Source organism: Acinetobacter sp. YH12117, assembly GCF_013418865.1.
Classification (GTDB): Bacteria; Pseudomonadota; Gammaproteobacteria; order Pseudomonadales; family Moraxellaceae; genus Acinetobacter; species Acinetobacter indicus.
In genome coordinates, this window is record NZ_VPBF01000009.1 from 1 (window position 1) to 57,671 (window position 57,671).

Consider the following 57,671-nt stretch of genomic DNA (forward strand, 5'->3'; position numbering starts at 1 on the left):
AATAATTCAAGTGAATTTGTTTGAAAGAAGAACTTTAAAAGCTTTATTTTCACCCGATAAAATACCCATAAAACAAGAGGAAGCTCAAATGAGCTTCCTCTTGTGAAAAATTGTGGGACAGCAATGGTGGCAAGCCACCTCTTTTTTGGTTCAGCACTTAGAAGTTATAACGTGCCATTAAACCAAAACGGTTGTCTTTAAACGTTTCACCTGCAAAGGTTTCACGCTCACCGTTGATATATTCAATACCCAAATCAACTGGTTTTACTGGCGAATAAATGAAGTTTAACCATGCTTGATACACTTCTTTATTTGCATCTTCATTTAAGGCTGCGTAGTCTGTGCCATCATCTGCAAAAATAGCACCATAACCGAGTGTTGAACGCAGGTTTGGCGCAAACTTATAGGTTGCACCGACCTGGAAAGCAGTAAATTCATTTTGTTCAATATCACCATTAGCACCTTCTACAAATGCAGTATTCGCACCGTATAGATAATTGCTGTTGCCTTGAACATAAGAAACATCAGCCGATACTTTTAGTGGTTCTGCAACCTGATAATATGCACCTGCAGCTACACCCCAACCTGTTTTGTCATCACCTGATTCAGCCTTATAGTGTTCAACCAATGCACGTGCTGATGCGGCACCTTTACCTTCAGCAAAGCCTTGAGTCAATTTAGCTGTTACCGTTGGTACACGATAAGTCACATCACTACCAGTAGCAGAGCTATTCCCTTCTTCAGCAGAAACCAACAATTGAGTCGCCGGTGCCAGTTTGTGGCTATAACGCACTTGTGGAATACGGGTAATACCGCCGCCGACGTTGGTACCAAAGTCAATCATTTCTGGTGCATGATTTGACAGGAAGTTAGAGGTGGTTTGACCCAATAACCAGTTGTCCAGCGTTAAGTATGCATGACGGATACGTAATGCATCGTTGGTTCCAGCAAAGTCAACTTCAATTTTACCGCCCACTTTACGGTCACCTACTGGTGAAGAGAAATCGAGACCTAAACGTGTAGTTTTTGGGGTTGCACGTAATTTGTCTTTAGCAGCACCTGTGCTGGTATGTACCGAGTTGAAGTCATTGTCTGCACCTTCAACAATATAGTTGGCATCACCACGCACAAAACCGTACAGATTGACTTCAGCACCGCCCTTCGACTTTAAGGAAAATGGTGAAGCCGATTTTGCTGCAGGTGCCGGTTGCGCCTGCACTTGCTGAATCTGGACTTGTTGCTGTTGCTGAACCTGTTGCTGCTGTTGAATTAAAGCTTTGAGTGCTTGTACTTCCTGGCGTAATTCTTGAATTTGTTGTTGTTCAGTGCTTGCCGCCTGTACCGTAGACGCCATTGCTGCTGTAATTGCGACCGCTAATGTTTTTGTGATAAGTGAAGTTTGGATTTTACGATCCATGGGTTTCTCCAGAGTAAAAAATAATGCGCATCCGTGCTCTTTTAAGACATTTTAAATACTGACTCAGATGGCAAGCATCCCTAATTTAAATGTCATTTAATCATCACACTTTTGCTATTTATCAACTAATTAAAAGTCTTATCGATAAAGAATTACACAAAACTGTAATCGTTTTATGCTTTCAATCTAACAATTAATTTATTTTATTAAAATCACTTCTAACGTATAAGGATAAAGGACTGATCAATTTTTCTAATTCTCGTTTGTAAAAATATCGAATTATCATAGTTTTATCGAAAAGCAAAAGTTACCCACCCGGTTAAATATTAGACTATTGTATATAGCAACAGTTGATTAGAACATAAACATTTTAAGGGATTTTTCATGGATAAAGGACAAGTACAACTGGTCGATCAGGCCATTAGCTCGCGTCATTCAGTGCGCGCCTTTTTAGATCGGCCGGTCGATCCGCAAATGATTAAAGATATTCTAAGCGTGGCCAGCCGCGCACCTTCTGGCACCAATATTCAGCCGTGGAAGGTGTATGTAGTGACCGGTCAAAAGCGTCAGGAACTCATTGATCGGGTCTGTCAGGCACAAACTGAACTGTATTTGCATCCTGAACGTGCGGCCGATTATCAGGCCACCTTTTCCTATTATCCGGAACAATGGTTCTCGCCTTTTATTGAGCGGCGCCGTGAAAATGGCTGGGGACTGTATGGCCTACTCAATATTGAAAAAGGTGAAAAGCAGAAGATGGCCGCGCAGCATCTGCGTAATTTTCAGCTGTTTGATGCACCGGTAGGCCTGTTTTTTACCCTACACCGTGACCTGGAAATTGGTTCAAAAATGGATCTTTCCATGATGATGCAAAACGTGATGATTGCCGCCAAGGCACGCGGGCTGGACACCTGTCCACAAGCAGCCTGGAATAGCTTTCATCGCATTGTACTGGAGGTCTTAAACGCCCCGGCCGATGAAGAACTGGTCTGTGGTATGGCCCTGGGTTATGCCGATCCAGAGCATATTGTAAATAGCTTTATTACCCCGCGCGTACCGGTCGAAGAATTTGCCGTGTTTGTAGAATAATTTTTTAGCTCTGGCCCTCACGCTGCAACAGCTTAAAGAGCGAAGAAGAAACCACCCGGGTTTCTTCTTTTTATTTGTAAAGATGAATCGGGTTTAGGCGGTTTTTAATTTCCGCTCCCGATGCATAATGTACATCGCAATCACCCCAATCAGAATAAACAGCAGCATCACACTGCCCATATTTAATAAAGCATCCCAGATCAGTACATTCAACATTAAGCCGCCAATTAAACCGCAGCTAAATTGCATACTGCCCATAATCGCGCTAGCTGTACCGGCACGGGCACCCTGCTCCGACATCGCCAACGCCATGGCATTGGGGCCAGTAAAACCAATTCCGGCCACAGCTAAAAACAGCCCGGCAAAAACCACAACAATCGGCGCATGGCTCATCAGCCCGGCGATGACCAGAATTAGCGCGCCAGTGCCCTGCACCGTACCGCCTATTTTTAAACGGGTCATTAAAGAGCTGCTGGTTGCCAAATGCTTGTTTAAGGTCGAGGCCAGCATAATACCGACCGCATTGGCACCAAAAGCAATCGAAAACTGCTGCTGGTTCAGGCCATAACCATCCATCAGAACAGCGGCAGAACTGCTGATATAACAGAACATCGCCCCGCCGGTAAAACAGCCGGCAATCATCGGTAAATAAAAACTGCGGTCCTTAAAAATCGCCAGATAGAGGGTCAGCACCTGATAGAAATTCAATTTCAGACGGCGCTCTGGCGGCAAGGTTTCCTGAAAGAAAAAATGAACACATAACCAGCAGACTAAACTCATGATGGCCAGACAGACAAAAATCGCCTGCCAGTCAAAAAAGCTCAGCACAATCGCCCCCAGACCCGGCGCAATAATGGGCGCAATTGCGGTCACAATCATCATGCTGGAAAAAGCCTGCGCGGAAGCCTGCATATCCAGCCGGTCACGAATTGCCGCACGGGCAATCACCACCCCGACACAGCCCCCTAAGGCCTGTAACACCCGCGCAGCAATCAGGCTCCATTCATCCTGGGCATAAACACAGAGCAGGCTGGCCAGAAAATACAGTCCCAAACCAAAATACAGTGGGGTTTTACGGCCAATCCGGTCACTTAAAGGGCCATAAATTAACTGTCCAATCGCCAGGCCCAGAAAATAAGCCGGTAGACTATTGGCCACCATTTGTGTGCTGACCCCAAAATCATCTGCCATTTGGGGCAAGGCCGGCAGATACATATCAATCGACAGCGGACCAAGCGAGGTCAGCAATGCCAGCAGTAAAATCCAGGAAGATGGATACTGCTGCTGCGGGCTTGCACTGGCATGGGAATCGGACATATTCATATTTCTTTTTTAAATGACTGATTTAAAGACAAGGTACACAGTCCATAGTATTATTTCAGGGTACTGAAAGTGAAGTTTCACATAATTGCTGCCCGCTGCATAGCATCTGGCTTCGTTTAAGGAACAGTCTTGAAATCCTGGCTCACACGTCTCAAACACATTGCCTACAACACGGCCTTTATCTATAACATCCGGATGATGATCGCCTTTGCCGGCACCGCCTTTGTTCCTTATCTGCTCGGCTATCAGCTGGCCACCATTCCGCTAACCTTGGGCGTGGTCGCAGCCGGTTTAAGCGATATTGATGACCGCTTCTCTTTAAGAATCCTGAACCAGACTTATACCTATATCGGCTTTTTTATTACCGCCGCCTCCATTCAGCTGCTGTTTCCACATCCGGTGCTGTTTGCCATTGGCCTGATTATCTCCTGTATTGGCCTGATTCTGCTCGGTTCTCTGGGCCGGCGTTATGCCACCATTGCCTATGGCTGTCTGGTGATTTCGGTTTATGCCATGCTCGGCGTGGACCTGTTTGAAGACTGGTACACCCAGCCAGCCTTGCTGGTGGCCGGTGCAGTCTGGTACGGCCTGATTTCCACCATCAGTTTTTTACTGTTTCCGGTACGGCAGCTACAAGACAAACTTTCGCAAAGCTATGCCTCGTTAGGCGATTTTCTGTTTGCCAAATCCAACCTGTTTGATGTCGATATGACACCCGGTAGTTATCAGCAAAGCCTGATTGACCTGTCAATGGAAAATGGCAAGCTGATTGGCCTGTTTAATGAACTGAAAACCGCGCTACTGACCCGCTTAAAAGGTGACCGCGGCCAGAAAGACACCCGCCGCAGCCTGCAGTATTATTTTATTGCCCAGGATATTCATGAACGTGCCGACTCCGCGCATATTGACTATCAGAAACTGGCCAAAATTTTTGAGCACAGCGACATCCTGTTCCGTTTCCAGCGTATTCTGGCGATTCAGGGCAAAGCCTGTAAAGATTTAAGCGAAAGTATCCTGAAGCGTGAACCTTATATTCACAGCAAACGCTTTAAACATGCCTTTGAAAACCTGAAACACTCGCTGCAAAAGCTACGTAGCGAACAGCAGTATGATCAGGTCTGGGTCAATGCCCTGTTTGCCCTGTATCAGAACCTTAAATCTATTGACGCGCAGTTACGCAACCTGGAAACCGAGCGTTATATCAAGCTGGATAAAACCAAACATATTGAAAACCAGCTTAAAGATGATGACCTGAAAGGCTGGGATGATATGGTCATCCGCATCAAGCAGCATTTAACTCCGGAATCGGTGCTGTTCCGGCATGCCATTCGATTATCGGCGGTGCTGCTGATTGGCTATATTTTTGTCCAGGTCACCAATATTGAATACGGCTACTGGATTTTACTGACCGCACTGTTTGTGACCCAACCCAACTTTAACGCCACCAAACGCCGCTTACGCCTGCGGATTGTCGGCACCCTGGTCGGGATTCTGGTCGGTTATAGCATCTTATATTTTATTCCGTCGGTCGAAGGTCAGCTGTTGCTGCTGGTAGTCAGCGGAATTCTGTTCTTTGAATTACGCAGTAAGCAGTATGCCCAAGCCACCGCCTTTATTACCATTCTGGCGCTGATTAACTTTAACCTCGATGGCATGGGCTTTGCCGCCGCCCTGCCGCGTATGATTGATACTTTAATTGGCTGCGCACTGGCCTGGTTTGGCGTCAGTTTTATTTTCCCGGACTGGAAATTCCGCCGTTTGCCGCGCACCATTCGCCGTGCCTTAAATGCGCAGTGTGATTATCTGACCGAAGTGGTCGAGCAATACAAAACCGGGCGCAATAACGGCCTGACCTATCGCGTGGTACGCCGTGCAGCGCATAATACCGATGCCGAACTGGCCTCGCTCATTTCTACCCTGGCCACTGAGCCGGATTTTGATGCCTCGCAAAAAGCCCAGGCTTTTAAATTGCTGTGCCTGAATCATACCTTTATCAGCTATATTGCCGCGCTGGGCGCACACCGGGAAAAAATTGAAGATCCGGAAATCTTAACCCTGCTGGACAAAGCGCTGGAAGATATTCGCGGTGCCTTGCTGAACGATGAAGTACCGGATCTGTCTTCGCAAAATATGCTGCATACCATCCGGCAGCGTTTAAGTCAAAATCATCAGGAAGATCAACAGGGACTGATTATTTTGCAGCAGTTATCACTGATGCTGACCATCCTGCATCAACTGAGTCAGCTGAAACAGAGTTTAAGCCATGACCGTGATCAGGATGCCACCGAACTGGCCTCGTTATAATTCGGATGATTTTGCAACAATAGACTCCTGAAATGCTGTAATTAATGCTAAACTTTTCTGAGTTTGAAATTTGTTAGTTCCACTATGACCGCGAAAAATTTATACGCTTATACTTTACAGCCTGTGAACTACGACATTAGCGAAGCCGAGCAGCGTCATGCCCAGCTTTTAATTTGGCGTAGCACCAACAAAATTGGCACCAAAGCCTGGGCGATCATGGGCATTATTACGGCCCTGTCTATTCTGGGGATTATCCTGATCAAGAACTATTCCACCATTTTCTGCTGGGTGGCTCTGGTCTGTGTGGTGCTGTACTTCCTGATCCGTAAATTCGGTCTGGAATGGTATGCCAAACGTAAAATGAACGAATTTCCGGTACAGGAAATTAAAGGCATCCGTCTAGGCGTGCAACCGCACGGCATCATCATGCGTCAGCAAATGGGTCTACAAGAAGGCATGGGCGCGATTAGCTGGAAAGACATTTATGAATGGTATTCTACCCCGGATTTCATTCTGGTGAACTTTACCGTCAAAGGTCAGCAAGGCGCTTATATCTTGCCGAAACGTCTGGATTCTAAAAACTTTTCCTTTAAAACCATTCGTAAGCACCTGCTTGAATCTGTAGGTGAGCCAAAACAGCTTTAAGCCTGTACGTTCAAAAAAACCTCCACCCTGCTGGAGGTTTTTTTATCCGGTTTGCACCAACCTAAATGATAATGATAATAAATATTATATTCAAACTCTATTCCATCTCGCTATTCTTCAGTTATAATTTCGCCCATTGTTCTCTTCACACTGCTGCTGTATTGCTATGCTTAAAAAAATATTTTTCCAGCTGCACTGGTTCCTTGGAATTAGTGCAGGCCTGATTCTCGCACTGATGGGTGTTACCGGTGCGATTTATTCCTATGAACAACAAATTCTAAAATGGATGAATCCGGACAGTTATACCGTGCAGGTCGAAAACCGGGCCAAGCTCACCCCGGCGGAAATCTATCAGCATTTTCAGCTGACTCAACCTGAAACCAAAATTAATAGCATTACTATCGCCTCCGATCCGGCAGCATCTTCGAGTGTCAATATTGCCAAAGAAGGCGCACGTCGCGGCCAGAATGTGCTGATTAACCCCTACAGCGCAGAAGTGTTACCCGAGATTAAAGGCCGTGAATTTTTCCAGTTTATCCAGCAGTTACACCGTAACCTGACCGTTGGCCCGGTCGGCAAGCAGATTACCGGCGCCTGTGCCTTGATGCTGATTTTCTTTGTCTTGAGTGGTCTGTATCTACGCTGGCCGAAAAAGCATTCGGTAAAACAGTGGTTCTTTGTGAAGCCGAAACTTAAAGGCCGTAACTTTATCTGGGATTTACACGCCGTTGTCGGCACCTGGGTGGTGATTTTCTACCTGATTCTAGCCTGTACCGGTCTGTACTGGTCCTATGACTGGTGGCGTAATGGCATGTTCAAGGTGCTGGGCGTAGAGCGTCCACAACCGCAAATGCAGGCCAATGCCGCGCCGCAAGGTCAGCGTGATGCGCCGCAAGGCCGTGAACGTGGCGAAGGTGCTGCGCGTGAAGGTCGTGGTGAGCGTGCGGAAGGACTGGATTCGCTGCAAATGCAGGATGTATTAAACCAGACCTGGACTGGCGTACAGGCACAACTGGGACGCGACTACTCAACCATGACCCTGAACCTGCCCAAACAGGCCAATGGTGAAGTCAGCCTGAACTTTGTCGATGCAGTACCGCAGCATGAACGTGCCCGCAATAGTGCAACCTATAACTATCAGACGGCCAGCCTCACCGACATCAGCCTGTATGAAGATAAAAAGCTCAATGAAAAAATCATGAGCAGCATGTTACCGGTTCACCGTGGCAGCTTCTTTGGTCCGGTGTACCAGTTCTTTGCCATGGTCGCTTCCCTGCTGATGCCGCTGTTCTTTGTCACCGGCTGGATGCTGTATCTGAAACGTCGCAAGCAGAAGAAACTGACCCAGGCAGCACGGAATAGCGCAAGCGCCGTCACGGTTGATCCAAATGCCAAACCGTGGCTGATTGCCTATGCCACCCAAACCGGCGTGGCGGAACAGCTGGCCTGGCGTACTGCGACCAGTTTGCAGGAAGCGCGTCAACCAGTGACCGTGAAACCGGTACAGCAATTGAGTCTGGAAGATCTGCAATCGGTAGAACAGGTGCTGTTTGTAGCCAGTACCTATGGTACCGGTGAAGCACCTGATTTAGCCTCCAGCTTTGACAAGAAAATCCTGAGCAGCTCGGCCAATTTACAGCATCTGCGTTATGCGGTACTGGCGCTGGGCTCCAAGGAATATCCGGACAGCTACTGCAGCTTTGGTCATAAAATTGATCAGTGGTTACAACGCAATCAGGCGCAGCCTCTGTTTGCCACCATTGAAGTGGACAATGCCAGCAATGAAGATATCCAACGCTGGAATACAGCACTAGCTCAAGCCACCCAGCTTGAATTGCAAGGCATGGACATTCACAAGACCTTTGACAGCTGGATTCTGAAACAGCGTGATCTGCTCAATCCGAACAGTCTGGGTGCACCAGCCTATAATATCGAGCTGGCGCCGCAACACGAAGCACACTGGGAAGCCGGTGATATTGCCGAAATCCAGCCAGGGAACAGTCCTGAGCGTCTGGCAGCCTTTATACAACAGCATCAGATTCAGCCGGGTACCCTGCTAGATTCGACCGGTGAACCGATTGAACAGGCGCTCTGGGACAAAGACCTGACCATTGAAGTCGAGCCGTTTGCCAATCTGGAACAGTTACTGGAACAGTTACCGACTCTGCCTGCACGTGAATACTCAATTGCCAGCATTCCATCGCAGCAGATTCTGCGTCTGGTGGTCCGTCAGCAATCCGATGCCCAAGGTCAACTGGGTCTTGGTTCGGGCTGGCTCACCCAACATGCGCCGCTACAGAGCAGTATTGCCCTGCGCATTCGCACCAATGAGTCGTTCCACCTGATTGATGACAACCGTCCAATCATCTGTATTGGTAACGGGACTGGTATTGCCGGACTGATGAGTCTGTTACAGGCGCGCATCCGTCATGACTATACCCAGAACTGGCTGATTTTCGGTGAACGTCAGCGCGCACATGACTTTTTCTATGAAAATATTGTGTCTGCATGGCAAAGCACCGGCATGTTGCAGCGTCTGGACGTGGCCTTCTCGCGTGATCAGGAACAGAAAGTTTATGTACACCATAAATTGCGTGAACAGGCCGAAGAACTGCAACGCTGGATTGAGCAAGGTGCCGTGATTTATGTCTGCGGCAGTATTGATGGCATGGCCAGCGATGTTGACCAGACCCTGATTGAACTGCTTGGTGAAGCTATGGTGGATCAGTTACGCAGTGAAGGCCGTTACCGCCGTGATGTCTACTAAGTTTTGCTAACTTGCTGAAAACTAAAATTGAAAAAACCGGACTTGATGTCCGGTTTTTTCATCTTGATCTTTTATAATCTGCAGATACATCACGCTATTTATGATTATTCCGCCATGCAGAGTCACAGCCACGCCCCACTGAAACGTCTTCTGAGCCTGATGGCTGCAGTTCTACTGCTGGCCAATGGTCTGTGGTTGCTCAGCCTGAACAGCTTTCACTTTGGTACCCTGCTGCCGATGCTGCTCGGTGCAGCACTGTTCATTTATGCCTTGTGTTATGTTCCGCTACAGCGCTGGATTCGACAGCGCCCGATCTATCAACAAGGCTGGCGTTTAGTATGGGGTACTTTCTGGGTCTGGCTACTCAGTGTGGTACTGTTCTTTGGCTACTTACACTGGCAAAGCCTGCATAGCCAGCCCAATCCGAATACGCAGGCGATTCTGATTTTAGGCGGGGGAATCCAGCACAACCAGCCAACGCCAACCTTGGCCAAACGCCTGGATGCCGGGGCAGTGTTGGCCAAGCAGCTGCCGCAGATTCCCATTATCGTCAGTGGTGGCGCCGCTTTTGGGAATCAGTGGACCGAAGCCGAAGTGATGGCGCACTATTTAACAGAGCAACATCATCTTCCGAAAACACGAATTCTGTTGGAAGCACGCAGCACCAGTACCGCTCTGAATTTCCACAATTCCAAGGCCTTGCTGGCACAGCACGACATTCAGCTCAGTGATCCGATTGCCGTGGTCACCAGTGATTTTCATTTACCGCGTGCGCTGGCCATTGCCCGCAAACAGGGCTATCAGCAGCCCTTATCCTATAGCGCACCCACGCCGCTCTATATTCGCTATAACTCCTGGTTACGCGAATATTTTGCTTATATAAGCGGCTGGCTGCTCAATGAATATTAATACCCAATAAAGATTAATTAAGGCGAATGGAACGTGGCGAAGGCAGTTGCAGGTTTTTATAGACTTCAGGTTTTTGCAGATAAATCTGGTAAAGATAGTTTTTAATATCCAGCAGCAGCTTTTCCGGTGCCACCAGTACATTCTGCCCTTCGGGACTAAGATTCATTGACACCAGTGTGCTTTCCTGTCTTAAAAATGGCAGGACTTTTTCAATAAAATCTTTAAAGCTGACTTCCTGAATATCGTAATTTTCCCAGTTGTCTTTGACCAGCAGTTTGGCCAGACTTTTATTTTGCCAGACCGCAAAAGCACGCTGTCCGGTGGGTGTGGCACATAAGGCCCAGCCATCATGATACAGCGCAAACACTTGTCCCTGGCTGACCATGATTTCAATAAACTGTTTGTAAATATCTTGAACGTTATAGCTTGAAGTTTGAGATTTAGACGCGGCCTTGCGTTGATATGGATTGCGCATAGATCATCCAGTCCATTTTATTGTTTTATAATGCTGGGATTCTATGGAATATTTAAGATTTAGGCAAGAAAGATATGGTGGGCGCTGACGGGATCGAACCGCCGACATTCTGCTTGTAAGGCAGACGCTCTACCAACTGAGCTAAGCGCCCTGAAGAGTAAAAAATAATATATTATTTTTTACGACGCAAGACCAACGAAGTGTGTAGTCTTGGTAATTGATCACATTTTTCACATCAGGGCATGAAAAATGGCGCAGCGGACGGGGCTCGAACCCGCGACCCCCGGCGTGACAGGCCGGTATTCTAACCAACTGAACTACCGCTGCAACGGTAATTGCGTAAGCAATTAAGGTCTTTTAAGCTTTACAGCTTGAATATGGTGGGCGCTGACGGGATCGAACCGCCGACATTCTGCTTGTAAGGCAGACGCTCTACCAACTGAGCTAAGCGCCCTGATTAAGATTGTCAATCTTGATTCCACTATAAGCTCAGGAAACTTATAGGGCTATTCTTTGAGATGGCGCAGCGGACGGGGCTCGAACCCGCGACCCCCGGCGTGACAGGCCGGTATTCTAACCAACTGAACTACCGCTGCATCGCAAAAGAATCATGGTGGGCGCTGACGGGATCGAACCGCCGACATTCTGCTTGTAAGGCAGACGCTCTACCAACTGAGCTAAGCGCCCTCAAAAGCGTTTTATGTAAATGGCGCAGCGGACGGGGCTCGAACCCGCGACCCCCGGCGTGACAGGCCGGTATTCTAACCAACTGAACTACCGCTGCACTTACACAAAGTCACTATTGTGGTTCAAACGAATATTAAAGAAGCTTAAGTGGCGCAGCGGACGGGGCTCGAACCCGCGACCCCCGGCGTGACAGGCCGGTATTCTAACCAACTGAACTACCGCTGCACGTAAGAATCTTTAACGTAAAGGCTTGGTGGGCGCTGACGGGATCGAACCGCCGACATTCTGCTTGTAAGGCAGACGCTCTACCAACTGAGCTAAGCGCCCTTAACGTCTTCATCGTTTGTGAGGTGCATTATAGAGAATCTTTACCGCCTGTCAAACGCTTTTCTGCCAGTTTTCACTTTTTTATGACTGAGTGATTAAAAAATAAGTGATTCGCTAGAAAAACAAACAAATTCTGTATGTTATTTGACTTTATTCAAAAAATTTTATTTTTAGCCCACTAGGGAATAGAAGAAATTTCTTGCAATTACCCCCCTGCTCGCCTGCACATTTTTATTTTTTCCCTGTGAAAAATGCCAGTAAAATTCAGGCTTAAGTCTTATGGCTGGGGTTCAATGGCCAAGGGACTAAAATCCAGCCGCTCTTCAGACAGATACACCAATGCCTGTTCTGGAATCAGCTCGAACAGCTCGATAATGTCGCGATTGCGCATCCGGATACAGCCATGTGATTTGGGAATACCCATCGGTTCAGTATCTGGCGTGCCATGCAAATAAATATAACGTTTAAAGGTGTCACAGCCAGCGCCCTGGTTAAAACCATCCTCCAGCCCTGATAGCCATAAAATACGGGACAAAATCCAGTCACGTTCAGGAAACTGTTCGGCCAGCTCATCATCATAAATTTCACCCGTTGGCTGACGGGCAATAAACACGGTATTTTCCGGCGCATCTGCACCAAACTTGAGGGCCACCTGATGCCAGCCACGTGGGGTTTTGCCACTATTTTCTGCTTCACCAATGCCCTTTTCACCGGTAGACACCACATACAGTTTATTGTGTTTTGGTAGATATAAGGTCTGCTCAGATAAATCAACCAGAATATCCGCAGCATGTAGAGGGTAGATCATTCTTGCTTTACCTTTGGTGGAGTGACAACAACAGGTTCAGGGCGTAGCCATAACCAGATTGCCACCACAAACATGGTCAGGTTGGTAAAAATTTTGACTGCCAGCGGAGCCGTGGTAAATAACATGATGCAGGCACTGATCAGCATCATGATGGTGGCAAACCATTTGGCTTTACGCGGTACGGTGCCATTGGCACGCCAGTCTCTTAAGGTCTGGCCATATTTGGGATGGTTCAACAACCAGGCATCCATTTGCGGCCAGCCTTTGGATGCAGCCCAGGCCGCTAAAATCAGAAAGACTGTTGTTGGCATACCGGGCAACACTGCACCAATGAAGCCGAGGATGACAAAAATCACCACCAAACTTCGCCAAAACAATACTCTCATACCGCAACCCTACCCGTCGAATTGCGCTAGTATAAAGCGTTTTTAAACTTTTCTTCGTTGTAATTCTGCTGTTTAACCATGAATTTACTGATGTCGCCTAACACCTTTACTGATATTTCTGCTGAACCCTGGTTAAATTTCCGCAATCCGCTGGTGCGGCAACTGGCCTTTAGCGTGGCCAGTCCCAACATTTTACAGCAGCTGCCACCAGCACTGGAGCAGCGTTATGGCTTTGATTTTCATCCTACAGATTGCTGGTTGCAGCACTTTGATCATTATCAAAGCCGGCTGAAGCATTTAGACCAGCATCCGGCTGCACTGGAAGATTTTTTAAGCCAGCTCAAAAGTACCCGGCTAGGGCTGCGGTTTGAAATGCTGCTCTGGTTCTGGCTGACCGAGCGTGACTATCATCCTTATGAATTGCTCGGGCATAGTATTCAGATAATTGATGGACCACGCACCACGGGCGAACTCGATTTTCTGCTGCTAAACCATAACCACCAGCAAGTTGAACATTGGGAAGTAGCACTCAAATATTATCTGGCCGAACGTGATTTGAGCCTACCCTACTGGTATGGGCTGAACCGCAGCGACACCTTATTGCGCAAGTTAACCCACTTTACCCAAAAGCAGTTTCAGTTTCAGCAGGCCCAAGGTCATACCATTCAGCAGCGCTTTGCCGTATTAAAAGGCCAGCTGTATCTGCCTGAACATGTTACTGCACAGGCTCTTCCCGACTGGGTCAATCCCGAGCGCAGAATTGGCACCTGGGGCCAGCATTTGCCACACAATCATCAGGATTTTTACCGGCTGCAACGGCACGAATGGATTTGCCCACATGCCTACCCAAGCAGTTCAGCCAACGCATTCTGGAGCAATGGCTTATATCTGAATCAGGACCAGTCTGCATTTTATATGTATCGCAACCCGGTGCTGATGGATGCGTGTTATCAGCACTATTGGACTAAAAGCCTATCTTTGAACAACATTTAATTACTCAACCACAATCAAAGCACTATATTTTTTTGGCTGTATATTTCTTACTCTAATTTTCACATCAGAATAATTTATGCTTAATGATACGGAGATGATGATGAAAAAAATTCTAGCGACTTCATTACTAATGATGTTTGTTCTGACTGGTTGTAATACAGTAAAAGGTCTAGGTGAAGATGTCTCGTCAGCAGGTAATGCGGTAAGTAATACGGCTGAAAAAACTCAGGACGAAATCCGTCAATAATCAAATTTCAATGCAAATTCCCGGCAAAAACCTTATCTCCTGATAAGGTTTTTTTATATTAAAAACTCCCCTTCTCGGCATGATTCCCCTATTATAGGGGCAAATTTTTTGCATGATTCCAAAGCCATGAACCACTCAGATACGCTCGAGCTCAGCTTACAGTTATTACGTCAACCTTCCGTAACACCTGTTGATCATAACTGCCAAGACATCATGGCGGAACGCTTAAAAAAGATTGGCTTTAATATTGAATCAATGCGTTTTGAAGATGTCGATAATCTTTGGGCGCGTAAAGGCACAGAAGGCCCGGTGTTCTGTTTTGCCGGTCATACCGATGTGGTCCCTACCGGTAGTTTAGATGCCTGGCATTCTGACCCGTTTGCTCCAGAAATTCGTGATGGCAAGCTCTATGGCCGCGGTAGTGCCGATATGAAAACGGCATTGGCAGCCATGGTGGTGGCTTCAGAACGCTTTGTGGCCAAACATCCAGATCATAAAGGCTCAATTGCGTTCTTAATTACCTCAGATGAAGAAGGCCCATCCATTAACGGTACCGTGAAAGTGGTTGAAACCTTAGAAGCACGCAATGAAAAAATGGACTGGTGTCTGGTCGGTGAACCATCAAGTACCCATCGTCTGGGTGATATTGTCAAAAATGGCCGTCGCGGTTCATTAAATGCGGTATTAACCGTGAAAGGCAAACAGGGCCATGTGGCTTATCCACATCTGGCAATTAACCCGATTCATACTGCCTCTAAAGCGCTGGCTGAACTGTGCGAAACTGTTTGGGACAATGGCAACGAATACTTCCCGGCCACCTCTTTCCAGGTGTCGAATATTCAGGCCGGTACCGGTGCAACCAACGTGGTACCGGGCACCATGACCGTGACCTTTAACTTCCGTTACTCGACTGAAGTGACTGCTGAGCAGCTCAAAGCCCGGGTACTGGAAATTCTGGACCGTCATCAACTGAACTATGACATTCAATGGACACTGTCCGGTTTACCATTCCTGACCCCAGTCGGTGAACTGGTCAATGCCGCCAAAAATGCGATTCGCAATGTGACTGGTGTTGAGACTGAACTGTCTACTTCGGGCGGAACATCAGATGGCCGCTTTATCGCGCCAACCGGTGCACAAGTGCTGGAACTCGGTGTGCTGAACGCGACCATTCACCAGATCAATGAACACGTGAATATTGATGATTTAGAACCACTGGCTGAAATTTATGAGCAGATTCTTGAAGGTTTACTGACTTAATTTCTTGCTGTTGTATAAAAAAGGAACTCCGCGGAGTTCCTTTTTTTTGTAGCTGTTGCTGACTGTTAAATTAGCTATTCAAACCCAGACTGGCCTGAATATACACCAGATTCGGGACATGGAATACCCGCTCACCCATACGCACATACTGGAATACCGCCGGATGCTGGCCTTCACGCTCATCATCAACCACTTCCGAAATACGCAGACGGATGGTTTTTGGCATGGCATTGCACATCAGGGCAAAACGCTGGTCAATTTCATCGCCTTCAATCACCAAGGCAACGCCCTGATTTTGCTCTGGATGGGTAACACGATATACCGGCAGTTTTAGATCATGCCACTCGACATGATCGACCGCGGTAGAACTGTCCAGCGCCGACAGGACAATATTCTGTGGAATCAGCATATCTTCCTGATCATGACATTCCACAATATAGGCATCAATAAAACCGGTCGAAACGGTAATCAGATGTTGCAGTTCCTGCTGGCTAATCTGGTCGATTTTGCTGGTGCTGTTGCTTTGACTCATGCTTTAGCCTCACTGCTATGCAAAATGTTTTCAATATTGGCAAGCAATTCTGCTTCCTGGAACGGTTTACCCATATAGTGCGTTACCCCCAAGCTAAAGGCACGTTCGCGGTGTTTTTCACCGGTACGCGAGGTAATCATGATAATTGGCAAGTCACGATGGATGTCATGGTGGCGTACCAGGTTGGTCACCTCAAAACCGTCCATACGCGGCATTTCAATATCCAGCAGCATCAGATCCGGTTTAACATTTTCCAGCTGCTCAATCGCATCGACACCGTCTTTGGCCGTGACCACATCAAAGCCCTGACGTTCGAGCAGACGTGACGTGACCTTACGTACGGTCACCGAGTCATCCACAATCATCACCAGACGACGGGTATCACGACGCTGTACTTCACGCGGCTCCATCACATGCTTGATGCGCTGGGTTGCCTGAATCTGACGGGCAATATTCTGACCATCCAGAATCAGACAGACCTGACCATCACCAAGAATGGTCGCGCCGGCAATCGAGCCCACGCTGGAGAACTGCTGCCCAATCGGTTTCATCACAATCTGGCCACGCGAACCAATCAGCTGATCGACCAGTAAGGCAATGGTCTGACCAGTATTGCCTTTAATCAGCAGCACCGGCAATGAATGTGCGATATTGCTTAAACGCGGCAATGGCTGATTGGCAACAAACTCGGACAGATAGCGCAACTTATAGTTTTGCTGATCAATCTTGAAGTAGTCATCTTTGCTGCTGAAGTAACTTTCCAGCGCAGAAGGTGAAATTCGTACAATACGGTCAATTTGCGCCAATGGAATTGCGAACTGCTGATCGCCAACTTTTACCATCAAGGCATCGGATACCGCCACTGTGGTCGGTACGCGAATACTGAAAGTAGTGCCTTTACCGAGTTCAGAATCGACCTCAACATGGCCGCCCAGCGCTTTAATTTCGCTTTGCACCACGTCCAGACCGACGCCACGACCCGAAATTTGGGTCACGGCTTGTGCGGTACTAAAGCCCGGATGGAAAATCAGCTGCAGGATTTCTTTCTTGTCCAGCTGCTGCTCTGGCTGAATCAGGCCAAGGCTCAGGGCTTTGGCGTGAATTTTGGTTTCATCAATCCCCTTACCATCATCGGTAAAGCTAATCAGTACATCAGTGCCCTGACGGCCAATGTTCAGCTCAATCTGGCCCACTTCCGGCTTCGCTGCCTGTTTACGTACAGCGGCATCTTCCAGGCCATGGTCCACCGCATTACGCAACATGTGTTCAAATGGTGAAATCAGGCGTTCCAGAATGGTCCGGTCCAGCTCGCCTTCGGTATTGTGTACCACCAGCTCGGCAGGACGGTTTAAGGTCGATGAAGTCTGACGCACAATCCGCTGTAAACGTGGCAACATGCGCGAGAACGGTACCAGACGGGTACGCATCAGGCTTTCCTGAATTTCTGCCTGAATCCGCGACTGTTGCAGTAACAGACCTTCGGCATCACGAATCTTGTCCGCCAGCGTGGTCTTAAAGTCCACCAAGTCCGACGCCGATTCCGCCAACGATTTTGACAGCTGGTTCAAGGAGGAGTACTGGTCCATCTCCAGCGGGTCGAAGTCGGTATAGCGTGAATGTTCATCACCATGTTTGGCAATAATCTGGCTTTCCAGCTCGCCTTCCATTCGGCGTAACTGATCGGCCAGACGTTTAATCGCCAGTTCCATTTCATTCAGGGTACCGCCCAGCTGACCCAGCTCCATCTCGATTCGCGAGCGGTTAATCGCGTTTTCACCCGACAGGTCAATCATCTTCTCAACCAGATCAGCCGAAATACGGATCATCTCATTGCTGTTATCCAGCTGTGCGGTTTCGCTCCATTCGCCCTGCATGGATGGCGGCTCGGCACCATCACCCTGCACAAATTCGAAGGTTTTGCTTGGCGCCAGCAGATCGGCGGTATTGAAGCGTTCTGGCAGCTGCGCCGTCGCATTGACGTATTCAATCGACTCCAGGCTGGCTTTCAGGCTATCAAAATTGCTGTAATCGCGCTGGAAGATGGCTTCTTTTAACCAGACCACAGTGGTGTTGAGCAAGGCATCATAGGCATTGGAATTAAACTGATGCACCGCAAACTGTTCAAAGGTATTTTCCAGCTGATAAGCAATCACGGCCACCGGCTCGATTTCGGCCATACGCGCGCCGCCTTTCAGGCTGTGCGCAGCACGTTGTAACTGCAGCAAAATACTTCGGTCACTACGATGGTCAAACCACTGCTTTAACAGGCTTTCTGTGGTGTCGAGCAGTTCCTCGGCTTCTTCCAGGAAGGTTTCTTCCACAATCGAATGCAGATTGTCTTCACCGTCATTTTCAGTAGTAGATACCGCGTCTGTAGGGATGCTCTGCTCAGCCAGGGTCGGCGCATCTTCCAGTACCGGTTCGCTGCTAATATCTGGCTGCTGCTCATCTTCAGGCGCAGCATAGGCTGTTTCTGCAGGTGTTGGCTGTTCCAGCTCAAACTCAAGTGCAGCTGCATCAGACTGTTGTACATCTGCGCTAGAGGTTGCTTCAGCTGCCACTGCCAGTGATTCAGCTTCAACCAGTTGACCTTGGGCCAGTTCGCTAATATTTTCCAGAATCGCCAGTGATTCCTGCGCCGGATAATCGACTTGCTGTTCACGGATGGTCTGGATACGGTCCGCAATATTGTCCTGAACCAAACGGATAATCTGAATCAATGCGGTCGATGCGCTCATCTGACGGTTAATGATGCGCTCATAAATAGTTTCTAAATGGTGCGCAATCAGACCGATATGGCTGGCTGCAATCATGTTGGCACCACCTTTTAAGGTGTGCAGATGGCGCATCAGATTGTTCAGTGCAGCAGTATTGCTCGAGTCTTGGCTCCAGCTGTTAACATCCTGGTCAATACCCGCGAGTAACTCTTCGGCTTCTTCCAGGAAAATGTCCAGCAGGTCTGGATCAAAGTCCTTGTTGGCTTCAGCGCTGTCCATGTATTGACGGTCAGCTTCCAGACGCTGTGACAATACGGCCAGATTCAGCCCTGCACCGGCTTCAGCCGTTTCGGTTACAGCTTCTGTGGTATCAGTTTCTGGGCTTAGCGCTTCAATATCCTGCTGTACAAAGGCACTCAGGTTATTGATGATCTGCTGAGCATCTTCGCTTAAGCTGACACGTTGCCCGGCAGCCAGGGTATCAAACAGATGGATAAATTCCTGATGCGCCTGTCCAAATAATTCAAAGGCATAATCGCTATGCAGCAAGCTTGGCTTATCCAGCAAGGCCGCATAGGCCAGTTGTAATTCCTGGGTAAAATCATGAATACCCTGAGAGGCGCGGTTATCGGTACGCTCTACCAGCAGCTTCGCCTGATGGCTCAGGGTCTGGATATATTCCGGATATTCAGCCTGCGCGCGCTGGTCAAATTCGAACTCAGCATCGAGCAACTGATCAATATTCAGTTCAATCAGCTTGGATACCAGACCTTGCGGATTCACTGATTCATCAACATCTTCCAGGCTAAAGCCATAGTTCTGCCATGCAGTATTGAAAGTCTGATAAATCCGGTCCATGCCGGCACTGTCATTCTGCGGCAACAGATGCAGATAATCCCGCACAAATTCAGCATATTGCAATAACAGTGCGGTTTCTTTGGAGGTCGATTCAATTTCATCCTGTAACAGGGTCTTGAACAGGTTTTCGACCTTGGAGCTGGCATCAAAAATCTGCTCGATGTGTGCCATGGATGAACTGCCGCGCAAGGTATGCAGGGCACGAATCAGGCCATTGTAATCTTGGGTTTTCAGCTCATCATGTGCCAGGAAGCGATCCACTGTTAACAGGTGTTCTTCTGCTTCTTCAATAAAGATGGCCAGTGTTTCAGCTGCTAGCGGATCTTCTTCAACACTATCAGCCACAGCCAGCTCGGCATCTACAGCAACCTGCTCATCAGTGCTTGCTGTATCAAACTCCAGACCAGTAATACTGTCGCTGGATGTTAAGCTGCTCGCCAGTTGTAGAAGTTCTTCTAAGGCCGGTTCAGGACTTAAATTTTGTTGTAATTGTTGTCCTAACAGCACCAATGGACGCAGATCCAGTGCCATCGGCTGGGCATGTTTAAAGCTTGGATAAAGTTTGTATTCAAAGACGTTCGCCACCGCGGTTGCAAACTGCTGCACCTGCGCTGACAGGGTCAAACTACCGGAAATGACCCGGTTTAAGGTATCTTCAACCGTCCAGGCCAGCTCCCCTGCCGACTTGGCCCCAACCATACGTCCCGAACCTTTTAAGGTATGAAAATGACGGCGAATGGTGGTTAGCGTTTCCTGATCGTTAGGCTGCGTGGCCCATTGAGCCAACAGGTCTTTTAGCTCAACGAAGATTTCTTCAATTTCTTCAACAAAAATTTCTAGAATTTCTGCATCTTGATCAAGATAACTATCTTCAGGAAGCGCAGTCGTTTCAACTAAATTTTTTAATATTTCTTTCATAGCTAAGGCTTCTTATGTTTTCAGCGCCCAGCGGCACTCAAACTTAATTGTAACCATCACGTATAACCTAACCCTGAAGTTAAGCTGATCTTATCGATGCTTGGCTTGATCTGTTTAAAACAGAGAGCTTCCCGAAAGAAGCTCTCTGTGGCTTCCTTAGTCCGGAAGTTTAAAGTCGGTTACAGATTCACGTAATGATTCTGCCATGCTGGCCAGTTCAGAAACCGAACGTGCCGTATCAAAGGTGGCCGTCGTGGTTTGCGACGTAATTTCCTGTACGACGTTCATCGTGGTCGCAATATGACCCGCCGAAGCCGACTGCAGCTTCGCAGCGTCAGAAATGTTGGCAATCAGTTTCGCCAGGTTATTCGATACCGTCTGAATTTCATCCAGTGCCACACCGGCATCCTTGGTCAAGTTCGCACCACGAACAACCTCAGAGGTGGTTTGTTCCATCGAAATTACCGCTTCGTTGGTATCGGTCTGAATGGTTTTAACCAGCGTTTCAATCTGCTTGGTTGCAGATGCTGAACGTTCCGCAAGACGCTGTACTTCGTCGGCTACGACTGCGAAACCACGACCTGCTTCACCGGCCATCGACGCCTGAATTGCTGCGTTTAAAGCCAGAATGTTAGTCTGGTCGGCAATATCGTTAATCAGGGCAACGATGTTACCAATTTCCTGCGAAGATTCACCCAGACGTTTAATACGTTTCGAGGTTTCCTGAATCTGCTCACGAATGATATCCATACCCTGAATTGAACGGTTTACGACTTCCGCACCATTCGATGCAATTTGTACTGAACGTTCCGCAACCGCTGCAGATTCTTCGGCGTTGGCAGATACCTGGTCAATCGACATCGCCATTTCGTTAATCGCAGCAGATGCACCGGCAATTTCCTGCGCTTGGTGTTCAGATGCTTCGGCCAACTGGTTGGTAATTTCCTGGGTATTGGCGGTATAACGCGCTACTTCGTGAGAAGTTTCATGAATACGCGATACCAGGTCACGTAACTGGTCAATTGCGAAGTTAATCGAGTCGGCAATCGCACCGGTAAAGTCTTCCGATACGGTCGCGTATGAACGTAAGTCACCATCTGCCAGGTCGGCAATTTCATCCAGTAAACGTAAAATCGCGTTCTGGTTACGGTCATATTCGTCTTGCAGACGGGTTACACGTTGTTTATCGGATTGACCACGTAACGCCAGTAATTTGAATACCAGTACCAGAAAGACCAATAAGCTGGCAATTAACAGTACGGCCGGAATAATGACTGCCGGGCCTGCACCGCTAGATAATTTGTTTAACTGGTTTAACAGCTCATCTGACTGACTGAAAATGTCCGATGCAGCCTGACGTACACGTACAATCTGCGCCGAGTTATTTAATACCGTTGCCGATGCAGATTTTAAAACGTCATCATATTCAAACTGGATGCCTTCTAAAGCTTCACGTAGGCCTGGGTCCGCAATACGCTGTACACCGAGCTCTGCACTACCGTTCAGCTGGGCATTTAAGTAAGCACCGAATGTTTCGGTATCGGCACTGAAGTCATCAGCAGATTCACGCGAGTTTTCTGAACCGGTTAATACCGAGCTGATTGAACGCAGGATACGTTCTGCAATGAACACCTGGTTCTTGGCAATAACCACCTGGCTACTTGGCATGTCCTGACGTGCCATCTGGTCAACCATCAGGTTATATTCAGCCTGAATCCCCGGAATGGTTTCACTGATCGCGATGTTGGTGTCATACAGTTTGCTAATAATGGCCTGTTGCGAGCTGATCGCATCAATATTCTGAGAAACTTTGGCCCAGTCGGCTTCGACTTTTTGCAGCTCGGCCGAGTTACTGCCAATATCTTTTACCGTTTCCAGGTTGTCTTTAAAGCTTTGTTGTGACTGGGTCAGCTTCTGGATCGATTCTTTGGTGCCTGAAGCAGTGGCTTCAGTGGCCTGACGTGAAATGGTCTGCGATAACAAACGCAATTCACCCAGACTCTGGGTTAACTGGTTGGTACGCGGTACGCTATAGAATAAAGACAAAAGACTGATAATCGAGACCAACAGCGCAACTGCGGCAATGAAAATAAGTGGCTTTGATTTATTGGTATCACCGAATACACGCGCAAACTGGTCAATTTGCGTCTGTAATTTTGCGACCGATGCCGAACCGCTTTTGCGGTTGGTTCCATCGCCTGAGTTTTTCTTTTTAAGTTTAAAGCCCATGCAGCTTCTCCCCGATTTTCGCCTTTATATATGCGTACGCGATAGTTAATTTATAAATTTTATAGATGCGTTCATAAATTTTGGGTTTTGCAATAAACGACTAAATAAGAAAATATGCCATTGCTGGTTATGCTGGTGGAAATACCCCTGACAATATTCTTGTAAATTACTATCTAAATCATTGTGTTTAGAAAAGAAACTTTTCTTATTAAAGTGTTGGATCCCCAAAACTTGATCTACAACCAAACCGACATAATGGTCTTGATGACTAATACACATTACTTTTTGAGTCGGTGAATAAGCACTGCTATGTCCAGAAACATAATGTGCCAAGTCTGAAACTGAGAGTAATCGGCCCCGGATATTGGCCAGTCCCATGACCCAGTTCTGGGTGTTAGGTACCGGCGTATATTTTGGCGGATAGATAACTTCAGTGACCTCCCCCAACGGGGCAACGAAATATTGCCCCATCATCTCAAACGCAATGCCAGACCATCGGTTTACTTCATTTTCAGTTGTAACGTAGTTTTTATTTCCCCGTTTAGACAACCGAAGTAATTCGATAAATCCATTTGCGGCCATAAGTTATCCTGCATTCAGGTGTTGATTAATAACGTCTATTAATTGTTGTTCATCTACAGGTTTGGTCAGATAATCGCTGGCACCCTGACGTTTCCCCCAAACGCGGTCAGTGGCTTGGTCTTTGGTACTCACGATCACAATTGGAATATGCTTGGTGGTATCCCCACGGGCAATTTGACGGGTCGCCTGGAAACCGTTTACACCCGGCATCACCACATCCATCAGCACCAAGTCAGGAAGCTCGGCCTGTGCCATGGTCACCCCGTCTGCACCATTGGCTGCTTCAAGCACTTCAAAACCATGCTTGGTCAGAATTTCTTTGAAGCGGAATGTTTCTGTTGGAGAATCATCTACAATTAAAATACGTGCCATCTTTATATTCCCCGAGTTATGCGCTTACGTGATTACGAATCGCGTTTAAAAGCTCATCTTTACTAAAAGGTTTGGTTAAATATTCATCTGAACCCACCACGCGGCCTTTGGCCTGATCGAACAGACCATCTTTACTGGACAGCATGATGACTGGAATATTCTGGTAGTTTTGCGAGTTTTTAATTAATGCGCAGGTTTGATAGCCATCTAGACGTGGCATCATGATGTCAACAAAAACGATATCCGGATTTGCATCGGCAATTTTAGACAATGCTTCAAAACCGTCGACGGCAGTGACCACTTCATAGCCTTCACGCTGTAATAAAGTTTCAGCTGTACGACGAATGGTTTTTGAATCATCAATCACCATGACTTTTAGATTTTGGAGTTTATCGTCCATTTAATGACCCTTCCCATTTTGTTTGTACAAGCAATTCGGTGTAGTAGAATTTTATTTACATAATTATGGTTATTTTTAACATATCTTTACTTTAGGTTTCAATGAACAGTTTTTGCCCAAACCTACACTTTATAGAAACTTTGTATAACTGCTTCACACTTTTCCATGACCATTGATTTTTTTTTGTCTATTGTATTTTTTAAATTTCTGATTCTGGTCTAATATAACAGTTTAAAGACTTAAAAATAAGTAAATTAGTCAACTTTATCTCGGGGAAGCTTGTGCGTACTTTTTTTCAAAAAGCTCTCACAAAAAGGGCGCATACATCATTGTTCAGTAAATCATTACTGGGCTTGCTGCTGGCTTTACAGATGGGACAGCTGTCTGCCAATACCGATAACAAGCCGGCCTGGTATCGCTACTACGATAAAAACGGCGTGGCCAATATCAGCAGTAACGTTACGCCAAACCATATCCGCTATGGCTATGAGGCGCTGGACCGCAATATGCAGGTGATTCAGCGCGCGCGTCCCTATAATAGCGAAACCGATGCCCGTCAGGCGCCACAACGTGCCGCGCAGGCCCGTCAGCGCGAGCAGGATTTAAAACTAAAACAAGCCTATACCAACAGTCATATTGCTACCCAGCAACGTGACAATGCGCTGGCACATATTAAAAAGCAGATTGCCTTTCAGCAGGAACAGTTAAAACAATTACAGAATGACCGGATTGTGTTTAAACGTCAGGAAATGGAATATCTGCGCAAAGTCAAACCGGTCCCGGAACAGCTGAAAAACAATTTAAACAACAACCTGACCAACTTAAATCAGAAAAGACAGCAGATTCAATCGTTACAAACGAGCTATCGAAAAACACAGGCAGAATACGACAGAATTATTACTCGCTTAAAAGCACTTGAATAAAGTGAAGTTTTTAATTGAATTGTCATGTGACAAGAAAAATAAGGATAAATATGCATGCGACCAGCACCGCGTATATCACATACTTCTACCCGTTTTCGTACGCCCCTACTCGGCCTCAGTACACTTTGCCTGTGCCTGCTGCTGACCGCCTGCCAGAACTCAGAACCGGAACAGGCCCGTAGCGAACCAGAAACCATTGAACTGATTCAGGATGATGTGGTGGCCGTGCAAACCGGCGACTCGGTGTCCAAATCTGCCTTTACCGGCACTATTCGTGCCGTACAACACAGTAGCATTCAGGCACAGGTCACTGCCACCGCCAGTGCAGTCAATGCGCAAGTGGGTCAGCGGGTTAGCAAAGGTCAGGTGCTGGTCCGTTTAAACAATCAGGATAATGCCGCGCGTCTGGCGCAAGCACGCGCCAACCTTGCCTCCACGCAGGCACAAGCCAATCAGGCCCGGGTGATGATGGAGCGTAAACGTCGCCTGCTGAATCAGGGCTTTATTTCCAAAGTTGAATATGAACAAAGTCAGGTAGATTATCGTGCCCAGCTGGAAAATGTCCGTGCCCAGCAGGCCAACGTCGATATTGCCGAAAAAGCCGACCGTGATGGCACCATTCTCAGCCCGATTAGCGGCGTGATTACCCAGCGTCAGGTCGAACCCGGCCAGACGGTTTCTGCCGGCCAGACCCTGTTTGAAATTGTCAATCCGGACCGGCTGGAAATTCAGGCCAAACTGCCAAGTGACCAGCAGTCTGCGCTCAAGGTCGGCCAAAAGATTGAATATAAAATTCAGGGCAATCCGGCCCAGCTGACCGCCACCTTAAGCCGGGTATCTCCGATTGCCGATCTGGCCAGCCGTCAGATCGAGTTTTTTGCCACACCCAATGAATCCATCAACTCGCTCAGCATCGGTGCCTTTGTTGAAGGCAATATTGTTTCATCCAACTCGATTTCTGGTCAGCTGATTCCTTTAGACACCATTCAGGATATACAAAACAAACCTTATGTCTGGGCCATTCGCCAGAACAAGATTGTCCGGGTTGATATTCACGTGCTCGAGCAGCGCTATAGTGACAATACCGCCATTGTAAGCGGATTGCAGGCCGGCGATTTAGTGAGTCGGGTCAAGTTTAGTCCGCAGAATGAACAGCAACCGGTCAGCATCAGCCAGACCGCCGAAAACGCCTCAGGATAGAAAACTATGTGGTTTACCCGAATTAGTGTCAAATATCCCGTTTTTACGGTCATGATGATGCTGTGTCTGATGGTGCTGGGCCTGGCTTCCTGGCAGCGTATGGGCGTTGAAGAATTTCCGGATGTCGACTTTCCGTTTGTGGTGGTCTATACCAACTATCCGGGCGCCTCGCCGGAAACGGTTGAATCTGAAATTACCAAGAAAATGGAAGATCAGATCAATACTATCTCCGGTCTTAAACAGGTGATTTCCCAGTCCAGTGAAGGCCTCTCCACCATTATTGCCGAGTTCAACTTGGATGTATCTTCTGCCGTAGCAGCGCAGGATGTACGCGATAAAATTGCCAGTGTCACCGCCGAATTCCGCGATGAAATCCAGGACCCGGTGGTGGAGCGTTACGATCCGACGGCTAACGCGATTATGTCGATTGTGTTTGAATCCGAGCAGATGTCACTGCGTGATTTAAGTGCTTATCTGGACCAGCGCATTGTGCCGCAACTGCGCACCGTACCGGGGGTGGGAACAGTCAACTTACTCGGTGATGCACAGCGCCAGATCCGGATTGAAGTACAGCCGGAAAAACTGCAAAGTTTCGGGATTGGTGTAGATCAGGTCATCAATACATTAAAAGCAGAAAATGTTGAAGTGCCGGGTGGCACCCTGAAACAGGCCAATAGCGAGCTGGTGGTTGAAATTAATTCCAAGGTCATCCATCCGCTGGCCTTTGGGGACCTGATTATTGCCAATAAAAATGGTGCACCGATTTATCTGAAACAGGTCGCCGACGTTCAGGACAGCCAGGCTGAACTGGAGTCCAGTGCCTTTTTGGATGGTAAAACTGCAGTTGCGGTGGATATTCTGCGCAGTTCAGATTCTAATGTCATTGAGGTGGTCGATAACACCTATAAAGTGCTCGATGACCTTCAGCAGCAATTGCCTGAGGGCACCACAGCCAAAGTGGTGGTCGACAGTTCCAAAGGCATTCGCGGCAGTATCCGTGATGTGGCCCGCACCATTATTGAAGGTGCAGCACTGGCGGTTCTGATCGTCCTGCTGTTTTTAGGCTCTTTCCGCTCCACCACCATTACCGGCCTGACCCTGCCAATTGCCCTGCTCGGCACACTGACCTTTATCTGGGCCTTTGGTTTTACCATCAACATGATGACCCTGCTGGCCCTGTCTTTAAGTATTGGCCTGCTAATTGATGACGCAATTGTGGTACGGGAAAATATTGTCCGCCATGCCGATATGGGCAAAGACCACGTTACCGCAGCGCTGGATGGCACCAAAGAAATTGGTCTGGCGGTTCTGGCCACCACCCTGACCATTGTTGCGGTATTCCTGCCGGTGGCCTTTATGGGCGGGATTATTGGCCGTTTCTTCTATCAGTTTGGGGTCACGGTCAGTACCGCAGTTCTGATTTCCATGTTTGTTAGCTTTACCCTGGACCCGATGCTATCGGCACACTGGGCCGAGCGTAAAAAAACCAACAAACAGCCAGGCCGGGTGAAACGTTTCCTGAACTGGATTTCCACCAAACTGGACAATCTTAGTCATGTCTATGAAAAGCTGCTGAAACTGGCCTTACAGTTCCGTCTGATTACCCTGCTGATTGCCGTAGCTTCGTTATTTGGCGCACTCGGTTTATCCAAACTGATTGGTACCGAATTTGTACCGGTACCGGACAAAGGTGAAATCCGCATTAAATTTGAAACTCCGGTGGATGCCTCGCTGGAATATTCACAGGCCAAACTGAAACAGGTCGATCAGATTATTCGCCAGCATCCACAGGTTATTTCTACCTATGGTTCGGCTAACAGCCTGACTGATCGCGGTAAAAACCATGTCAATTTACGCGTACGGGTTACGCCGCGCAATGAACGTGAACAAACCCTGACCGAGCTGAACAATGAATTCCGTGAACGCCTGCAAACCGTGGCTGGCATTCGTGTCACCTCGGTGGCCTCGGCGGATGAAACCGTATCAGGCGGGCAAAAACCGGTGATGATTTCGATTAAAGGGCCGGATTTAAACCAGCTACAACAGATTTCCGACCGCTTTATGCTGGAAATTGCCAAAGTAGACGGTATTGTCGATCTGGAAAGCTCCTTGAAAGAACCGAAACCAACACTGGAAGTGCAAATCAACCGGGTACTGGCCAGTGATTTAGGCCTCTCTGTGAACCAGATTGCCAACGTGATTCGTCCGCTGATTGCCGGCGATGACGTCACCACCTGGCAAGATGAAAACGGCGAAACCTATGATGTAAATGTCCGTCTGACTGAAGACCGCCGCAGCCTGCCGGGTGATGTCCAGCAAATGTCGCTGACCTCACAAAAAACCGATGCCAATGGTCAAGCCATTCTGGTGCCGTTGGCCAGTGTGGCCAGCTTTGAAGAAAACCTCGGCGCTTCACAGATTAACCGTCGTGATCTGGCCCGTGAGGTTCTGGTCGAAGCCAATACCGCAGGTCGCCCAGCTGGTGATATTGGCCGGGACATTGAAGCCATTCAAAATAACTTTGAATTGCCGCCGGGTTACAGCTTCGATACCCAAGGTTCCAATGCCGATATGGCTGAGTCCGCAGGTTATGCACTGACCGCCATCACCCTGTCGATTGTGTTTATTTATATTGTGCTGGGCTCGCAATTTAACAGCTTTATTCACCCAGCTGCGATTATGGCCTCGTTGCCACTGTCGCTGATTGGGGTGTTTTTGGCGCTGTTCCTGCTGAACTCCACCATGAACCTGTTCTCGATTATCGGGATTATCATGCTGATGGGACTGGTCACCAAGAATGCCATCTTGCTGATCGACTTTATTAAAAAGGCCATGGACAGAGGTGAGCCGCGTTATGAGGCGATTATTCAGGCCGGTAAAACCCGTTTACGCCCGATTCTAATGACCACGTCTGCCATGGTAATGGGCATGGTCCCGCTGGCACTCGGTCTGGGTGAAGGCGGCGAACAGAGTGCGCCCATGGCCCATGCGGTAATTGGCGGGGTGATTACCTCGACCCTGCTCACGCTGGTGGTGGTGCCCGTCATCTTCACCTATCTGGATGATTTCAAGAATTTCATGCTGCGCCAAAGCCGCAAACTGATGTCTTGAGCCAGAAGAAAACACAATGAGGTGACATTCCGAATGTTCACCTCATTTTTTTATCGTATAATCTCTGCTTTCACGATTAATTATCAGGACAGTTTCCATGCGCGCGAGTCGCTTTTTGTTTGCTACGTTAAGAGAAACCCCAAATGATGCTGAAGTGATTTCACATCAGCTCATGTTACGTGCGGGGATGATCCGTAAATTGGCTTCAGGTCTGTATACCTGGTTGCCGATGGGGGTACGCGTATTAAATAAAGTCGAAGCGATTGTCCGTGAAGAAATGAACCGCGCCGGCGCTTTAGAAACCTTTATGCCAGTGACCCAGCCTGCATCGTTATGGGAAGAATCAGGCCGTTATGTGCAATATGGTCCGGAATTACTGCGTTTTACCGACCGTCACAACAACCCGTTTGTGCTGGGCCCAACCCATGAAGAAGTGATTACCGATCTGGCACGCACTGAGCTGAAAAGTTACAAACAGCTGCCAATGAACTTCTATCAGATTCAGACCAAATTCCGTGACGAAATCCGTCCACGTTTCGGGGTGATGCGTTCACGTGAATTCATCATGAAAGATGCCTATTCTTTCCACGTTGATCAGGCTTCTTTGCAAGAAACCTATGATGTCATGTATGACACCTACTGCCGGATCTTTAGCCGTCTTGGTCTGGATTTCCGTCCGGTACAGGCCGATACCGGCTCAATTGGTGGTTCAGGTTCCCATGAATTCCACGTTCTGGCAGACAGCGGTGAAGATGATATCGCCTTCTCGACTGAATCAGATTACGCAGCCAATATTGAAATGGCGGAAGCGATTCTGGTCGGTGAGCGCGCAGCGCCAAGCCAAGCCTTAACTGTTGTAGATACTCCAAATCAAAAGACCATCGCGGATGTATCAAGCTTCCTCGGTACGGATCCTGCACATTCTGTTAAAGCTTTACTGGTACAAGGCATTGCCGATGAAAATGGCACTGTTCCGGTGATTGCCCTGTTCCTGCGCGGCGACCATGAACTGAATGAAATTAAAGCTGAAAAGCATCCTTTAATTGCAGCGCCATTAACCTTCGCCACTGAAGAGCAAATTGCTGCGCTTGGCCTGACCACTGGTTTTGTGGGCCCACAAGGTCTAGTTGAAAAAGGCATGACCGTGATTGTCGATCGTGCTGCTTCTGTCTTGTCTGACTTTGTTGCAGGTGCCAACGCCGCAGATCAACACGCTACGGGTGTGAACTGGGAGCGTGATGCACAGTTTACTGAGGTCTATGATCTTCGTAATGTGGTGGAAGGCGATCCATCTCCAGATGGTAAAGGTGTACTTCAAATTAAACGCGGAATTGAAGTGGGCCATATTTTCCAGCTGGGCCAAAAATATTCTGAAGCACTGAACTGTAAAGTGTTAGGCGAAGATGGCAAACCATTTGTAGTAACCATGGGCTGTTATGGTATTGGTGTGACCCGTGTCGTGGCTTCTGCAATTGAACAGAATTACGATGAGAAAGGGATTATCTGGCCAGCTGCCATTGCTCCATTTGAAGTCGCAATTGTACCAATGAATGCACACAAGTCACCGCGCACATTAGAAGCTGCAGAAGCCTTATATGCAGAATTAAGTGCTGCCGGTTATGATGTACTACTGGATGACCGTAATGAACGCCCAGGAGTGAAATTCTCTGATCTGGAGTTAACCGGTATTCCACACCGTATTGTGATTGGTGAAAAAGGCTTAGATGCGGGTACTTTTGAATACAAAGGTCGTCGTGATGCTGAATCAACCAACTTAAGCAAAGATGAGTTATTGGCGAAGCTCGCAAAATAATAAATCTTGGCTTATAAAAAAATCCCGCTTCAGCGGGATTTTTTAGTTTTAAGGCTTAGCAGAATTTCATACTGCCATAGCAATTACGGTATGGTTGCTCAAGCATTGTAATATTCCCTTGAGCAGCCAAACCGGTTTGTACAATATTGGACATTAAGGTAGTTAAAGGCTGATTAATATTAATCGTAAAAGCATCTTCTAAATACATTGACCATCCCTTGGTTGCTTTTGCATCCTCAGCAAAACCAGGGAAACGAATACCATTCCCTAAAGAAGTTAAGGCAATACCAAACAAGTTAGAGTCAACATCAATTTGATGTACATTGCCTAAATTATAAGGCAAGACATAGGCATTTAATAAATTGGTGAGTTTAGTACTATAAGCACCATCCAGCTCCAAAGTACCTTGCTCAGGAACAGGAAGATTTAAACCTTTTAATGTTTCCTGTTTCATATAAATTTGAATTCCTGTACGTAATAAAGGCAATAACGTATTTCCAATCGTTTCTGTACCAATAGCACTACACTTGCCAGGATCATGACCGGTACACATTTGGTTAATTGTCAGATTTTGTACAACTTCATCGACCAAGCTTCCTAATTGCAAACCATGGATTTGTACTTGGGTCATACGATTTCCGTTTGCGACAATACCTAAGTTTTCCCGTTGAGCTGCTGCTGTATTAATCGTCTGGTCACGATATTCCACAGTTACAGCACCAAAAAGAAGATTAAGGATTTCAGCATTTTTAACCCCTAAATATGCACTTGCTTCATATTGTTGCTTTTTCCCACCAGCAAGAAGACCATAATCACCAACGAAATCTTGAGAATACTTTGAAGCATCTGCATCGGAACAGTTTGCTGTTCCCTGCTTACAGGTAACCGCCACATTGGTTTGTGCCTGAATATATAAATTATTGATTCCAGTTAAATAACCACTAAAATTATTCATAGCACCAATGCTCATCGGGCCTTGGGCTTTATCCGCACCCACTCTTACCCCGACCACTTCACGAGTTGCAGCTTGGTCGCCTCCTTTGATCGCAAATTGGAAAAAGGGATTCGTTAAGACAAAATCTCTTAACTCTTTTTGATTACTTAAACTGTTATCAAAATCTTGGCCTTTGGGCTGTCCTGCAATATTGGTAGGTAAGGTAATACAATTTCCACTCGCGCCCACCACACAGCCCAATGACAGTGCAGAGATATCAATATCACAAGCACCCGCACCATTTTCACCGCCACAGCCAAGTTGCAAGGATTTAATATTGGCATTTAGTGATAACTCAGCATCAATTCCCAGTTTAAAAAAATCTAAACCTTGACTAGCATCTGTTTCTTTCACGACAGAAAATAGAGCCTGTCCTGTCACATCCGATAATTCAGCATCTTCAAGCACAGATAAGGCATGACTTGTGTTCGTCATGGATAAAGCTGAACCTATAAGAGCCCACATTATTGTTTTTTTCATACTCAAATCCTTAAGCCAATTTCATCTACTTAGCGTGGTGTGATCCCTAAAGTGCTACGCATATTGCCACCAGGAATGGCAAAATCAGCAATTTTTTGCATCGTTCCAGATGGAGACATCGCCATTTCTGCTTTAAAAGCTTGTCCCAATCCAGACTGCATTGTCGCTTTATAATTAAAGTTCACCTGATTATCTAAGACCACCGTATCTTGTTTCACTAGAACACGGGCATCTAAACCAACATGACCTTGCATTTTGTTTAAATTTACACTGGAGGTTTTAGTCCCGACGCCATTCCGGTCTTCATTAATCAGGCTGATATAACTGCCCAAAACACTTGGATTATCTTTATCTGTCTCTGCAATCGGATTAAATTCAAAATTTGCTTTTAAAGATAAAAAATTAGTATCGGGTGTGGCATTCGTGGACTCAAGACCAGGAATAATCATAAGTTCACCTTTACCATCAAGCTTGAAGGCTAAAGAAGCCAAGATGTCATCTTTTCTGGCAAAGTTATCGATAGGAACTACCCGGTTCTGGCACTCCACTTCAGCACAGTTATATAAAGAGCCAGGCAACTGACCAATTGCAATTTCAGCTTTTGCAGCCAGCAGCAAGTTATCTGCCTTGACATAAATGCCATCTTCTTCAAAACCAATCACCCCATCCGATTTCAGGTACGCATCTATATTTCTTAGGCCCGCATAATAGTTGACTTCTTCACCACTGTATTTACCGGTCGCACCATCAATAATCAGAATAGAGGTTGTACTTGGTGCGCCTGTTTTCTGGTCAATACCATAGCCTTCCGTCGAAAGTGCCAGGTTATAGCCTAAACCAGAACGGTCAATGCCATTACGACTATAATTTTTTGCATACAAAGCCAGGTTGGTATTTAAGTTAAAGATTGGAATACCAATCCCCCACTCGCCAGAAGTCGCGGTAATAGCATCAATCGAGTTATCTGAAATGAATCTGGCCTTACGCGCGATGGCCTGAAAATCCATACCTCGCACCGCAATAAGCGCTAAATTTTGTGCATTCTGATCAGGGCTAATGTTATAAATCAATTCTAGAGTATTACTGCCCAGCACCTTTTGCATATTCTCATTGATAATAAAGTTTAAAGATTTGGCCTGAACGGTATTAATAAAAATATCACCAAAATCAATATAGGCGTTGCGTTTAGTCAAGTCATCAACATTATTACTATCACGTACTGCAAGTGGCGATAAGTTAGAAAATTCAATTGCATAGCTGCCTGTACCTGTATGCCCAATCTCGAGTGTAGTCGGAGCCCTGCCATTGAGTAGCGGGTTGCCTTGTCGGGTAAATTCGGCAGACATACCCAGATGTAAACCACCAGGACCGGCTATATCATAACCACCGGCTTGCCGTGTTGTTTCAGTCAAATCGCCTGAATTACGACTAACCGTATTAAACTTCCCAATTCCAGCCTGGTTGGCATTAATAAAGAGCTTACCATTGGTCACTGCTCCAGAAGCTCCCATACGAATCAGGTTATTCTGGCTTCCCTCTGGACCATAACGTAAATCGATATTCACCCCTGGATTGGTTGCTCCTGACCGGTTATCGGATACATTGGTCAGATCTTCTACCCGTCCTAAATTTACAATATGGTCTTGGCCAGTAGGACTGTTTTTAGTTGCCAGCACAATCCCCTCATCCTGATCCAAATACATATACCCATCTGCAGACAGGTTAAAGTTAAAATCTTTTAAGGTCAGGTTCTGGCCATTTAGACCATAAGAAATACTGGCATTTTTAAGCTCAAAATCTAAATGAGCCAGATCATTTCGGTTAAATAATCCATTACTGGTAATTAGGTTAAAACGTAGCGGTGAAATAGTATGAAAGCTTAAAGACCCCAGGTTCTGATCTGTTTGGTTATCACCACAGTTCGGCTCACAAATGAGCATGATGTTCTGAACCGTAGATTTAAATGGCGAAATACTCGCCTGGATATGCATGCCGACACCATTTGCTGTGGTACCAACGTCAACATCAAGGGTACTTTTAATATTCTGCCCCCCCGAGCTGAGCACTTCAATATCATGCATCCCCAGTTTCATACTGCCGGTATTGTGATAGTCCACCCAGTTCAATTGATCAATTGTCACCTTCGAAACTTCATGGGTAATAGAAATACCATCCTGCCCTGTCACCTGACTGAGACTACGATCAGAAATAGGCTGTAGTGCGTATGCCTGCTGAGCTAAACAGATAGATAAGGCAAGTACATTTAATTTTATTGTTTTATTCATTTCAATGTCCTTTTGAAATCCCAACGCTTAACAGCGGCTGGTTGCAGCTCCTGAGCAGTTATAACTGAAAATTTTAATATCTCCTGACAGATGCAAGTTGCCATGAACATTCAGTCCCATGAATCCCTGTTCCTGTCCCTGATCAAATGAAGGAACCTGAGAACCATTGTTATAGGTGGTATAGCGGGTATTGTTTAAATAACCTTCATTACCTGACTCAACCGCCAGACTCGCAAAACCTAGATTCCTGATTTTCAGAGGATGCTGATCATAAAATTTAAGCAGCATCGCTGTTTGTGGATTTTTATCCTTATTAATAATGGTGGTGCCTTCCAAGGAGAATTTATCAATCTGAATCGTGCCCTGAATCTGTTTAAACACCAGCCACTTCTGACCATTTTCATCACGATGATTATTGGGAGAAAAAGCAAAACGGCATAACACATCATTGCTACATTCATACTGATAATTTGCCGTAGTGACCTCACCATTACTGAGTTCGGAAATATTCTTGAGACTCATGTCATTGGCATATTTATGGTTTAAAGAAAGCGTCCAGCTTAAATCGGCACCGCCCTGCCCGACCGTATTTAACAGTTCATCTTGATTTAAACTGACCAGTTGAGCAGAACTGAATGTACTGACACAAAGGGTCAGTGGAAAACAGATTTTTTTCAGCATCTCAAGTTCCCTCTTATAGTCCCGTGGTCTTAAACTTCAAGTGCTGGATCAGCACACCATCAATTGCCACCGAGCCCAAGTTTACAGGTGCTGTAGTTGCATGCGGACTTCTAAATACCACACCGGTAGAATTACTCGCAGTGTTGGCTTTTAACAGATTCGTGGTCGGATCACGTGTCACACTACCAATTGAAATACTGCTATGTGTTGCATTGGTTCCCTGATAGTTGGTGGTTCCTGCCCCTGAAAGTACTTGGGAAATATTAGAGCCACAATAAGCAACATTACAGGTTGAGCCTTTATAGTCAGCAGGGTTGATCTCGGTGTTATCGCCATCAATATCGGCATAATAGGTATAAATCTGTTTATAAATTTCAGGGACATTCGGTATACGGGTCACTTCTAAAATAATATTCTGGCCTTCCGAGCCCAAAATAAACGGTTGGTGCATATTGCCGAGCACTAAATTGATGTTGGGGCTATACAAATACAAACCTTCTTCAGCATGGAAAATTGGGGCTAAAGAACGGTCGAGTGCAGGCGTAACCGCGGTACCATCATTGAGGGTTGCTGTACTTATACGCAAGCCTCTGGCATTGAGCAGTTCTTTATTGGCCTGGGTATTTTCATAAATTAGAGCTTCAGGATTATCATTGGTATTCAGACGAATAAGACTGGCCATACCTAAAGTCTGACTTTCTACCGCATTGGTAGAAGGCATAGTTTGAAACAACCGAACCTGTGAACCACTTAGACTTAGACCATTGGCCACCAATTGCAAACGAATTCGCTGATTTTTTAATAAGTCAGGATCATTGGCCGCATTGGTCGTGACAGGTGCCCCCGTAATCGGGTCCACCTTGTTACTTGAGTTCCAGCTGCGTGAAAAAGCATCTAACCAAAGCCCAAGTTTAATATTATTGTCCTGATCATCAGCATCCACTTTGGCCAAAGGAGCTTCTAAAGAAATATAACTGATATCGGTCGCTGCATTCGTACTGTCAAATTGACGGATATTTTCGTCTGTACCAGCGCGAAATAACCAGGGATTCGCAGCACTGCCCCAATCAAACCCCTGATTACTATAGCGTTGGTTTATATTGTTATTGGTTTCAGAGAGCGCCAGACCATAAATAAAAATATCCGCTTTGGTTCTCTGATTGGCAGCATCAGTCTGACTGAGGGTTAAATTATCGTAATTTTCACCTACCGGAATGATGCGAATAAAACCGGTGTCATATTGTTCCGGATTATCGAGATTACGGGTATAACTTGATGCCGCAGACACATCATTCGGGCGCTGAAATACCATTTTGAAATTTTCAGGAAGCAAGGCAATCCCTTCACCTGTGGTATTTGCCAGATGTTCATCGGATAGATTCTGTAAAGCATATGCAGGAGAACTTAGCAACATCCCGACCAAGGCAGCTAAGCAACTTTTTCTAAAATTTAGGCCAATTCCATATTCAGTCATCTCGACCATCCTATTCCCAGATGCTCCGCATCATTCTTTTATTTATCCAGAACTTGGCTATTTATTTATGTGTTTTTATCCTTAAAAACATGCGATTACCAAGTCATAATTGTTGTTCATTATGCGTAATAATTTATCAATTGCAAAAAAATACGGGCCAAAAAGCCCGTTTTTCCGATGAATGAATTGGAGAAAAAACAAGCGAGCACAACGGCTCGCTTGTTTTTATTTTAAGTTTCCACTATCAGGCTTTCGGTAAGGTTACCCCGGTTTGGCCCTGATATTTACCACCACGATCTTTATAGGAGGTTTCACACACTTCATCTGATTCAAAGAACAGCATCTGTGCAACGCCTTCACCCGCGTAAATACGTGCAGGCAGGTTGGTGGTATTAGAGAATTCCAAGGTCACATGCCCTTCCCACTCTGGTTCGAGCGGCGTGACATTGACAATAATACCGCAGCGCGCATAGGTCGATTTGCCCAGACACACGGTTAAAACATTACGTGGAATACGGAAATATTCAACTGTACGCGCCAAGGCAAACGAGTTTGGTGGAATAATGCAGACATCCGATTCAATATCAATAAAGCTTTTTTCATCAAAGTTTTTTGGATCAACAATGGCAGAATGGACATTGGTGAATACTTTAAATTCACGCGCACAACGGACGTCATAACCATAACTTGAAACGCCATAGGAAATCAGTTTGTTGCCATTTTCATCAAATCGAACCTGATTATGTGCATACGGTTCAATCATGCCGTGTTTTTCGCTCATTTCGCGAATCCAACGATCAGACTTAATTGCCATTTATTTCTATCCAAAAGCGAATGTTTTACTGCGCTGTACTTTAACTGAAATCGGCACCAATGGAAATAAGCAGGCATGAAGTCGACTTTTCTGCCTGCTGTAGATGGGTCATTTAAAGCCTTAAAAGCGCCGAATAACTTAACGGAATTGAAAAGCTGAACAGCAGCAAGGATGCTGTTTTTTGCAGATTGGCCGGATTAAGCGGATTTTATTGCTGGCCAAAAAGGAACCAATCAGGGTCCAGAAAAATGCAATGGGAATAATCAGGATCAGAAACATCAGAATATGTGCCACATAATGTGCGGCGCTGGTCCAGGCGATGGCCGGAAAAATTGCAGAAGCAAACAGCAAGGCCTTCGGATTTAGTAAAGTGGCCACAAACAGTTCACGTGCACGAATGGTCGGCTGCTGAAACTGCTGTTCGACATTGGCAGTACGCCACAACTTGATGGCCAGATAAATGATATAAACCGCACTAAACAGTTTTAGTACAGTAGGCAATAACGGTAACTGGCTCGACACCTGCCCGATTAGTATGCCCCACAGGGTAATGGAAATCAGATAACCAAAGGCTTCAGCGGGAATTAAATGAAAAGATTTACGGATGCCAACCTGAATTCCGGAAGAGGCCAGCAAGGTGTTGGTTGGACCAGGTGTCAACAAGATGGTGATCACCAAACCAATAAAAAACCATGAAATCATAGCCAGCCTCATGCGCGAATGCTGCAAATGTAATGGAGTTGCAAGGCATAGGCAAAAAATAAATTGTAACTGGCCTCATTGTGCAGCAAAACAGAGGAATTCCTCAACTAAAAACACAGTCAATTACAATATATTTATTATTAATTATCATAAACTTAAAAACATATTAAAGAATATATAACAGTCATCAAAACTGGGCCGTTCATCTCCAATAAATCAAGAGTTTTTAGTCCATTTTTACCCACCTCTAATTGTATAAATGCGTAAAAAAACTGTTCAAGTTCAAATTATTCGGTTAATTTTTAACTCAACAAGCTGCCTTAATCAGAATAACCAGAACCAGCTTTAAGTTTGAAATCTTTCAATATTTCAACAATGGATGACGATAATAATCACAGGAGAAGTCAATGAAAAAATGGACGCAACTGACCTTACTGACGCTGGCCTTAGCTGGTGTAAGTGCTTGTTCCAATGATCCGGGCCAGAACAACACCCAGGCCGATCCACAAAGCAGTGCCGCTGCTGCCGACAAACTGCAAACCCGTTTTGTCAGTATTGCCACGGGTGGCGCCTCCGGTCCCTATAACGTGATCGGGACCAGTCTGGCCGAACTGTATAACAAAACCTACGGCGTTAACTCCAAAACCCAGACCACCGGCGCTTCGGTTGAAAACCTGAACCTGCTAAAACAGAATAAAGTCGAAATGGCTTTTGTGATGAGTGATAGTCTGACCGAAGCCATTCAGGGCACAGGCAGCTTTAAAGATAAAATTGGCAATGTGCAGCAAATTGCGGCTTTATATCCTAACTATGTGCAGATTGTGGCTTCAAAAAAATCCGGGATTCGCTCTATTGAAGATTTAAAAGGCAAACGTATTGCCGTGGGTGCACAAAACTCCGGGGTGGAAGTTAATGCGCGTACCCTGCTGAACGGTTTTGGGATTAGCTATGACGATGTCAAAGTCGATTACCTAGGTTATGCCGAAGCCGCCGATGCCTTAAAAGGTGGCAAACTGGATGCGGCCTTCCTGACCAGTGGTATTCCAAATTCATCATTGATGGAACTACAACAGAGTTTTGATCTGCAACTGGTGAGTATTAATGCAGATAAAGTCAAACATATTGCCCAGAACCAGTCGTACTTCCTGCCAATGGTGATTCCAAAAGGCACGTATGGCAATGCAGAAGATGTGCAGACCGCGGCTATTATGAATGCCTTGGTAGTACGTTCCGACCTGTCTGAAGATGATGTGTATAAACTGACCAAAACCTTTTTTGAAAATTTAGGCAATTTGGCCAATGCCCATCAGGCCGCTACCGATATTACTCTGGAAAAAGCCCAGCAAGGTCTGGTTGCACCGCTGCATCCGGGGGCGAAACGTTATTATGATGAGGTGGCAGCACCTTAATGTTCAGCTATAAAAGTGCAGTGTGGGCTGCACTTTTTCTGTTGGTGCTGGTCATCCTGCTCGGCCTGTGGTTTCCGCAAAGTTATACTCTGGTCAAGATTGAAGAGAGTCGCAAAGGCCATAACACCAGCTGTGTGATTCGCGCGCCACAGTTTCAGTTGCAGTGGCAACATTCGGTAGAAAAAACCCGCTGGCAGGAACATTATCAGCGTGAAGATCAGCATTTTATTTTAACGCATACCGACCTGGTGTCCTTTGGTGCCGGTACGCCGGATCATTATCCTGTGCTGCGCCAAGCCAATGGCCAGGTACGTATGCAGGTCAATCATCGTTTAAAAGAATTACATTGGACCATTTCACGCCGTATGCAAGGACAGCTCCAGATCAATCAGAAACGCTGGCCCATTGCCGAAGATTTTCCTGATTACACGGTGGTGCATTTTTCGGTACAGCAACGACCGTTCTGGAAATGGTGGGGTCAAGGAGACTGCGTATGACACAACAAGAAAAAGTAACCATTGAACAGCTGGATGAAAAAGAACAGCAGGCCCTGCTGGAAAAATTTGACCGGGAATCGGTCACGCGTCAGCCTCGCAGCAAATCGGTCAGCTGGTTTATTGCCGCGATTGCCATCAGCTATTCGCTGTTTCATCTGTTTATTACCTTTAACCCGCTTCCAGAACTGCTGCAACGCTCGGCGCACGTGGCCATTGGTCTGGTGCTGGTATTTTTACTTTATCCGGCACGACAGTCCAGTTCCCGCCAGCATGTGGCCTGGTTCGACTGGATTCTGGCCCTCGCCTCTCTCGCCTCATTTTTATATTTATGGAAAGAATATCAGGCCATTATGACCACCCGCGGCGGGATTCCCAATGTGCTGGATATTGTGTTTTCAATTATGACCGTGGTGCTGGTGGTCGAAGCAGCACGACGGGTCATGGGCTGGATGCTGCCGATTCTCGGACTGATTTTCCTGGCTTATCCTTTTATCAGTCATTTTAACTGGATGCCGGAACGGCTACTGACCCGACCTTATACCGTGAGTGATATTTTCGGGCAGATGTATCTGAAAACCGAAGGCCTGTATTCATCGGCGATTGGCGCATCGGTGACTTTCATTTTCCTGTTTATTTTATTTGGCGCTTTTCTGGCCAAATCGGGGATGGGCAAATTATTTAATGATCTGGCCATGGCACTGGCCGGACATAAACAGGGTGGCCCGGCCAAGGTGGCGGTTATTTCCAGTGGCTTTATGGGCAGTATTAATGGTACAGCAGTGGCGAATGTGGTCGGCACCGGTTCCTTTACCATCCCGCTGATGAAAAAGATTGGCTATCACAAAAATTTTGCCGGCGCCGTGGAAGCCAGTGCTTCGGTCGGTGGACAGATTTTACCGCCAGTGATGGGCGCCAGTGCCTTTATTATGGCGGAAACCACCGGCGTCAGTTATGGTACCATTGCCTTAGCCGCGACCCTGCCGGCGCTGTTGTATTATTTAGGCGTGATGGCCCAAGTCCATTTTCGTGCCGGGAAAGACAACCTAAAAGGGGTACCCAAAGCAGATTTACCTCGGGTTAAAGAAGTGCTAAAAGAGCGCGGACATTTGCTGATTCCGATTGTGGCGCTGGTGTTTTTCCTGTTCCAGTCAATTCCGGTCAGTTATGCCGCGGTGTATACCATTGTGCTTACGGTTATTGTGGCAGCCTTTAGAAAATCTACCCGCATGGGAATTCGGGAGATTCTGGATGCCCTGGCCGATGGTGCCCGGCAGTCCTTATCGGTGATGGCGGCCTGTGCGGTGGTCGGGATTATCATTGGGGTGGTCAGCCTGACCAGTTTCGGTACTGTCATGACTTCATCCATTATGAGTATTGGTGCGGGCAGCCTGTTCCTGACCCTGTTCTTTACCATGCTGGCTTCCATGATTCTGGGCATGGGCCTGCCTTCGATTCCGGCCTATATCATTACCGCGACCATGGCTGCACCAGCCTTGGCCCATTTTGATATTCCGACCTTGGTAGCGCACATGTTTGTGTTCTATTTTGGTCTGTTTGCCAATATCACCCCGCCAGTGGCGCTGGCCGCCTTTGCCGGTGCCGGGATTGCTGGCGGCGACCCGATGCGGACCGGTTTTCAGGCACTGAAACTGTCACTGGCCGGTTTTATTGTGCCGTTCCTGTTTGTATATAACCCGGCCATGCTGATGATTGATACCACCAATGTGGCCGTTAATGCGCGTGAATTTGCCTTCCCGGCCTGGACCACCATTGTCAGCATTACCGTGACTTCGGTTATTGGGATTCTAGCCTTGGGCGCGGCGGTCGAGGGCTATTTCAAAACCGGTTTAAACTGGTTCTGGCGAATTTTCATGGGGGTGGGTGCCTTAATGATGATTATTCCGGAAACCTATACCGATATTGCCGGTACCATCATGGTGGTGATTGCAGTGGCTGTTAATGTGCTGCAAGCCAGAAAGCAAAAATCGACGCCATCCGGTTTATCATCTGCCTAAAACAAAAGCCCAATCTGAAGATTGGGCTTTTTTCTATTCACTACATTACAGAATTAAAAAATCCGGTTCTGGTCTTTGTCTGCTTTTGGCAGTTTATCCATAATTTTCTGGGCAATTTCCCGATAGCTGTCGGCTGCATCATCTTCGGCAATCACAGACGGTTTACCGGCATCGGCATTTTCACGAATCTGTACATTCAGCGGCAAACGGCCCAGTAATGGAATATCGTATTGCTCGGCCAGTTGATCGCCACCACCGGTCCCAAAAATTTGCTCTTCAAAACCACAGTTAGAACAGATGTGCGTCGACATATTTTCAATCACACCTATCACCGGAATCTGTACACGGTTAAACAGCTCAATGCCTTTGGTCGCATCCATTAAGGCTACGTTTTGCGGTGTAGTGACAATTACGGCACCCGTGACCGGAATACGCTGCGCCAGGGTTAACTGGATATCACCGGTTCCCGGCGGCATATCAATCACCAGTACATCTAAATCTGGCCACAAGGTCTGATTGAATAACTGCATCAGGGCACCCGTAGCTTTTGGTCCACGCCAAGCCACCGGGGTATTATGATCACCAGTTAAATGACCAATCGACAGCACCGCCATCCCATAAGCATCTAAAGGCACAAAATGCTCGGCTTCAATCATCGGGGTTTGGCCGGCATTGCCGAGCATGGTTGGAATACTCGGGCCATAAATATCGGCATCCAATACACCCACTTTCAGACCCAGCTGTTGCATCGCCAAGGCCAGATTAACGGTAGTGGTTGATTTTCCAACCCCACCTTTACCGGATGACACCAGAATTACGTTTTGAATACGTGGATGTTTTGGCACATCACGCTGCTGCGGTGCAGCTTTTTGAATTGGCGCTTCTTCTTGCTGGGGTTGATAGTTGGCATTGGCTTGCTTGAGCGCATCTGAACTTGCCGAAGCATCGACCACAGGTGGCAGACTGGATTTTGCTGCAACTTGTGGCTTGCTGGAACAGCTTTCACCTTCGGCATGGTTATGACCACAGCCGCCCTCTTTTTTCGCCCCGGTTTTTTGCTGCACCACATGCAGATTCAGTTCCTTGATGCCGCATTGCTCGAGTACATCGGCCAGTTCATCATGAATCTGCTGCAAATACTGTTTTTCTTCCGGATAAGTATTGATAGTTAATTGCAGGATTTGTCCCTGTACATTGACCTGAGAAATACGCTCTTTGAGTGCGTTTTGGGAAGCAGGAAGTACATAGTTTTGCAGTACCTTCTGGATTTCTTCCTCTTTCACCTCCTGTGCAGGAGCAAAGACCGATTTTAGTGAAGAAAGCCACGACATAAAGTTACTCCAAATCTGGATATACAACCGAATGCCCTAGTTTAACGGGTATTTAAACGAAGGTTAAGCCAGTGCAGCCACAGGAATTATAAATCTTAGTCAAAGACTTGGTTTTTTCTGTTTTTTCGGCACAGAAATGCAGATTTTATCCGGTCCTGAAAAGAATTCACCGATTCCCTTGTGCAAGCCTGCATCATCTAAGGTAAAATCGCGGACATTGCATAATGAATACGAATGAGAGAGTTAATCCGTGCGTAAAATTTTAGTCACCAACGCCCTTCCATACGCCAATGGTCCAATCCATATGGGCCACTTACTCGGTTATATCCAGGCAGATATCTGGGTTCGTGCCATGCGTGCAATGGGCCATGAAGTGACTTATGTCTGTGCGGATGATGCTCACGGTACCGCCATCATGCTACGTGCTGAAGCCAACGGTATTTCACCAGAACAGCAGATTGCCAATGTTCAGGCCGAACATATGCGTGATTTTGCCGGCTTTAAGGTCGATTTTGATCATTATGATTCTACCCATAGCGACACCAACAAGGCGCGCGCGCAAGAAATTTATCTCAAGAACCGTGATGCCGGCAATATTGCCGTTCGTCCTGTGACACAACTGTTCGACCCGGAAAAAGGCATGTTCCTGTCGGACCGTTTCATTAAAGGCACCTGCCCGAAATGTAAAGCCGAAGATCAGTACGGCGACTCATGTGAAGTCTGCGGAACTACGTATAACGCCACTGAACTGTTAAATCCAAAATCGACGTTAAGCGGTGCAACACCTGTCGAGAAATCGTCAGATCATTACTTCTTTAAATTGCCAAACTTTGGTGAATACCTGCAAAAATGGACACGTGACGAAGGTCGTTTACCTGTTTCAATCGCCAACAAGTTAGATGAATGGTTTGAAGCAGGTTTATCGGATTGGGATATTTCTCGTGATGCACCTTACTTCGGCTTTGAAATTCCGGATGCGCCAAATAAATATTTCTACGTTTGGGTTGATGCACCTATTGGCTATATGTCGAGCTTTGAAAACTACGTCAAAACCAAACGTCCAGACCTGAATTTTGATGATTACTGGAAAAAAGATTCTGACAATGAGGTCTATCACTTCATTGGTAAAGATATTGTCTATTTCCACGCGCTGTTCTGGCCAGCAATGCTGGAAGGTGCCAACTACCGCACCCCAACCGGTTTATTTGTAAACGGTTTCTTGACTGTAAATGGTCAGAAGATGTCGAAATCTCGCGGCACCTTCATTAAAGCAGAAACCTATTTACAGCACTTGAATCCGGAATATCTGCGTTATTACTTCGCGTCTAAACTGTCTGATAAAGTTGAAGATTCTGACCTGAATCTGGATGATTTTGTGCAGAAAGTAAACTCTGACTTGGTGGGTAAAGTAGTGAATATTGCCAGCCGTTGTGCCAAATTCATCAACACCAAATTTGATAACAAGTTAAGTGCAACCTGTGCCGAGCCTGAACTGGTGCAAAGCTTTATTGACGCTGGTGATTCAATCGCGCAAGCATACGAAGCACGTGAATTCTCTACTGCGATTCGTGAAATTATGGCACTGGCGGATAAAGCCAACCAATACATCGACGAGAAAAAGCCTTGGGCGCTTGCGAAAATTGAAGGCGAAGAACAGCAAGTGCATGATGTGTGTTCTGTCGGGATTAACCTGTTCCGTCAATTGGCGGTTTACTTGGCGCCTGTATTGCCAACATTGGCTGAACAAGTTCAAGCCTTCTTACAACTCGACAGCTTTGACTTTGCATCACGTAAAACTGTATTAGTTGGTCATGAAATTGCATTGTTCCAACCGCTCATGCAACGTGTTGACCCGAAAGCGGTCGCAGCGATGGTCGATGCATCTAAAGATTCTTTAGCTGCGCCTGCGGAAGCACCAAAAGCGGAAAAGAAAAAAGAGAAGAAAGCTGAGAAAAAGCCAGAACCGAAAGTCGGTGAAGCTGAAATCATTAATATTGATGATTTTATGAAAGTTGACCTACGTGTGGCTGAAGTCTTAGAAGCAGCTCACGTTGAGGGTTCTGACAAGCTTCTTCAATTGACGTTAAATGTGGGTGAAGCTGAGCCACGTAACGTATTTAGCGGTATTCGTGAGTTCTATAAGCCTGAAGACTTAAAAGGCAAACTGGTGGTGATGGTGGCAAACCTTGCACCACGTAAGATGCGTTTTGGTATTTCAAACGGTATGGTACTCGCTGCGGGCAATGGCAACGGTGTTTGGGTGATTTCACCTGAATCTGGTGCTAAACCAGGTGATAAAGTGTCTTAATTGATATTTTTAAAATAAGGCTTCTTCGGAAGCCTTTTTCATATAAAAAGGTACAACCATGTTAAGAAAAATATCCATATTGATTATTAGTTTGTTCATCTCACTGATGGTACATTCCACTGAAAATGAAATAACATATAAATTTAGTCCGACTATTCAAATAGCGAAAGATAAATATCAAAAGCTTATAAATTCATTAATGTCTGATCCATCAGCACCGAACTCAATTTCATATTCACCTGAATTAGATCAATTATTAAAAGAAAATAATGAAGCAAAGATCAATCAGTATATTAATGTAGAAAAAAGAAAATACCTTGCGACCTTAAATAAATATATTTTACAGGGTGATCCATCTGCATCTATGGCTCTTCTTGAATTCGTATTATTCTTCAAAGAAACTGAACTAAAATCTGAAATTGATATAAGCCCTATTGAAAAATTATCAGATCAAAATAATGCTTATGCCTCGTATTTACTAGCTCAACACTTTGAATATGATCCCACCAAATATCTAAAATTCTTAGAAAAAGCAGGCGAACAAGGTTCACCTATCGCACAAAGAACACTTGTCGATGAGTATAATTTTCGATTACCTAAAAAGTTACAAAGTATAAAAAAAGCAGAGTATTGGAAGCAAAAAGCGATAGCTTCAATGGGTTCTGATGAGTATGAAGAAGAAGTTTGTAAGTTAGCAAATTGCGATACTGGAGAGTTCGAGCTTGTCGATTTCTCTAAGGACATTGAGAAAATATTAAATCAATCAAAATAATAGTCTTTCTTATATCCCATTCTATAAATAGCGATTACTCTCTGTGAATGCAAACCTTGCACCACGTAAGATGCGTTTTGGTATCTCGAACGGTATGGTACTCGCTGCGGGTAATGGCGAAGGTGTTTGGGTGATTTCACCTGAATCTGGTGCCAAACCGGGTGATAAAGTGTCTTAATATTTGAGATTAAGATGAGAAAAAGCCTCTACGTTGTAGGGGCTTTTTTATGCCTTTAAGTTCCCTCTCCGTTTTTAAAGGAGAGGGTTAGGGAGAGGATTATTGAATCACAGCCCCATTTTAATCTGCGTTATAAAATATATTTGCTTTGCATAGGCATTCCCTTACTTTTGAAAGATCAAAAGTAACAAAAATCTCTTGTTCACTTGATGATACGTCCCTGTACCACAAGTGAACGGCGACATCCATGTCGCCTCCAATAAAATAAATTACGACTGAGAATTCTGCTTTTTAATCACTTCTAACAGAACTGATGTTGATTTTAAAACTTCAGCATTCGCTTTTGCCTGTTCTTGAATAGAAGCTGAATCTTCTTTTATTGAATCAAATAAATTTTGTCCAAAATAACGCTTTGCTAGATCTGCTCGAATTTCATGTTGTTTTTCTTCAGGCAAGTGAGTAAGAAATTCAGGTAATGCTTCTAACTCCATGTACGTTTGATGTGCTTGCTCTGAAATTTTTCGATAAAAACCAATTTGCTTAAAACAATATGTGAACAAGGTCACAACTACCCCAATTATTGCCACCTTAACAGTAATAACATTTACTAAACTCAAGGTTTCAAAGAAATTTCTTGCATATAATTGTGCAAAAATCAAAGCTAGTGAAAGGACAATCAGTAAGATAATAAATGCTTCATAAAGGTGTACTGTATCTTTATAGCTTTTATATTTTCGTTTATAGATTTCTTTAGTCTTGCGAGCAGATGCTTCACCCTTATAAAGTTTCAAGTCATTTATTAGTTCATTGACCTGCTGTACTTTATTCTCAAACTTAGGATTTATTTCTTTGTTTATTTTTTCATCTAAACGATTAAAAATTGGTGTACAAGCAATAGCGAAACCATGAATAATTTTATAATTAGTAATTAAGACCTGAGAACCTTCAAGCAAAAAATACAATCCACCCTCACCAAAAGTTGGCAGATTGGTTTCTGGCAATACATGCGAAAATCCCCTAAATACAATTGTTAAATTATCCAATTCTGATTCAATTGAATTAGCAAAGAAAATCTGCTGTTCTTGTTGCCAACTATCAATCAATGTCAAAACTGTGCTGCTTATATTTTTACTTTGATAAATACTGCCACGCATTAATCTAATCGATTGATACAGATCTGATACTTTATTTTTCTCTTGTTCTTGTATGAACCTTTCAATGAAGACCTCATCTGAATATTTCTCTAACTCTGAAATAACCTGTTCTAAATATTGATGATAGTTTTTTAACAACTTAATTACATCTCGCATAGTTTTTTAATTGTCAATCAATTGATTAAATATAAGCATTAATATATTTATAAAAACGTGCTAAAACAATTTCTTCCTTAATAATTTATAAGAACCCATGAAAACTTTAAAACCAATCCTTCTCGCTCTAAGCCTAAGCACTACAACTTTCACCACAGTCCAAGCCGCTGAACCGACCATCCCCCAACAAAAACAGGTCGCGGGCTATTATCAGCATCAGTTTGGGCCTTATCAGATTACCGCCCTGCTCGATGGCACCAACTATCTCAACCGCTCACAATTTAAAGGTGCGGCAGATCAGGAAGTCAGCGAGATTCTGAAAAAATACTATGCCGATCAAGCCAAAGGCATCCAGACCTCCGTCAATGCCTTTCTGGTGAATACCGGCAGTCAGCTTTATCTGGTTGATAGCGGTGCAGCCAGCTGTTTTGGCGATCACTTAGGTTCAATCTATAACAATTTAAAAGCCTCAGGCCATCAGCCTGAACAAGTGAATGGTGTCTTTCTGACACATTTACACCCTGACCATGTCTGTGGGATTTCCAATAATGGTGTAGCCAATTATCCCAATGCAACCTTGCATATTGCCAAAACTGAATATGATTTCTGGCTCAATCCCAATACTGTAAAAAAACTGCCTAAAGATAAACAGGCTGGCTTTTTGGGTACGGTGGAAAAAATCAAAGCGGCTTTAGCACCTTATGAAAAAGCGAAAAATATTAAAGTCTTTTCAGACAAATCTTTAGCATTTGGTGATATTCAATTTAAGCCATCATTCGGGCATACACCGGGACATTACAGTTTTAAATTAAAGCATGAGCAGCAGGAACTGGTGTTTATTGGCGATATTGTGCATTCGCATACCATTCAGTTTGATAAACCTGAAACCGCCATTGAATTCGATATTGACCCGAAAGCAGCAGTCGAAACTCGCTTAAAGCATTTTGCTGAATATGCCAAAGACGGTCAGACTATTGCGGCCGCGCATTTACCGTTCCCGGGCATCGGCCATATTTATTCAAAAGATGGTAAAAGCTATCAATGGATTCCAGTACATTTTACTGATTAATTCAGTTCTCTTGAGCTAAGTCACTTTTATAAACAGAACCCCGCTAATGGGGTTCTTTTGTTTTACATCCAGTATTCCTTGCTATTTTTTCGCACTTTTTCTGTTCCTACACGCAACCACATTAGCCCTCGCAGCAATTTTCGCCTTAATTTTTAAAATTTTCTAAACAGTCCAGCCTGTTTCAAAATGCACCGTAAACATACAAACTGCTGCACATCTTTGTATCAATCAATTTAAATCCTTCAAAAATAGCCAATAATATTGAATTTTACAGCGTTCAAAAAAGACTTGATTTGGTGCAAAAAACCGCACTGTGCTTTATATCGAGTCTTATTCATTTCACGAAATTCTTCATCAAAATTTCCGCAGTCTGCCCCTCTTTTACAATCTATTCGCCTCGATATACTGAGTTTCTTTTCCTGATCCCGTGCACTCAATTGGAACGCACAATGCCAAATATCGACTTATTATTTCTCCTTCTTGGTGCAGTGCTGGTGCTGGCCATGCATGCCGGATTTGCATTTTTAGAGCTCGGCACCGTTCGGCATAAAAATCAGGTCAATGCCCTAAGCAAGATTCTCACAGACTTTGCTATTTCTGCAGTGGCCTATTTTCTGGTGGGCTATTACATTGCCTATGGCCAGCATTTTTTCCATAGCTCGACCACTCTGGCGGCCGATCATGGCTATAACCTGATGCGCTGTTTTTTCCTGCTGACCTTTGCAGCGGCGATTCCGGCCATTATTTCTGGTGGGATTGCCGAACGTGCCAAAATGCATTCGCAGGCCTTGGCGACCTTATTTCTGGTGGCGCTGATTTATCCATTTTTTGAAGGGATGATCTGGAATGGCAACTTTGGTCTGCAACGCTGGCTGGCACACAGCTTTGGTGCCAGTTTCCATGATTTTGCCGGTTCGGTGGTGGTGCATGCCATGGGGGGCTGGATTGCACTGGCCGCGGTGATTCTGCTGGGCGCGCGTTATGGTCGCTATAAAAAAGATGGTCGTATCAGTGCGCATCCGCCTTCGTCGATTCCTTTTCTGGCTTTGGGTTCCTGGATTTTAATTGTCGGCTGGTTTGGCTTTAATGTGATGAGTGCCCAGCGTCTGGATGCCATTTCCGGACTGGTGGCGATCAATTCTTTAATGGCGATGGTCGGGGGCACAATAGCCGCTAAAATTGCAGGCAAAGATGACCCGGGCTTTTTACATAATGGTCCACTTGCCGGTCTGGTGGCCATCTGCGCCGGCTCCGATGTGGTACATCCACTCGGTGCCTTTGTGATTGGCGGCATCGCCGGGATTATGTTTGTCAAACTCTTCACCTATACCCAGAATAAACTCAAGATTGATGATGTGCTTGGTGTCTGGCCCTTGCATGGCGTATGTGGTGCTTTTGGTGGACTGGCAGTCGGTATCTTTGGGCAGCAATGGCTTGGTGGTATGGGGGGCGTATCCCTGATCTCCCAGCTGTTCGGCACAGCGCTGGCAATTCTGATTGCACTGGCCGGTGGTTTCCTGATTTATGGCATGCTTAAACTGCTGATGGGGATTCGTCTAAGTCAGGAAGAAGAATTTAATGGCGCAGATTTATCCATCCACCGGATTTCTGCCAATTCTGAAGAAAATATGTTCTAAGATAAAAAAGCCTCCGACAAAACGGAGGCTTTTTTGAGATATATTGATCAACGATCAATACAATTTAAACCATCTATTTCATACCAAAAATCAGTTTTAGCCCCAATAGCGTCATCACCACACCGGCCGCACGATCAAACACTTTTTTAAACTTTAAATAGACTGCGCGCGGTTTTTCCGCCGATAGTGCCACCGCCAGCAAGGAACACCAGCCGGCATCAATAAAGAAACACAGAATAGGCAGGACAAAATAAAAATACAGCGGAATCTCTTTGGGTAATAGCGCGGTAAAAATACTGGCCAGCACAATGGCAATTTTAGGATTCGACAATTGGGTAATCAGACCGGTCATAAAAGCACGGTGTAAGGACATTTGTGTGCCGGCAGCATGATCGGCCTGAATCGGGTCTTTGGCATGTTTAATAATTTTAAATGCCAGCCACAGCAGGTATAAACCGCCACAAATTTTTAAGGCCAGATAAGCCGATGGCACAGCCAGTAAAAAGGCCTGTAAGCCCAGCACCGCAAGCAAACCAAAGATGGCTGCGCCCAAACCGGTGCCCAGCGCGGTAAACAGACCATGCTGACGTGAAATCGCAATCGAGTTTTTCGCCACATAAATTGATGTTGGCCCCGGACTCATGGCCCCCAACATCAATGCCAGCGCAATTGATCCCAAAATAAAAACGGATTCCACAGTCCTATCCAATACAATGATCTGCCGGCATTTTACAAGCAAGTACTTTGAATATCTTCCTATTTTTTACCAGTTGTTTTGATTTTCACGATATTTTTCACTATAGATCTTTATACTGACCTTATAAAATTCACTCCGTATTTTAATCAATCTGCTGAAATTTGCTTGCCATAAAAAAGCGCCCAGATACCAGCATGGCCTGAGCGCTTTTCAAGATCATCAATTAAATACAATATTAATAAATCTGTGATGGATCGGTCTGCTCTGGCCTCACACTCGCTTCTTGCTTGGGCACCAGATAATCCTGATCATGCACCGGCACACCGCCAATAATCATGCTGCGTGTTTCTTCCGTTTTCGGCTGGTTTAAATCTCTGGTCGGGTCACAAGCTGCCAGTAAAGCGCCCTGGATTAAAATAAGCAGGAAGATGATTCTTTTCATCATTATTCTCCCTTTCTGCAAGGTCTATCTGTTTATTTTTTACACAGTTACTGTTTTTATGCAAGCCTGATCCAGCTTTTATCGTGAGAGATTATTTAAATGTCTTTACTGACCGCGCCCCGTTTTCAGTTAGAATTGTCAAAAACGTTCCGTTCTGTCTATGTTTGATTCTATTGCCCAGCAAGTGCCTTATCAGCACATTGAATATCGCCACCAGCGCATCAGCATCAAGCGGCTGGATCTGATTCATCCGCAGATTTCGGGCAACAAGTTTTTTAAACTGAAATACAACCTGCTGGCCGCCCGGCAACAGGGGTTTGAAAAAGTACTGACCTTTGGCGGAGCCTATTCCAATCATATTGCTGCAACCGCTTTTGCCGCACACCAGTTTGGTTTTCAGAGTCTAGGCATGATTCGCGGTGAAGAACTGGCGCAGCGTCCTCTAAACCCGACCTTGGCCACGGCACAGCAATTTGGCATGCAGCTGGAATTTATCTCCCGAAATGCCTATCGCCAGAAAGATCAGCCCGATTTTTTGCAGCGCCTGCAACAGCAATATCCCGATTTTTATCTGATTCCGGAAGGTGGCACCAATGCGCTGGCGGTTCAAGGCTGCCGGGAAATTCTGACAGCGGAAGATGCGCAATTCGATCTAATCTGCTGTGCTGTCGGTACGGGTGGTACGCTTGCCGGATTGATTGAGGCCAGCCAGCAACATCAGCAATTGTTGGGATTTTCGGCCTTAAAAGGTGATTTTTTAACTCAGGAGGTCGCGCAGCTCACGACCAAACGCAACTGGCGTATTCTGGATAATTATTGCTGTGGCGGTTATGCCAAAACCACACCCGAATTAATCCAGTTTATTCAGACGTTTGAGCAGCGTTATAACATTCCGCTGGAGCAGGCTTATACCGGCAAAATGCTGCGCGGCATCTTTGATCTGATTGATCAAGATAAAATTGGGCCAGACCAGAAAATTTTACTGATTCATACTGGCGGGCTACAGGGACGCGCGTTTTAAAGCATTAGCTTCAAGTGCAGTCTATTTATGATACCGGCTGGTTATTGTTTAGCGCCATCAGGCCTTTCACCAAACGGTAGATATGCCAGATAAAGGCCAGCAACAGCACAATAAAACCAATCAGAATGGTGGTCAGAACCGCACCGACCAGATAGGCAATCAGCGTCACCCAAAAGGTTTTGATTTGCCAGTTCACATGACTTTCCAGCCAGGTACCACGCATTTCCGCGCGTTTTAAATAATTCATGATAATGGCAATAATTGGCGTAACACCGACAAAAAAGCCGACGATATACAGAATATAGGTGATCAGGTTGTATTGTTTGAGCTGATCCAGCCCCGCGGTTTGATTCATTGATTTTTTCCTTTTTTATAAAGTCCGATACCAGATATAGATGTCTAGCCGACATTTCTGTTTATTGTTAAGCAAATCAAAGTGCAACTGCGTCAAGTTGAAGCTCGACATCTTCATATAAACAGATCATAAAAAAGTCTGATGAAAGTTTTGTTGATGATCTGTATGTGCTGTGAAATTCAAAGTTCGTCTGTTGTCACGTCCTCAATCGGGCTTCCATCCAGCGGATACAGTTTCAACTGGATGGAAGAAAAAATCAGAACTTAAGGCTGATTGGTCTCTGGCAATGGATTGGCGGCAAAATAGCGCTCCAGATGATTCACATGTGAATCCGGACGTGGTCGGCGCATATTTTCTGCGACCCCGTTATAGAGCTCAGCCCGTGGCGTTAAGTGGAATTTATTCAGCTCTGGGTCCATATACGGCAAGCGCTGTTTACGCTGTAAATATTGATGCAATTGCTGATTAATTTCCTGTAAACCATAGCCACCTTTGGCCCAGGCGCTGTCGTGGCTGCCCCAGTGATGGCCGAACTCATGGCCCACAATGCCAATACTGGTATTAAAATAATGCGCATAGAACAGCCAGGTATCGACTCCCAGCACATTTCGTCCACCTAAACCGCCGCCCACGGTGGTCACCCCGAGCATCACTTTGCCACGGTTCATAATCTCATCATAATATTTTTGATACTCCGCTGCGGTAAAGTAACCGCCATCTCCGACCACTTGGCCCTTGTTGCCAAAGAAGTCATGCCCCATGACCGCTTTATGGTTAAACCAGATGTGTTTAAACTCAGGGCTATTCACCAGATAGGCAAAATTGGTAATCATAATCACCCATTCACGCGCATAGGCCGGGGTAATTTTGCCCCAGATGCTGTAAATTTGCCGATAAAATATTATCCATATAAAAATGGCGCAGGTTTTCATTGGTCAGGGTTTCCCAACTTTCACCATCTTGCAGCACATAACTGCGGCTGGAAAAATATTCTGTAGATTTTGCGTATTTGGTAAAGCTGAACTGTCGATCCGGCCTGAAGTATGGGCTGCATAAAAACGCTGGTCATCCGCGGCATGAAATACCCGTGTTCCCACATTTTCCTGTCGCGTCGCCGCCACGTTGGTTGCGCCTTCTTCAAGATGAGTCAGGTCATATACATAGCTCATGCCATTATTAAAACTGGCATACAGCAAATTACCGACAGCTTCCAAACGCGCACTACAGTTATAACCACAGTTCGGCAAGGACAAACGTGCATATTTTTTGGCTTTTAAATGATTGGTGCTACTGATCTCACTTTGCTTCCAGACATTAATCCGGCTATGCGTATCTGTGGCAAATACATATTGATCATTCGCTGCCACCGACATGGGATGCACCACCACGGTATTGTGCTGATCACCCGACCAACTGCCGGTTCCCAACGACATCAGAAATTGTGGTTCGCCTGAGCCTAAATCAAAGACATCGACCCGGTTAGACGAATAAGAAGCCGCATATAAGCGGTCGTTATGTACACTTAAATCAAACAGCCGATTCCACGGCCGACCAATGCCGGAAATATTCTGGGCATGGATCGAACTCAAGACTCGCTTGGCTTTCAGGTCATAACGCAAAATGCTTGCCTCGGCGCTGTCATTGGCCACATACAAAATATCCTGATGCACCACCATCGCTTTCGGATTCCAGCTGTCCAGACCAAAAGTCTGGGCACTAAATTCGGTGGCCAGATCTGCAAAGCGAACGTCATTGATCAAGCTGGCAGTGACAGGCGTGGTATCAGGTGTTGAACCAGGTGAAGTTGGCGTCACAGGAGCCGGTGCAGATGGATTTGAAGATGCTGCCGTATTGCTGTCACTGCCACCGCAGCCAGTGAGAGCAATACTCAAAATTACCGCCAGGCTTAATAATGTTTTATTCATTGTGTTCCCCAAGAGACAAAGTCATGACATAAAAAATATGTCTAAAAATTGCTATTTATTCTGAACAACAATGCCCCTTTAATAAATACTAAACTATTGATTTAAAACAACTTAAAAATAAAACCAGATCGAATAAACACGACTTTGCCGCGTAAAAAATCACCTTGAAACAGTAAAATGTGGCCTTGCTAACGATGATTTGGTTTATTGATAGACCATTCCTGCTTTATAGGAAAAGTAAATATTCTGCGCACATTTCAATCTGGAAAATGCGGCATCATCAAACGATAAAGTCTATAATAGTCCGCTTTCATTTTCTCTCGGTGCAACATGGCAACAGCAAATCAATACGATGTTCTAGTTTTGGGTGCCGGTGCGTCTGGTTTAATGACCGCCTATATGGCTGCCCAGCGCGGACGCAAAGTATTGGTGCTGGAAAAAGCCAATAAAGTTGGCAAGAAAATCCTGATGTCGGGCGGTGGTAAATGCAATTTCACCAACCTCTATGTCGAGCCAAGCAACTATATTTCACATAATCCGCATTTTGTGATTTCCGCGCTCAGCCGCTATACCAATTGGGATTTTATCGGGCTGGTCTGCGAATATGGCATTGACTATGAAGAACGTAAACATGGGCAGCTGTTTACCTTAAATGGCGCCAAAGACATTCTGAATATGCTGCTGGCCGAGTGTGACAAAACCGGTCTGGTCGAGATTAAAACCAGCTGTGAAGTCAAAGCCATGACCGCCATAGATGATTTGGGTTTTCAGGTCGCAACCACTTTAGGTTATTTTCAGGCAGAATCTGTGGTGATCGCCAGTGGCGGCCTGTCCATTCCGACGTTGGGAGGGTCCGGAATCGGTTATGAAATTGCCAAGCAGTTTGGCCATCATGTCTATCCGACCCGTGCCGGCTTGGTGCCGTTTACCTTTTCCGACAGTTTTAAAGAAGTCACCACCCGCCTCAGTGGTAATGCTGTAGAGGCCACACTTTCCAATACGCTAAACAGCTTTACCGAAGCTTTGCTGTTTACTCACCGCGGTTTAAGCGGACCAAGTTCGCTGCAGCTGTCCAATTACTGGGATGTCGGCCAAAGTTTTCATATCGACTTCCTGCCGGCCGTGGATTTAGCCGAGTTTTTTAAAGCCAAAAAATCCAGCCAGCCGAAAGTGCTGTTACGTACCTTACTGGCCGAACATTTACCGAAAAGTGTGGTGGCAGAGCTGCAACAGCTGATCTGGCCGGAACAGGCGGAAAGCGCCATCGGGCAGCTGAGTGATGAAAAACTGGAGCAGATTGCAGCGCGCCTGCACAGCTTTGAAGTCAAACCGTCAGGTACCGAAGGCTACCGTACCGCAGAGGTGACTTTAGGTGGCGTCGATACCACTGAAGTTTCTTCCAAAACCATGGAAAGTAAAAAGCAGAAAGGCTTGTATTTTGTCGGTGAGGTGCTGGATGTGACGGGCCATTTAGGTGGTTATAATTTCCAGTGGGCCTGGGCGTCAGCGCATGCCGCCGCCCAATATGTCTGATGGTTTATAAAACTAGTAGATGAATTATTCCAGATAATCTGTGCGCAATAAGCACAGATGATTCTGGCGTTGTACACGTAAAATGGTCTGCTGCATTTTCATCACGGCGCACTGAATATGCTTTGGTAATACTGCCGGCTGTTCTGATTGTTTTAAGCTAATTTTTAACATAAGGTCTTCCCCAAATAGACTTTCGTCGATTTTATTCCCTGAATATTTCATACAGATTAAATCTAAGCATCTAAAATATATGAAATATTTATTCCTTTTTTATGAAGCTTCACTATAGCAAAAAATTGTTCATTTATACAACATCATCGACTTTGGTCGCAGCTTGCCCGGTATCGCCCGAATCATCAGCGCTCTGGCCGGGTTGGTTTTGATTTTGGTTTTGAGTTTTGGCAAAAATAAATTTATAGGCGCTGGCCAAAAAGCCAATGGTAATCCCTG

At 45.8% G+C, this 57,671-nt stretch carries 46 protein-coding genes, 8 tRNA genes and 2 pseudogenes (1 of these 56 running past the window's edge); 22 read left to right on the plus strand and 34 right to left on the minus strand.

Going from position 1 to position 57,671, the window contains the following annotated elements; translation table 11 throughout:
• Positions 1–157 precede the first annotated feature (157 nt).
• Positions 158–1,417, minus strand: a complete 1,260-nt coding sequence (locus FTU55_RS04960) for a DcaP family trimeric outer membrane transporter (RefSeq protein WP_180046351.1) — start codon at positions 1,415–1,417, stop codon at positions 158–160.
• A gap of 384 nt (positions 1,418–1,801) precedes the next feature.
• Between FTU55_RS04960 and FTU55_RS04965 the strand changes: the two genes are divergently transcribed.
• On the plus strand, positions 1,802–2,506 hold the full coding sequence (locus FTU55_RS04965; RefSeq protein ID WP_104471189.1) for a nitroreductase: 705 nt from the start codon (positions 1,802–1,804) through the stop codon (positions 2,504–2,506).
• Positions 2,507–2,599: 93 nt separating this feature from the next.
• On the opposite strand, the gene FTU55_RS04970 is transcribed toward FTU55_RS04965, so the two are convergent.
• The gene (locus FTU55_RS04970; protein ID WP_180046353.1) at positions 2,600–3,823 is read right to left on the minus strand and encodes a multidrug effflux MFS transporter; all 1,224 of its coding nucleotides are present in this window, start codon (positions 3,821–3,823) and stop codon (positions 2,600–2,602) included.
• 135 nt (positions 3,824–3,958) lie between these two features.
• Between FTU55_RS04970 and yccS the strand changes: the two genes are divergently transcribed.
• The 4 genes from yccS to FTU55_RS04990 all read left to right on the plus strand — a co-directional run bounded on the left by yccS (position 3,959) and on the right by FTU55_RS04990 (position 10,454).
• The gene (yccS, locus tag FTU55_RS04975; protein ID WP_180046355.1) at positions 3,959–6,133 is read left to right on the plus strand and encodes a YccS family putative transporter; all 2,175 of its coding nucleotides are present in this window, start codon (positions 3,959–3,961) and stop codon (positions 6,131–6,133) included.
• Positions 6,134–6,217: 84 nt separating this feature from the next.
• Positions 6,218–6,778: a YcxB family protein gene (locus FTU55_RS04980; RefSeq protein ID WP_005179510.1), complete on the plus strand. Its 561-nt coding sequence runs from the start codon at positions 6,218–6,220 to the stop codon at positions 6,776–6,778.
• A gap of 166 nt (positions 6,779–6,944) precedes the next feature.
• Complete coding sequence (locus tag FTU55_RS04985) at positions 6,945–9,545, plus strand: sulfite reductase flavoprotein subunit alpha (protein WP_180046357.1); 2,601 nt, start codon at positions 6,945–6,947, stop codon at positions 9,543–9,545.
• Between the two features lie 114 nt (positions 9,546–9,659).
• On the plus strand, positions 9,660–10,454 hold the full coding sequence (locus tag FTU55_RS04990) for a YdcF family protein (protein WP_180046359.1): 795 nt from the start codon (positions 9,660–9,662) through the stop codon (positions 10,452–10,454).
• Positions 10,455–10,467: 13 nt separating this feature from the next.
• Here FTU55_RS04990 and FTU55_RS04995 read toward each other — a convergent pair whose 3' ends face one another.
• The 11 genes from FTU55_RS04995 to FTU55_RS05045 form a co-directional block, all read right to left on the minus strand.
• Entirely contained in the window at positions 10,468–10,929 is a 462-nt protein-coding gene (locus tag FTU55_RS04995; protein ID WP_005179520.1) for a DUF2750 domain-containing protein, read from the minus strand.
• Positions 10,930–11,004: 75 nt separating this feature from the next.
• Positions 11,005–11,080: transfer RNA gene (locus FTU55_RS05000), tRNA-Val, on the minus strand.
• A 99-nt stretch (positions 11,081–11,179) separates the two neighbouring features.
• Positions 11,180–11,256, minus strand: a tRNA-Asp gene (locus FTU55_RS05005).
• 51 nt (positions 11,257–11,307) lie between these two features.
• Positions 11,308–11,383: transfer RNA gene (locus FTU55_RS05010), tRNA-Val, on the minus strand.
• Positions 11,384–11,448: 65 nt separating this feature from the next.
• A tRNA-Asp gene (locus tag FTU55_RS05015) sits at positions 11,449–11,525 on the minus strand.
• Between the two features lie 15 nt (positions 11,526–11,540).
• Positions 11,541–11,616: transfer RNA gene (locus FTU55_RS05020), tRNA-Val, on the minus strand.
• 20 nt (positions 11,617–11,636) lie between these two features.
• Positions 11,637–11,713 (minus strand) — tRNA-Asp (locus tag FTU55_RS05025).
• A gap of 51 nt (positions 11,714–11,764) precedes the next feature.
• Positions 11,765–11,841, minus strand: a tRNA-Asp gene (locus FTU55_RS05030).
• A gap of 26 nt (positions 11,842–11,867) precedes the next feature.
• Positions 11,868–11,943 (minus strand) — tRNA-Val (locus FTU55_RS05035).
• Between the two features lie 277 nt (positions 11,944–12,220).
• Positions 12,221–12,751 carry a cell wall-recycling L,D-carboxypeptidase ElsL gene (elsL, locus tag FTU55_RS05040; protein WP_005179524.1) on the minus strand — a complete coding sequence of 177 codons (531 nt, stop codon included), beginning with the start codon at positions 12,749–12,751 and terminating at the stop codon, positions 12,221–12,223.
• Positions 12,748–13,137, minus strand: coding sequence for a YbaN family protein (locus FTU55_RS05045; protein WP_075167111.1), 390 nt, complete (start codon positions 13,135–13,137; stop codon positions 12,748–12,750). Before FTU55_RS05045 ends, elsL begins: the two co-directional genes overlap by 4 nt.
• Positions 13,138–13,227: 90 nt before the next feature.
• On the opposite strand from FTU55_RS05045, the gene FTU55_RS05050 reads away from it, so the two are divergent.
• From FTU55_RS05050 to dapE, 3 genes are all read left to right on the plus strand, one after another.
• Positions 13,228–14,130, plus strand: a complete 903-nt coding sequence (locus tag FTU55_RS05050; protein ID WP_180046397.1) for a DUF1853 family protein — start codon at positions 13,228–13,230, stop codon at positions 14,128–14,130.
• 100 nt (positions 14,131–14,230) lie between these two features.
• Positions 14,231–14,377, plus strand: coding sequence for an entericidin A/B family lipoprotein (locus FTU55_RS05055; RefSeq protein WP_005179532.1), 147 nt, complete (start codon positions 14,231–14,233; stop codon positions 14,375–14,377).
• Positions 14,378–14,503: 126 nt separating this feature from the next.
• The gene (gene dapE, locus FTU55_RS05060) at positions 14,504–15,637 is read left to right on the plus strand and encodes a succinyl-diaminopimelate desuccinylase (RefSeq protein ID WP_005179534.1); all 1,134 of its coding nucleotides are present in this window, start codon (positions 14,504–14,506) and stop codon (positions 15,635–15,637) included.
• Positions 15,638–15,707: 70 nt separating this feature from the next.
• Here the strand turns inward: dapE and FTU55_RS05065 are convergent, their stop codons facing one another.
• From FTU55_RS05065 to pilG, 6 genes are all read right to left on the minus strand, one after another.
• On the minus strand, positions 15,708–16,169 hold the full coding sequence (locus tag FTU55_RS05065; protein WP_180046361.1) for a hypothetical protein: 462 nt from the start codon (positions 16,167–16,169) through the stop codon (positions 15,708–15,710).
• Entirely contained in the window at positions 16,166–20,662 is a 4,497-nt protein-coding gene (locus tag FTU55_RS05070; protein ID WP_180046363.1) for an Hpt domain-containing protein, read from the minus strand. The genes FTU55_RS05065 and FTU55_RS05070 overlap by 4 nt, the downstream gene beginning before the upstream one ends.
• Positions 20,663–20,818: 156 nt before the next feature.
• Positions 20,819–22,891: a methyl-accepting chemotaxis protein gene (locus FTU55_RS05075; RefSeq protein WP_075167116.1), complete on the minus strand. Its 2,073-nt coding sequence runs from the start codon at positions 22,889–22,891 to the stop codon at positions 20,819–20,821.
• A 45-nt stretch (positions 22,892–22,936) separates the two neighbouring features.
• Positions 22,937–23,473 (minus strand): chemotaxis protein CheW, encoded by a 537-nt coding sequence (locus FTU55_RS05080; protein ID WP_005179538.1) that lies wholly within the window; start codon positions 23,471–23,473, stop codon positions 22,937–22,939.
• Between the two features lie 3 nt (positions 23,474–23,476).
• Positions 23,477–23,845 (minus strand): PleD family two-component system response regulator, encoded by a 369-nt coding sequence (locus FTU55_RS05085; RefSeq protein WP_005179539.1) that lies wholly within the window; start codon positions 23,843–23,845, stop codon positions 23,477–23,479.
• Between the two features lie 16 nt (positions 23,846–23,861).
• Complete coding sequence (gene pilG, locus FTU55_RS05090; protein WP_005179541.1) at positions 23,862–24,245, minus strand: twitching motility response regulator PilG; 384 nt, start codon at positions 24,243–24,245, stop codon at positions 23,862–23,864.
• A 371-nt stretch (positions 24,246–24,616) separates the two neighbouring features.
• Here pilG and FTU55_RS05095 point away from each other — a divergent pair, with 371 nt between their 5' ends.
• From FTU55_RS05095 to FTU55_RS05110, 4 genes are all read left to right on the plus strand, one after another.
• Positions 24,617–25,168, plus strand: a complete 552-nt coding sequence (locus FTU55_RS05095; RefSeq protein ID WP_225876431.1) for a hypothetical protein — start codon at positions 24,617–24,619, stop codon at positions 25,166–25,168.
• Positions 25,169–25,222: 54 nt separating this feature from the next.
• Positions 25,223–26,368, plus strand: coding sequence for an efflux RND transporter periplasmic adaptor subunit (locus FTU55_RS05100; RefSeq protein WP_168398133.1), 1,146 nt, complete (start codon positions 25,223–25,225; stop codon positions 26,366–26,368).
• A 6-nt stretch (positions 26,369–26,374) separates the two neighbouring features.
• Positions 26,375–29,479 (plus strand): efflux RND transporter permease subunit, encoded by a 3,105-nt coding sequence (locus tag FTU55_RS05105; RefSeq protein ID WP_180046366.1) that lies wholly within the window; start codon positions 26,375–26,377, stop codon positions 29,477–29,479.
• 97 nt (positions 29,480–29,576) lie between these two features.
• Positions 29,577–31,292: a proline--tRNA ligase gene (locus FTU55_RS05110; protein ID WP_127801595.1), complete on the plus strand. Its 1,716-nt coding sequence runs from the start codon at positions 29,577–29,579 to the stop codon at positions 31,290–31,292.
• 55 nt (positions 31,293–31,347) lie between these two features.
• Here the strand turns inward: FTU55_RS05110 and FTU55_RS05115 are convergent, their stop codons facing one another.
• The 6 genes and pseudogenes from FTU55_RS05115 to FTU55_RS05140 all read right to left on the minus strand — a co-directional run bounded on the left by FTU55_RS05115 (position 31,348) and on the right by FTU55_RS05140 (position 38,722).
• Positions 31,348–32,766 carry a hypothetical protein gene (locus FTU55_RS05115; RefSeq protein ID WP_127798610.1) on the minus strand — a complete coding sequence of 473 codons (1,419 nt, stop codon included), beginning with the start codon at positions 32,764–32,766 and terminating at the stop codon, positions 31,348–31,350.
• Between the two features lie 29 nt (positions 32,767–32,795).
• Positions 32,796–35,051 carry a DUF6160 family protein gene (locus tag FTU55_RS05120; protein ID WP_180046368.1) on the minus strand — a complete coding sequence of 752 codons (2,256 nt, stop codon included), beginning with the start codon at positions 35,049–35,051 and terminating at the stop codon, positions 32,796–32,798.
• Between the two features lie 27 nt (positions 35,052–35,078).
• Complete coding sequence (locus tag FTU55_RS05125; RefSeq protein ID WP_016659341.1) at positions 35,079–35,732, minus strand: hypothetical protein; 654 nt, start codon at positions 35,730–35,732, stop codon at positions 35,079–35,081.
• Positions 35,733–35,745: 13 nt separating this feature from the next.
• Positions 35,746–37,206, minus strand: a complete 1,461-nt coding sequence (locus tag FTU55_RS05130; RefSeq protein WP_180046371.1) for a hypothetical protein — start codon at positions 37,204–37,206, stop codon at positions 35,746–35,748.
• A 244-nt stretch (positions 37,207–37,450) separates the two neighbouring features.
• Complete coding sequence (dcd, locus tag FTU55_RS05135; protein ID WP_005179553.1) at positions 37,451–38,020, minus strand: dCTP deaminase; 570 nt, start codon at positions 38,018–38,020, stop codon at positions 37,451–37,453.
• 112 nt (positions 38,021–38,132) lie between these two features.
• Positions 38,133–38,722: pseudogene (locus tag FTU55_RS05140) on the minus strand (LysE family translocator).
• A gap of 407 nt (positions 38,723–39,129) precedes the next feature.
• On the opposite strand from FTU55_RS05140, the gene FTU55_RS05145 reads away from it, so the two are divergent.
• Genes FTU55_RS05145 through FTU55_RS05155 form a run of 3 tightly spaced genes read left to right on the plus strand, consistent with a single transcriptional unit; the run spans position 39,130 to position 42,643 of the window.
• A complete protein-coding gene (locus FTU55_RS05145) occupies positions 39,130–40,131 on the plus strand; it encodes a TAXI family TRAP transporter solute-binding subunit (protein WP_180046373.1) in 1,002 nt (333 codons plus the stop codon).
• Positions 40,131–40,628: a DUF1850 domain-containing protein gene (locus FTU55_RS05150; protein WP_180046375.1), complete on the plus strand. Its 498-nt coding sequence runs from the start codon at positions 40,131–40,133 to the stop codon at positions 40,626–40,628. Before FTU55_RS05145 ends, FTU55_RS05150 begins: the two co-directional genes overlap by 1 nt.
• The gene (locus tag FTU55_RS05155) at positions 40,625–42,643 is read left to right on the plus strand and encodes a TRAP transporter permease (protein ID WP_104471208.1); all 2,019 of its coding nucleotides are present in this window, start codon (positions 40,625–40,627) and stop codon (positions 42,641–42,643) included. Before FTU55_RS05150 ends, FTU55_RS05155 begins: the two co-directional genes overlap by 4 nt.
• A 53-nt stretch (positions 42,644–42,696) precedes the next feature.
• Here the strand turns inward: FTU55_RS05155 and apbC are convergent, their stop codons facing one another.
• Positions 42,697–43,974: an iron-sulfur cluster carrier protein ApbC gene (gene apbC / locus FTU55_RS05160; RefSeq protein ID WP_180046377.1), complete on the minus strand. Its 1,278-nt coding sequence runs from the start codon at positions 43,972–43,974 to the stop codon at positions 42,697–42,699.
• Between the two features lie 250 nt (positions 43,975–44,224).
• On the opposite strand from apbC, the gene metG reads away from it, so the two are divergent.
• The 3 genes and pseudogenes from metG to FTU55_RS05175 all read left to right on the plus strand — a co-directional run.
• Complete coding sequence (gene metG, locus FTU55_RS05165; protein WP_180046379.1) at positions 44,225–46,282, plus strand: methionine--tRNA ligase; 2,058 nt, start codon at positions 44,225–44,227, stop codon at positions 46,280–46,282.
• A gap of 58 nt (positions 46,283–46,340) precedes the next feature.
• Positions 46,341–47,054, plus strand: a complete 714-nt coding sequence (locus tag FTU55_RS05170; RefSeq protein ID WP_045796304.1) for a hypothetical protein — start codon at positions 46,341–46,343, stop codon at positions 47,052–47,054.
• Positions 47,055–47,097: 43 nt separating this feature from the next.
• A pseudogene (locus tag FTU55_RS05175) lies at positions 47,098–47,232 on the plus strand (hypothetical protein); the annotation flags it as partial.
• Between the two features lie 269 nt (positions 47,233–47,501).
• Here the strand turns inward: FTU55_RS05175 and FTU55_RS05180 are convergent.
• Positions 47,502–48,542, minus strand: a complete 1,041-nt coding sequence (locus tag FTU55_RS05180) for a hypothetical protein (protein WP_180046381.1) — start codon at positions 48,540–48,542, stop codon at positions 47,502–47,504.
• A gap of 97 nt (positions 48,543–48,639) precedes the next feature.
• On the opposite strand from FTU55_RS05180, the gene FTU55_RS05185 reads away from it, so the two are divergent.
• Together FTU55_RS05185 and FTU55_RS05190 are read left to right on the plus strand one after the other, a co-directional pair.
• Positions 48,640–49,611, plus strand: a complete 972-nt coding sequence (locus FTU55_RS05185; protein WP_180046383.1) for an MBL fold metallo-hydrolase — start codon at positions 48,640–48,642, stop codon at positions 49,609–49,611.
• 449 nt (positions 49,612–50,060) lie between these two features.
• Complete coding sequence (locus FTU55_RS05190; RefSeq protein ID WP_180046385.1) at positions 50,061–51,248, plus strand: ammonium transporter; 1,188 nt, start codon at positions 50,061–50,063, stop codon at positions 51,246–51,248.
• Between the two features lie 73 nt (positions 51,249–51,321).
• Here FTU55_RS05190 and FTU55_RS05195 read toward each other — a convergent pair whose 3' ends face one another.
• Together FTU55_RS05195 and FTU55_RS05200 are read right to left on the minus strand one after the other, a co-directional pair.
• Entirely contained in the window at positions 51,322–51,945 is a 624-nt protein-coding gene (locus FTU55_RS05195; RefSeq protein ID WP_104488681.1) for a LysE family translocator, read from the minus strand.
• A gap of 235 nt (positions 51,946–52,180) precedes the next feature.
• Positions 52,181–52,387 carry an NF038215 family lipoprotein gene (locus FTU55_RS05200; RefSeq protein WP_180046387.1) on the minus strand — a complete coding sequence of 69 codons (207 nt, stop codon included), beginning with the start codon at positions 52,385–52,387 and terminating at the stop codon, positions 52,181–52,183.
• A 160-nt stretch (positions 52,388–52,547) separates the two neighbouring features.
• On the opposite strand from FTU55_RS05200, the gene FTU55_RS05205 reads away from it, so the two are divergent.
• Entirely contained in the window at positions 52,548–53,408 is an 861-nt protein-coding gene (locus FTU55_RS05205) for a 1-aminocyclopropane-1-carboxylate deaminase/D-cysteine desulfhydrase (protein ID WP_180046389.1), read from the plus strand.
• A 25-nt stretch (positions 53,409–53,433) separates the two neighbouring features.
• On the opposite strand, the gene FTU55_RS05210 is transcribed toward FTU55_RS05205, so the two are convergent.
• The 3 genes from FTU55_RS05210 to FTU55_RS15105 all read right to left on the minus strand — a co-directional run bounded on the left by FTU55_RS05210 (position 53,434) and on the right by FTU55_RS15105 (position 55,688).
• Positions 53,434–53,763, minus strand: coding sequence for a hypothetical protein (locus tag FTU55_RS05210; RefSeq protein WP_104499095.1), 330 nt, complete (start codon positions 53,761–53,763; stop codon positions 53,434–53,436).
• Positions 53,764–54,026: 263 nt separating this feature from the next.
• Entirely contained in the window at positions 54,027–54,695 is a 669-nt protein-coding gene (locus tag FTU55_RS15100; RefSeq protein WP_257222776.1) for a hypothetical protein, read from the minus strand.
• A 3-nt stretch (positions 54,696–54,698) separates the two neighbouring features.
• Positions 54,699–55,688: a YncE family protein gene (locus FTU55_RS15105; protein ID WP_257222775.1), complete on the minus strand. Its 990-nt coding sequence runs from the start codon at positions 55,686–55,688 to the stop codon at positions 54,699–54,701.
• Positions 55,689–56,018: 330 nt separating this feature from the next.
• On the opposite strand from FTU55_RS15105, the gene FTU55_RS05220 reads away from it, so the two are divergent.
• Positions 56,019–57,221, plus strand: a complete 1,203-nt coding sequence (locus tag FTU55_RS05220) for an NAD(P)/FAD-dependent oxidoreductase (RefSeq protein ID WP_168395417.1) — start codon at positions 56,019–56,021, stop codon at positions 57,219–57,221.
• Between the two features lie 24 nt (positions 57,222–57,245).
• Here FTU55_RS05220 and FTU55_RS05225 read toward each other — a convergent pair whose 3' ends face one another.
• Positions 57,246–57,392 carry a hypothetical protein gene (locus FTU55_RS05225; RefSeq protein ID WP_016659361.1) on the minus strand — a complete coding sequence of 49 codons (147 nt, stop codon included), beginning with the start codon at positions 57,390–57,392 and terminating at the stop codon, positions 57,246–57,248.
• Positions 57,393–57,525: 133 nt separating this feature from the next.
• Positions 57,526–57,671 carry the 3' portion of a hypothetical protein gene (locus tag FTU55_RS05230; RefSeq protein ID WP_075167146.1) on the minus strand. It continues 46 nt past the right edge of the window, so only the last 146 of its 192 coding nucleotides appear in the window; its start codon lies off the right edge, out of view; the stop codon is at positions 57,526–57,528.

Bases quoted from the DNA above. Each gene is read 5' to 3' on its own strand.
- FTU55_RS05045 (WP_075167111.1), bottom strand. From the start codon at position 13,137: ATGAGAGTATTGTTTTGGCGAAGTTTGGTGGTGATTTTTGTCATCCTC.
- FTU55_RS04985 (WP_180046357.1), top strand. From the start codon at position 6,945: ATGCTTAAAAAAATATTTTTCCAGCTGCACTGGTTCCTTGGAATTAGT.
- FTU55_RS04980 (WP_005179510.1), top strand. From the start codon at position 6,218: ATGACCGCGAAAAATTTATACGCTTATACTTTACAGCCTGTGAACTAC.
- dcd (WP_005179553.1), bottom strand. From the start codon at position 38,020: ATGGCAATTAAGTCTGATCGTTGGATTCGCGAAATGAGCGAAAAACAC.
- FTU55_RS04970 (WP_180046353.1), bottom strand. From the start codon at position 3,823: ATGTCCGATTCCCATGCCAGTGCAAGCCCGCAGCAGCAGTATCCATCT.
- FTU55_RS04995 (WP_005179520.1), bottom strand. From the start codon at position 10,929: ATGCGCAATCCATATCAACGCAAGGCCGCGTCTAAATCTCAAACTTCA.
- FTU55_RS04990 (WP_180046359.1), top strand. From the start codon at position 9,660: ATGCAGAGTCACAGCCACGCCCCACTGAAACGTCTTCTGAGCCTGATG.
- FTU55_RS05180 (WP_180046381.1), bottom strand. From the start codon at position 48,542: ATGCGAGATGTAATTAAGTTGTTAAAAAACTATCATCAATATTTAGAA.
- FTU55_RS05080 (WP_005179538.1), bottom strand. From the start codon at position 23,473: ATGGCCGCAAATGGATTTATCGAATTACTTCGGTTGTCTAAACGGGGA.
- FTU55_RS05055 (WP_005179532.1), top strand. From the start codon at position 14,231: ATGAAAAAAATTCTAGCGACTTCATTACTAATGATGTTTGTTCTGACT.
- FTU55_RS05220 (WP_168395417.1), top strand. From the start codon at position 56,019: ATGGCAACAGCAAATCAATACGATGTTCTAGTTTTGGGTGCCGGTGCG.
- FTU55_RS05110 (WP_127801595.1), top strand. From the start codon at position 29,577: ATGCGCGCGAGTCGCTTTTTGTTTGCTACGTTAAGAGAAACCCCAAAT.
- FTU55_RS05070 (WP_180046363.1), bottom strand. From the start codon at position 20,662: ATGAAAGAAATATTAAAAAATTTAGTTGAAACGACTGCGCTTCCTGAA.
- FTU55_RS15105 (WP_257222775.1), bottom strand. From the start codon at position 55,688: ATGAATAAAACATTATTAAGCCTGGCGGTAATTTTGAGTATTGCTCTC.
- FTU55_RS05155 (WP_104471208.1), top strand. From the start codon at position 40,625: ATGACACAACAAGAAAAAGTAACCATTGAACAGCTGGATGAAAAAGAA.
- FTU55_RS05125 (WP_016659341.1), bottom strand. From the start codon at position 35,732: ATGCTGAAAAAAATCTGTTTTCCACTGACCCTTTGTGTCAGTACATTC.
- FTU55_RS05185 (WP_180046383.1), top strand. From the start codon at position 48,640: ATGAAAACTTTAAAACCAATCCTTCTCGCTCTAAGCCTAAGCACTACA.
- FTU55_RS05170 (WP_045796304.1), top strand. From the start codon at position 46,341: ATGTTAAGAAAAATATCCATATTGATTATTAGTTTGTTCATCTCACTG.
- FTU55_RS04960 (WP_180046351.1), bottom strand. From the start codon at position 1,417: ATGGATCGTAAAATCCAAACTTCACTTATCACAAAAACATTAGCGGTC.
- apbC (WP_180046377.1), bottom strand. From the start codon at position 43,974: ATGTCGTGGCTTTCTTCACTAAAATCGGTCTTTGCTCCTGCACAGGAG.
- FTU55_RS05100 (WP_168398133.1), top strand. From the start codon at position 25,223: ATGCGACCAGCACCGCGTATATCACATACTTCTACCCGTTTTCGTACG.
- FTU55_RS05050 (WP_180046397.1), top strand. From the start codon at position 13,228: ATGTCGCCTAACACCTTTACTGATATTTCTGCTGAACCCTGGTTAAAT.
- FTU55_RS05210 (WP_104499095.1), bottom strand. From the start codon at position 53,763: ATGAATCAAACCGCGGGGCTGGATCAGCTCAAACAATACAACCTGATC.
- FTU55_RS05190 (WP_180046385.1), top strand. From the start codon at position 50,061: ATGCCAAATATCGACTTATTATTTCTCCTTCTTGGTGCAGTGCTGGTG.
- FTU55_RS05145 (WP_180046373.1), top strand. From the start codon at position 39,130: ATGAAAAAATGGACGCAACTGACCTTACTGACGCTGGCCTTAGCTGGT.
- FTU55_RS05065 (WP_180046361.1), bottom strand. From the start codon at position 16,169: ATGAGTCAAAGCAACAGCACCAGCAAAATCGACCAGATTAGCCAGCAG.
- FTU55_RS05150 (WP_180046375.1), top strand. From the start codon at position 40,131: ATGTTCAGCTATAAAAGTGCAGTGTGGGCTGCACTTTTTCTGTTGGTG.
- FTU55_RS05225 (WP_016659361.1), bottom strand. From the start codon at position 57,392: ATGTTAAAAATTAGCTTAAAACAATCAGAACAGCCGGCAGTATTACCA.
- FTU55_RS05115 (WP_127798610.1), bottom strand. From the start codon at position 32,766: ATGAAAAAAACAATAATGTGGGCTCTTATAGGTTCAGCTTTATCCATG.
- FTU55_RS05095 (WP_225876431.1), top strand. From the start codon at position 24,617: ATGGGACAGCTGTCTGCCAATACCGATAACAAGCCGGCCTGGTATCGC.
- FTU55_RS04965 (WP_104471189.1), top strand. From the start codon at position 1,802: ATGGATAAAGGACAAGTACAACTGGTCGATCAGGCCATTAGCTCGCGT.
- FTU55_RS05120 (WP_180046368.1), bottom strand. From the start codon at position 35,051: ATGAATAAAACAATAAAATTAAATGTACTTGCCTTATCTATCTGTTTA.
- FTU55_RS05075 (WP_075167116.1), bottom strand. From the start codon at position 22,891: ATGGGCTTTAAACTTAAAAAGAAAAACTCAGGCGATGGAACCAACCGC.
- pilG (WP_005179541.1), bottom strand. From the start codon at position 24,245: ATGGACGATAAACTCCAAAATCTAAAAGTCATGGTGATTGATGATTCA.
- elsL (WP_005179524.1), bottom strand. From the start codon at position 12,751: ATGATCTACCCTCTACATGCTGCGGATATTCTGGTTGATTTATCTGAG.
- FTU55_RS05130 (WP_180046371.1), bottom strand. From the start codon at position 37,206: ATGACTGAATATGGAATTGGCCTAAATTTTAGAAAAAGTTGCTTAGCT.
- FTU55_RS05200 (WP_180046387.1), bottom strand. From the start codon at position 52,387: ATGAAAAGAATCATCTTCCTGCTTATTTTAATCCAGGGCGCTTTACTG.
- FTU55_RS05085 (WP_005179539.1), bottom strand. From the start codon at position 23,845: ATGGCACGTATTTTAATTGTAGATGATTCTCCAACAGAAACATTCCGC.
- dapE (WP_005179534.1), top strand. From the start codon at position 14,504: ATGAACCACTCAGATACGCTCGAGCTCAGCTTACAGTTATTACGTCAA.
- FTU55_RS05205 (WP_180046389.1), top strand. From the start codon at position 52,548: ATGTTTGATTCTATTGCCCAGCAAGTGCCTTATCAGCACATTGAATAT.
- FTU55_RS15100 (WP_257222776.1), bottom strand. From the start codon at position 54,695: ATGAAAACCTGCGCCATTTTTATATGGATAATATTTTATCGGCAAATT.
- FTU55_RS05105 (WP_180046366.1), top strand. From the start codon at position 26,375: ATGTGGTTTACCCGAATTAGTGTCAAATATCCCGTTTTTACGGTCATG.